A 47,880-nucleotide genomic window follows, 5' to 3' on the forward strand; every position below is an offset into this window, starting at 1 on the left:
CACCAAGGGTGTCATCCACAAGAACCAGGCCGCCAACAAGAAGTCCGCGCTGGCCCAGGCCTTCAGCAAGCTCTGATCTTCCAGCAGTACCCGCGGCACCTGCGCACCCCGCACCCGCGGCACCTGCGCACCCGCACCCGCCGCACTCGCACGCCCCCCGCACTCGCACGCCCCCCGCACCCGCACGCCCCCCGCACCCGCCGATCGTGAAGTTATCTTCACCGTCGGCGTCGAGCGTGAAGATAACTTCACGCCGGGCGGGCTCTGGGCGGGCTGGGCACGCTGGGCGGGCTGGGCGGGACGGGCGGACAGGGCGGGCAGGTCCGGCCTACCGGCCGGCCGCCAGCTGCGCGACCTTGCGCACCGCTTCCTCCAGCGCATAGTCGGCGTCCGCCGCTGCGCCCTTGACATCGGCGTTGAGCGCGGCCACCAGCCGGATGGCAGTCGCCACCCTGTCCCGTGACCATCGCCGGGATTGCTTCTGCGCCTTCTGCACCCGCCACGGCGGCATCCCCAGCTCCGACGCCAGCCGGTTCGGATCCCCCGACAAAGGACCGATCCGGGCGATGCTGTGCACCGCCTCGCCCAGCGCGTCGGCGACCAGGACATGGGGAACCCCGCGCAACATCGCCCAGCGCAGCGCCTCAGCAGATCCGGCGACGTCACCGGCGACTGCCTTGTCAGCGATGTCGAAGCCGGTGACCTCGGCCTTGCCACTGTGATAGCGGCGCACCGCGACGGCATCGACCTGCCCATCGGTGTCGGCGACCAACTGCGAGCAGGCCGCGGCGAGCTCCCGGATGTCGGAGCCGACCGCGTCGAGCACGACGGCGACGGTGTCGTCGTCGACCTTGACCTTCAGCGCGCGGAACTCGGCACGTACGAAGGCGGTCTGGTCGGCGAATTTCTTGATCTTGGCGCAGGGATGCGTCTGGGCGCCGAGATCGCGCAGCTGACCGGCCAGCGCCTTGGCCCGGCCGCCGCCGCTGTGCACCACCACCAGGACGGTGCCCGGCGGCAGGTCCGCGGCCGCCGAGGCGACCAGCGCGGCAGCATCCTTGCCGGCTTCATCGGCGGCGTCCAGGATCACCACCCGTTCATCGGCGAACAGTGACGGGCTGAGCAGCTCGGCCAGTTCGTTGGTGGAGACCTCCCCGGCCCGCAGCCGGTTGACCGGAACATCGGGGGTGCCCGCCGATGCGCGGGCGGCGTGCAGGATCTCACCGATCGCGCGGTCGATGAGCAGGTCCTCGTCGCCGAGCACCAGATGCAGACCCGGATTGGCAGTCACCCGACGATGGTGTCACGGCCCCCCGACGATCGCTGACACCGACCACGCCAGCGTCACCAGTGCAGCCGCCGCCGATACCTGCCGGAACCACCGTCGAGGCCAGAGCAGGACAGCCGCCACCGAGCAGCAGCCCACGATGCCCAGCCCGGCGAAACCGTCCGGCACGCTGATCACCGCGCCGGGAACGGCCGCCGCCAGATGAGCCGCGCGCAGCAGCCACCACAGCAGGGGCCCGGTGAACCGGATGAGCAGACCCGCCCCGCCCGGCCACAGTGGCGCCAGTGTCGCCGCGGCGGTACCGAGCAGGGTGATCGGTGGGATCACCGGTGCCACAATCAGATTGGCGATGATCGAGACCAGACTGAGACGGCCCGAGATCGCGGCGATCAGCGGAGCGGTGGCGCACTGCGCCGCCAGTGCGATACACAGCGCGTCGGCCGCCGGCTTGGGCCAGCCCCGCGCAACGAGCCGTTGCGACCAGACCGGGGCAAGCACAACCAGCGCCGCAGTGGCCGACACCGACAGCGCGAAACCGGCGTCGACGGCCAGCTGGGGGCTGACCATCATCAGGGCGATCACGGTTGCCGCCAGCGCGGGGACGGCCTGCCGTCGCCGCGACGACAGCACAGCCAGCAGGCCGATCGAGGCCATCACCGCCGCTCGCAGCACGCTGGCGCCGGGCTGCACCACGATGACGAACGCCGCCAATCCCAACGCGGCCAGCACGACCGCCGGGCGCGGCCCGATGAGCCGGGCCGAGAGCAGCAGCGCTCCGCAGACGATTGAGACATTGGCCCCCGAAACGGCCATCAGATGGGTCAGCCCGGCCATGCGGAACTCCGCGATGGTGGTCACGGGAACGGCAGCGGTGTCCCCGAGCACCAATCCGGGCAGCATGGCGGCCTGGTCGGCCGGCAGCACCGCTGCGCCGGCTGCGGCGAAGCCATCGCGCAGCGACTGCGCCGTTCGCTGGACGAGCGGTGCTGAGCCGACGCTGGGCCGTCCCGTCGCGGTGAGCACCGCGACTGTGAGGTCATGGCGCGACGGACGGGAAACCCGCGCCCGGAATCGGGCCGGCTGTCCGGGAATCAACCGGCCGAAATCCGTCCCGGACGCGAAAATGGTCACCGCGCCCGTCATTTCATCGTCGTCGACGCGGGCAAGCTCACCGCGGAGTATCAACCGGCCGCTTCCCGCCATGCGCGGTCCCTCCGCCGGGACGACCGTCACCCAGGCGGTCGAGCCGAAACGCTGGGTGACCCGGTGGTGGCCGACCGCATCGCTGCGCAACCCGGCCGCCAACCCGAACGCGCAGCCGATCAGCGCCACACCGAGCACACCGATTCGCGCGGCCCGCAGCACCGGGTGGCGATCACCGAGCAGACGGGCGACCACCGCCCAGGCGACGCCCACCGCAGCACAGAGCGCAGCGATCGTGGGCCCCAACCCCCAGGCGATACCGGCCGCGGTGGCCACCCAGGCCGTCAGCGCGGCGGGGACCAGCCTCAGATCCACCGGGTCAGACCACACACCTTCACACCCGCACCAACGGCCGCAACCTCTCCAGCCGGGCCGGGCCGATGCCGTCGACCTCACCGAGTTGGTCGATGCTGGTGAAGTTCCCGTTGGTCTGCCGCCAGGCCACGATCGCCGCGGCCATCACCGGGCCGACTCCGGGAAGGGCGTCGAACTGCTCCACGGTGGCCGCATTCAGATCGACCGGGCCGGCCGGCCTGGGCGCACCGCTGCTGGCCGGAGCCGATCCGGTGGGCACTCGACGCGATGAGCTTCCGAGGGCACCCGGTTGCCCGGCCGGGGCGGTGATGCCCACGACGATCTGCTCGCCGTCGTCGACGTGCCGGGCGAGGTTGAGGCCGAGGGTGTCCGCACCGGCAAGCAGTCCCCCGGCCGCGGACACCGCATCGGCGATCCGGGCATGTGGGGCAAGCGTCACCAGACCGGGCTGGTGGACCAGGCCGACGACGCTGACCACCACCGGCTGATCGCCGGCAGGCCCCGGCACCGGTCCGGGCGACACCGATTCCACCGGCGGCAGTTTGGCCGAGACCACCGGCGCCGGATGTGATCGGACGAGGGTGAACACGGTGATCAGGATGGCGAGGACGGCGATCGCGGCCAGCGCGATACCGCCGGCCCGGCCGGGGTCTGCGCGCACCGCGGCCAGCCAGTCCCGCCCTCGCTGGGCGTGGCCGCTCGGCACCCAATCGGGCACCGGCCCGCCGTCACCGGATTCCGGGTCATCGTCGTCGTCGGGGTCTACCACCGGCTCGACACCCAACCGGCGGTGCAGGTCGGCCAGTGGCTGATCGGTTCGCATGCCGGTGACGGTAGGGAGGTCCAGCGACCGGATCCGACGCACGCACCCGGCCGGCGGCGGGGCCTGTGGACGAAACCGGGAGTGTGCGCACGGATGCGTTCGTATGGTGATGCCATGACCGCTACGGAACGGCCCCTCCGGGTCATCCAATGGACCACCGGCAATATCGGCCGCCGTTCACTGCACGCCATCATCGGCCGCCCCGATATGGAGCTGGTCGGGGTGTACGCCCACGGCGCCGACAAACTCGGCGTCGATGCCGCCGAGCTGTCCGGGTGGCCGCTGGGACCGGGGACGCCCACCGGTATCACCGCCACCAATGACATCGATGCGCTGCTGGCCACCAAACCGGACGCATGCTGCTACAACCCGCTGTGGCCCAGTATCGACGAATTGGAACGGCTCCTGGAAGCCGGCGTCAACGTGTGCACGTCGGCGGCCTGGATCACCGGCGGCAAACAGTCACCGGCGGACCTCGAACGGATCCGAAACGCCTGTGTGCGAGGCGATTCCACGATCTTCGGCAGCGGGGCTCATCCGGGGATGACCAATATGGTCGGCATGGTCCTGTCCGGGGCCTGCGAGCGGGTCGACGAGATCCGGATCACCGAGTCGGTGGATTGCTCGACCTACGAGTCGGCCGGGACCCAGACGGCGATGGGGTTCTCCTGCGATCCCGACACCCCCGGCCTGGCCGAGAGTGTGCGGGTGGAGAGCGAGGTGTTCGCCGAGTCGGCGGCGATGATGGCCGACGCGATCGGCGCGGACCTGGACCGGATGACGTTCGACGTGACGTTCACCCCGGCCACCGGTGACACCGATCTGGGGTTCATGACGATCCCGGAAGGCACCGTCGGCGGCGTCATGGGGTACCACCGCGGTTGGGTGGGCGAGCGCAATGTGGTCAGCGTCGGGTTCAACTGGACCATGGGTAACCACGTCACCCCGCCCAAGCCGCTGGAGCACGGCCACGTCGTCCAGGTGTTCGGAGTGCCGAATATGCGCACGGTGCTGCACTGCCTGCCGCCCAAGAGCTGGACCGAACCCGGGTTCATGGGTCTGGGGATGATCTACACCGCCATGCCGGTGACCAATGCCGTGCCGGCCGTGGTGGCCGCCGCGCCGGGGATCGTGACGCTCAAGGATCTCCCGGTGGTGACCGGACGGTTCAGGTAGCTTGCGGCGAATGGACATCGAACGCCGGACGTTCCTCGCAGGTCTCGGCGGAGCAGCCCTAGCCGCCCCACTGCTCGCGTCGTGTGCGAAGGGCGCCGACAAGACCGACACCGCGGGAAACCAACCCGCTGCGGCGCGGATACCCAAGCCGATGGTTCCTCCGCCGGTGAACGGTGAGCCCGGAACGCTGCTGAGTCAGGAGCCGCAGGAGACCGGAATCAAAGGTGCCCGCGCCTGGCGCATCCGGTACATCTCGCGGGACGTCAACAACGTCGCCCACGAATCCAGCGGCCTGGTGATCGCCCCGGCCGGCCGCGGCAGCAACCGGCCGGTTCTCACCTGGTGCCACGGCACCACCGGTCTCGGTGACGCCGCATGCCCGTCGGCGCAACCGGACCCGGCACGGGAACTCATCACCTACTTCGACCCGAAGGCGACGGCGCAGATCGACTACGGGGTGCCCGGACTGCAGGGCTGGATCGACGACGGCTGGGTGGTGGTTGCGACCGACTACCAGGGCCTGGGAACGCCCGGCATGCACCAGTACACGGTCAACATCACCAACGCCCGCGACGGTATCTACGGCGCGCACGCGGCACGCAAACTCGACGTCGATGCCGGAACCTCGGTGGGTTGCGCAGGCTGGTCGCAGGGCGGCGGCGCGGCGGCGGCGATCGCCGAACTCGACGCAGCCGACTATCGCGACCTGAAACTGATCGGGACGGTCTGCATGTCCCCCGGCGTCACCAAGGTGGGCCTGGACATTCCCTCGCCGATGACCACCGCGCTCACCGGCGCCAAGATCGCCCCGGACTCCCACCTGGTAATGCTGTTGGCCGGAATCCAGGCGGCGAACCCCGCGAAACTGCTACTGCCCGAGGCATTCTCACCGCTGGGCGTCGAGATCATTGAAGCCGCCTGGAACAACCAGCCGGTGCATCACCTCAACGACACCATCGCCCGGATGTTCCGGCTCAAGGGTGGGGTGCTCAACCCGGCGCCACCGAACTTCCCGGCATGGCGGGAGGCGATCATCGCCAGTTCGGCGGCGCAGCGTAAACCTGTCGCACCGGTGCTGGTGTGTATGGACACCTTCGACGGCGGGACGGTGATCCCGGTGACCTGGCAGACCGGTTATGTCGATGCGGTCACCGAACTCGGCGGCACCGTCGAGGTTCGCCGATACCCGGACGACGATCACTTCTCGCTGCCGCAGAGCTGTGTCGGCGATGCGAGGGCGTGGCTCAACAAGCTGCGAGGCTGACCACCACAGCCACCGCACCCGGGCCCAGGTGCACACCGAGCACCGGTCCCAGATCGGTGACGATCGCAGGACCGCAGGCCGGCAGCGCACTGGCCAGGGTGGCAGCCACCTGGGCCGCACCGTCCGGGTTGTCGACGTGGTGCACCGCCAATGCCGCCCGGCCCTCGCCCACCACGGCCAGCACCTGCTCGACCATGGCCGCCGTCGCCTTGGAGGTGGTCCGCACCCGCTGGGCGAGCACGAGCTTGCCGTCATCGAGGCGCAGTAGCGGCTTGAGGGCCAGTGCCGTGCCCAGCCATGATGCCGCGGCTCCGATCCTGCCGCTTCGGCGCAAATTTTCCAACCGCTGCACCACCAGGTAGGCGCGGAGCCCGGCAGCCGTCGAATAGGCTTGGGCCACAACGTCATCGAGATCGGCGCCGTTGTGCGCTGCACGCGCGGCGGCCAGTGCGACGAACCCGGTGCCCATAGCCGCCGATTTGGAGTCGACCACCCGGACCGCTCCGCCGAACTCGGCGGCGACGTGCTCGGCGGCACCCACGGTGCTCGACAGCGCCCCGGAGATGTGCACGGCGACCACCCCGTCGCCGCCGCTGTCCGCCAGCGCCTGTCGATAGGCGGCCCCCAGCTGCTCGGGACTGGCGCCCGCGGTGCTGACCCCGGTGCGCTGGTAGAGATCGGCCGGGAACTCGTCGACGCCGTCACGCAGATCGCGGCCGTCGACCAGGACGTGCAGGGGCACCACCGGGATTGCCCAGCGGGCGACGGCCTCATCCGGCAGCCGGGCCGAGGAGTCGGTCACCACGACGACCGGCATGGTTCAGCGTCCGCCGTCGTCGGCAGCGACACCGGCTTCGGCCAGCGCCTTGAGCATCAACTCGGCGACCGCCTGATGCGCTTCGAAGTTCCAGTGAATTCCGTCCGGGTTACCAGTGCCTCCCAGAACATGGGAGGCCACAGCCTCTTTCAAATCAACCAGCGGAAGATGGTGCTCAGCCGCCCATCGTGTGATCGCGGCAACGGTGCCCGGCCGGCCGCGATGTGCGTAGCCGTAGGTGGGCGCGATGTGCACCGACGGCAGCGCTGCCACGATCGGTATTCCGGGGCGGTTGAAGTCGATGGCACCGCGCGTCATCTCGAGGTACTCGACGGTCAGCCGTGGCGGCAGCGCCGGACGCGCCACCGGGGACAGCCGCGGCTGCAGCCAGCCGTAGCCGTCGCGCACCCAGCGCCGCAGCAGCGACGGCCGGATATAGCGGATCAGTTCCCGCATTGCGGTAGGCAGCGGTGAGGGTAGCGAGTCCATGCCGCTGGTCGCGAATACCACCGCTCCGGCTCGCGGAAGCGCGGCCCATGCGCGGGGGTCCTGGGTGGCTGCCCACCACACATCGCGTGACGTCCATCCGATGCGGCCGATCAGCTCACAATCCCAACCAAGCTGGGCTGCAACGATATTCGGCCAGATTCGCGGATCGTCGGCGGGAACACCGCCCTGCGGACCGTAGTACGACAGCGAATCGGCGAAAACCAGCAGTGTCGGTCGGGCGGATCCGTCAGAGGACATCGTTGGCGACCTGAGCCGATGCGTTCCAGACGTCGAGCCGCCAGCGCAGATCGGTGAAACCCCCGTCGCCGTGACCGGAAAGCTGCGCCCAACTCGCGTTACCCATTGCGCCGAACATCGGCCAGCTGTCCACCGGGAGATCCAGCAGGGCGGCACTCAACGCGGCGATCAGCCCGCCGTGGGCGACCAGCACCACCGGGCGGTCGCAGTCGTCGGCTCCCCACTGCGGCTCGTTGTCGAAGAGCTCTGTCACCAACGGAATGCTTCGGTCGGCGACGTCTATGCGACTCTCCCCGCCGTGCGGAGCCAGGGTTGCGTCCTCGCGCCACTGCTGACGCTTTCCCGGAGCGGCTGCGTCGACCTGATGATGGGTGAGCCCCTGCCAGTCACCAAGGTTGGTCTCACGCAGTCGGTCATCGGTTGCCACCGGCAGACCGGCGCATTCCCCGAGTGCGGTCGCGGTGTCGTGTGCGCGGCGCAGATCGGAGGAGACGATGAGCAGCGGCGCACGCTTGGCGAGCACCTCGGCCGCTGCGAAGGCCTGCGCCCGGCCCAGGTCGGTGAGCTCGGTGTCGATCTGGCCCTGCATGCGGCTGTCGGCGTTGGACTTGGTCTGCCCGTGACGCAGCAGAACCAGGTGGCGCACCCTCATGACGGTTCCTCAACATCGTCGAGCTCGACGTCTATGGTCGGGCAGTCCCGCCACAACCGATCCAGCGCATAGAAGTTCCGCTCATCGGTGTGCTGGATGTGCACGACGATGTCGACATAGTCCAGCAGCACCCAGCGGCCCTCGCGGGTCCCCTCCCGCCGGGCGGGCTTGTACCCGGCCAGCCGCATCTTCTGCTCGACCTCGTCGACGATCGCGCCGACCTGGCGCTCGTTGCCGGCCGAGGCGATCACGAACAGATCGGTGATGACAAGTTGTCCGGACACGTCGATCACGACTATGTCCTCGGCCAGCTTGGCTGATGCGGCACGCGCTGCGACTGTCGCCATTTCGACGGCTTCGGCTGAGGCGGTCACTCAGATCACCTCCATGTTGGTGGGCTGACGGTAGAGCCCACGTTTGTTGACGTACTGGACGACACCGTCGGGCACCAGGTACCAGATCGGCCGGCCCCGGGCGGCTCGCTTGCGACAGTCGGTCGACGAGATCGCAAGTGCGGGCACCTCGACCAGACGTATCGCATCGTCGGCCAATTGGTCGACGGCCTCGGTGATGTGGGAATCGGTGAGCTCATATCCCGGCCGGCTGACTCCGATGAACTTCGCCAGACCGAACACCTCTTCCCAGTCCTGCCAGGTGAGGATCGAGGCAAGCGCATCGGCACCGGTGATGAAGTACAGCTCGCTGTCGGGATTCAGTGCGGCCAGATCACGAAGGGTGTCATTGGTGTAGGTCGGGCCGGCCCGGTCGATGTCGACGCGGCTCACCGAGAAGCGCGGGTTGGCCGCGGTGGCGATGACGGTCATCAGGTATCGGTCCTCGGCGGCACTGACATGCCGATCCTTCTGCCAGGGCGTGCCGGTGGGCACGAAGACCACCTCGTCGAGGGCGAACAGATCGGCGACCTCGCTGGCGGCGACGAGGTGACCGTTGTGGATGGGGTCGAACGTCCCGCCCATCACGCCGAGCCTGCGCCGCGGATCCATGGGGTCAGAGCTTACGGGTCAGACCGGCAGCAGCTGATCGATGACAGCGGCAAGCTGCTTGGCCGAACGGCACTCGTGCATGGTGATGATGTCTTCGTATCGCGGCACCGCCGAGTCGCCGCTGCCCCACAGATGCTTCGGCTCAGGATTGAGCCAGTGCGCGTGCCGGCTGGCGCTGACCATATGGGCCAGCAGATCGGCGGACGGGTTGCGGTAATTGGTGCGCGCGTCGCCGAGGATGAGCAGCGAGCTGCGCGGGGACAGCACATTGTGGAAGTTCTCGGTGAACGACACGAAGGCATTGCCGTAGTCGGAGTGCCCGTCACGGGTGTAGACCCCGGCCTCCCGGGTGATGCGCTGGATCGCGACCGCCAGGTCGGCGTCCGGGCCGAACAGGTGGGTGACCTCGTCGGTGGTGTCGATGAAGGCAAAGACGCGAACCCGCGAGAATTGCTGACGCAGCGCATGTACGAGCAAGAGCGTGAAGTGGCTGAATCCGGCCAACGAGCCGGACACATCGCACAGGACCACCAGCTCGGGTCGGGCCGGACGCGGTTTGCGCATCACCACCTCGATGGGCACCCCACCGGTGGACATCGACTTACGAAGCGTCTTGCGCATATCGATCGATCCGGCCCGGGAGCGACGGCGGCGTGCCGCCAGCCTGGTCGCGAGGGTGCGCGCCAGAGGGGCCACCACACGACGCATCTGACGCAGCTGGTCGCCGGACGCCCGCAGGAATTCGACGTTCTCGGCCAACTGTGGGATTCCGTACATCTGCACATGCTCACGACCGAGCTGCTCGGCGGTGCGCCGCTTGGTCTCACCCTCGACGAGCCTGCGCAGTTGTGCGATTTTCTGCGCTGCAACGGATTTCGCGATCTGCTCGGCGGTGGGTGACGGGTCGTCGCCGTGCGGGGCCAGCAGTCCGGCCAGCAGCCGGCCCTCCAGCTGGTCCAGTCCCATCGCCTTGAGAGCCTGATAGGACGAGTACGACGGACCGCGACTGGAGGTGTAGCGCCCGTAGGCCTCGACGATCTGGGCGATCATCGCGACCAGGCGGTCATCGAGATCACTGATATCGGGATTGTCGGCGAGCAGATCCAGGAGCATCTGCCGCATCGCCTCGGCATCCTCGGGATCGATCTGCGGGCGGCCCTCGGGGGCCTCGCCGTCATCCTCGTCGAGAATCGTCCGGTCGCCCAGTGCCGCCGGCCACCACAGGTCGAACAGCGCGTCGTAGGTCTGCCGGTGATCGGCCCGGCGCAGCACCGCGCACGCCAGACCCTCGCGCAGTTCCTCGCGGTCGCCGAGCCCGAGCACCGACATCACCCGGCCGGCGTCGACGGTCTCCGACGGACCGACTGAGATGCCCTGGGAGCGAAGCGCTTCGACGAAACCGACGAGGTGGCCCGGCAGGCCGTGCGGGGCCAGCGGCTGAGCGGGACGAGTCCGTCGGATGGCCATCGCGATACCTAGTTCAGCCGTAATTCGCCGGCGGCGCGCTGCTGATCGGACTGGTGCTTGAGCACCACACCAAGCGTCGCGGCAATGGTGGCGTCGTCGATCGTGTCGGCCCCCAGTGCCAGCACGGTGCGGGCCCAGTCGATGGTCTCTGCCACCGACGGGAGCTTCTTGAGTTGCATACCGCGCAACACCCCGATGATCCGCACCAGTTCGTCGGCCAGGCGCTCGGGAAGCTCCGGGACCCGGGACAGCAGAATCCGGCGCTCCAGGTCGGCATCGGGAAAGTCGATGTGCAGGAACAGACACCGCCGTTTGAGGGCCTCGGAGAGTTCGCGGGTCGCGTTGGAGGTCAACACCACGAACGGGGTGCGGGCGGCGGCGATGGTGCCCAGTTCCGGAATGGTGACCGCGAAGTCGCTCAACACCTCCAGCAGCAGACCTTCGATCTCGATATCGGCCTTGTCGGTCTCGTCGATGAGCAGCACGGTGGGCTCGGTGCGCCGGATCGCAGTCAGCAGCGGCCGCGACAGCAGGAACTCCTCGCTGAAGACGTCGTCTTTGGTGTGCTCCCAGTCGTGGTCCTTCCCGGTGGAGGACTGGATGCGCAGAATCTGCTTGGCGTGGTTCCACTCGTAGAGCGCGCGGGCCTCGTCAACACCCTCGTAGCACTGCAGACGCACCAGGCCCGAGCCGGTGGCTTGGGCGACGGCGCGGGCCAACTCGGTCTTGCCGACACCGGCCGGCCCTTCGACCAGCAGCGGCTTGCCCAACCTGTCGGCGAGGAACACCGCTGTGGCCGTGGCGGTATCGGGCAGGTACCCGGTCGAGGTGAGCTTGGCCGTGACGTCCGCGATATCGGTGAACAACGGGGCGGGCCGCGCCGGGGTGGTGGTCAAGGACTCTCCAGTCTTCAGGCGGGTCGGATGTGGCCGTCGCCGAAGACGATCCACTTGGTCGAGGTCAGTTCAGGCAGGCCCATCGGGCCGCGGGCGTGCAACTTCTGGGTCGAGATGCCGATCTCGGCGCCGAATCCGAACTGCTCACCGTCGGTGAAGGCGGTGGACGCGTTCACCATGACCGCGGCGGCGTCGACCTGTTCGGTGAACCGTTGCGCCGCAGCGAGATCCCTGGTGACGATGGCTTCAGTGTGCCCGGTGCCGTAGGTGTTGATGTGGTCGATGGCGGCGTCGAGACCGTCGACAACCGCGACCGCGATGTCCATCGACAGGAACTCCGCGCGCAACTCGTCCTCGGTCGGATTGTCGTGGATGGTGACCCCGGCCCGTTCCAGCGCGTCCACCAGCCGCGGCAGCGCGGTTGCGGCGACGGCCTTATCCACGAGCAGTGTCTCGGCGGAGTTGCACACACTGGGCCGACGGGCCTTGGCATTGACGATGATTCGCTCGGCAACATCGAGATCGGCGGCGGCGTGGACGTAGACGTGGCAGTTGCCCACCCCGGTTTCGATGGTGGGCACCATCGCATCGCGCACCACCGCCTCGATCAGGCCGGCGCCGCCGCGCGGAATGACCACGTCGACCAGTCCGCGGGCCTGGATCAGATGGGTGACACTGGACCGGTCGGCGCTGGGCAGCAGTTGTACCGCGTCCTCGGGCAGGCCCTCTCCGCACAGTGCGCCGCGCAGCACGGTGACCAGTTCGGCGTTGGAGTGTGCCGCTGACGAACTCCCCCGCAGCAGTACGGCGTTACCGGATTTCAGCGTGAGTCCGAACGCGTCGACGGTGACATTGGGCCGGCCCTCATAGACCATGCCGACCACACCGAGCGGTACACGCTGCTGGCGCACCTGCAGGCCGTTGGGCATCGTGCGGCCGCGCAGCACCTCACCGATCGGGTCGGGAAGCCCGGCCACCTGACGCAGGCCCGCTGCGATGCCGTCGATGCGCTGCGGGTTGAGCGCCAGCCGATCCAGCATGGCCTCGGGGGTCCCGGCGGCACGCGCGGTGTCGAGGTCGGCGGCGTTGGCGGCGAGGATCTGATGGGCATGGGCCAGAACCGCGTCGGCGGCGGCGTGCAATGCGCGATCTTTGACCGCGGTGGTCAGCGAACCCAGAGCGCGCGCGGCCGTCCGGGCCCGCCGCGCGGCGGCGTGAACCGTCTCCCGCACATCGGTGTCCGGAGCGACGTTGACACTCATCGGCCCAGCGTATCGGTTCCCCACCAACCGGCGGGTGGGGGCTGACGCAAAACCGGCCACCGGCCCCGGGCGGCCCGGCGCGGCGACCGGTGTTGCTAACAGCTAACGAAGCGGTCACGGCCAGCGTGGCCGACGTGCGCAACGGCCCGACGTGGCTAGTTTCGGCCAGGTGATGCGCAAACTCGCCCGGGCGGCCGCCGCGGCGTTGCTGTTGCCGGCACTTGCCGCGACCCCGCCCGCTGCTGCGTTCTCGCGGCCGGGACTGCCGATCGAGATCCTGAGCATCCCGTCACCGGCGATGAACCGCAACATCCGCGTCGAGTTCCAGCCCGGCGGGACCCACGCGATCTATCTCCTCGACGGCCTGCGCGCCGAAGACGAGACCAACGGCTGGGATATCAACACCGCCGCCTTCGAGTGGTACTTCGGGTCCGGTCTGTCGATGGTGATGCCGGTCGGCGGTCAGTCGAGCTTCTACTCCGACTGGTATCGGCCGGCGTGCGGCAAGGCCGGCTGCACGACGTATAAGTGGGAGACCTTCCTGACGAGCGAGATGCCCGCCTGGCTGATGGCGAACAAGGGCATCACGCCGACCGGCAATGCCGTTGTGGGACTGTCGATGTCAGGCGGTGTCGCGCTTAACCTTGCGATCTGGCATCCGACCCAATTCCTGTTCGCGGCATCGCTGTCAGGATTCCTCAACCCGTCGATAGGGCTGTGGCCGATTTTGATCAACGTCGCGATGCGTGATGCCGGCGGCTACAGCGCGACCGATATGTGGGGCCCCAAGGGCGATGTCGCGTGGGCGCGTAACGATCCGATGGTCAACATTCCACGACTGGTGGCCAACAACACGGCGGTCTGGATCTACTGCGGCACCGGCGCCCCGTCGGATCTGGACCCCGATCCCTCCATCATCGGCAACTTCACCGCGGGTTACCTGGAGAACGTCACGCTGGACACCACCAAGGAGTTCCAGAGGAAGTATCTGGCCGCCGGCGGCAAGAACGCCGTGTTCAACTTCCCACCGGCGGGCACCCACAGCTGGGGCTACTGGGGAGCCCAGTTGCAGGCGATGAAGGGTGACATTCAGCGGGTTCTGGGCGCCACGCCCGCGAGCTAGCCGCTCGGGATCTCGCGTTCGATCTCGTCGAGCCACACCGTGGCAGCCATGTCCGACGGCGCCCGCCAGTCACCCCGCGGCGAGAGCGATCCGCCGCCCGACACCTTCGGGCCGTTGGGAAGTGCGGACCGCTTGAATTGGCTGAACGAGTAGAAACGTTGAGCGAAGACACCCAGCCAGTGCCGGATCTCGGCGAGTGAGTACGCCGGCCGTTTACCAGGCGGAAATCCCGGGGGCCAGTTGCCCGACGCCGGGTCGTTCCAGGCGTGCCAGGCCAGGAACGCGATCTTGGACGGACGGAAGCCGTAACGCAGCACCCAGAACAAGTTGAAGTCCTGGAGCGCGTACGGCCCGACCGTGGCCTCGCTGCTCTGGACCTCGTCGCCGGCTTCGGTCGGGACCAACTCAGGGCTTATCTCGGTGTCGAGGACCGACTGCAGGATGAGGCCCACCTCGTCGTCGAACTGCCGGGAACTGATCACCCACCGGATCAGGTGCTGGATCAGAGTCTTCGGTACCCCGCCGTTGACGTTGTAGTGGCTCATCTGATCGCCGACGCCGTAGGTGGACCAGCCCAGTGCGAGTTCGGAAAGATCCCCGGTGCCCAGGACGATGCCGCCGCGCTGGTTGGCGATCCGGAACAGATAGTCGGTGCGCAATCCGGCCTGCACGTTCTCGAACGTGACGTCGTAGACGGCCTCACCGCGGCCGAACGGATGACCGATCTCGGTGAGCATCAACTGCGCGGTGTCGCGGATGTCGAGTTCTTCGAAGGTGACCCCGAGTGCTCGGGACAACCTGATGGCGTTGTTCTTGGTGCGCTCCCCGGTGGCGAATCCGGGCAGGGTGAAGGCCAGGATGTCGCTGCGGGGCCGGCCTTCCCGGTCCATCGCCTTGGCGGCGACGATCAGCGCATGGGTGGAGTCCAGTCCGCCGGATACCCCGATGACCACCCTGGGGTATTTCAGCGCCCGCAGCCTCTGCTCAAGGCCCGAGACCTGGATGTTGTAGCCCTCGTAGGAGTCCTGCTCGAGCCGAACACGATCACTGGGCACGAACGGGAACCGCTCAACCTCGCGATGCAGGCCGATATCGCCACCCGGCGGATCGAGGTGAAAACCGATGCGGCGGAAGGACTCCAGGTCCCCCCGATGGTGGCGCCGGTTATCGTCGAAGGTTCCCATCCGCAACCGTTCGGCACGCAACAGGTCGAGGTCCACATCGGCCACCGAGCGGCGCTCTCCGCTCGGGAAGCGCTGGGACTCAGCCAGCAACCGGCCGTTCTCGTAGATCATCGTCTGCCCGTCCCAGGCGAGGTCCGTGCTGGATTCGCCCTCCCCTGCAGCGGAGTAGACATAGGCGGCCAGACAGCGCGCCGATGCCGACCGGGCCAGCAGCTTGCGGTCGTCGGCACGTCCGATGGTGATCGGGCTGCCGGACAGGTTCGCCAGCACGGTGGCGCCGGCCAGAGCGGCCAGCGCACTCGGCGGCACGGGGACGAACATGTCCTCACAGATCTCGACGTGCAGCACCAGACCGGGAACGTCGGTGGCGTCGAACAACAGATCGGGCCCGAACGGGACATCCGCACCGAGCACACGGATGGTGCCCCGCATATCGTCGCCGGGGGCGGACTGGCGCCGCTCGTAGAACTCCCGGTAGGTGGGCAGGTAGGACTTGACCGCCACACCGAGAATCGCACCACGGTGGATCACCACCGCGGTGTTGTAGATCCGGTGCAGATGACGCAGCGGCGCCCCGACCACGAGGACGGGCAGCAGGTCCGCGGATTCGACGACGAGTTCGGCCAGGGCCGATTCCACCGCATCGAGCAGGCTGTCCTGCAGCAGGATGTCCTCGATGGAATATCCGGACAGCGTCAGCTCCGGGAACACCGCGACCGCCACGCCTTCGTCATGACAGGACCGGGCGATCCGCAGCACCGATGCCGCATTGGCGGCCGGGTCGGCCAGCACGGTCCGATGCGTGCAGGCGGCGACCCGGGCGAAGCCGTGCCGGTACGCCGAGAAGAAGTCCACACCATATTGTGGACTGCCTGCCTGCATACGGGGTCGGGCACACCGGCGAACAGGTGTTATTTACCTCAGGCGATCCAGGGTCTAAGGTAACTCTCAGTTTTTGCTCAGGAGCCGGGAAGGGCCGGAAATGGCGCGGACTTACGCACGGCTTGCCGCTGTCGCGGCGGTTGCGGCTGGGGTTGTGCTGTCTGCAGGCGCTGGGGCGGCGGTCGCCGATACCGACTCCCAGGACGGCAAGACCAGCAACGAACAGGCCCGTGGCGGGGGTTCCGGAAACTCCGGCGGCAAGACGCCAGCCGGCAAATCCGGTAGATCGGGTAACTCCTCGGGTTCCGGCAACGGCTCCGGCACCGGCAAGGATCACTCGGCGTCCAAGACCCAGTCCGGCACCCACTCGTCAGCAGGCACCGACGCGACAGACACATCCGAGGGCAACGGCAACGGCGCCGGCGAGGGCTCCGGCTCCGGCAGCGGCTCCGGCGAGGGCAACGGCAGTGTCAACAACAGCGGGAACAGCGGGACCAGCGGGAACAGCGGCAACACTGAAAGCCCCGGGAACGGCAACGGCGGCAATAGCGGATCGTCGGTCGACGACTCGAGTTCATCACCCACGTCGACGCAGACCCCAGCCACCTCGACCGTCGAACAGCCGACCACTCCCGCCACCGCAACCGCAACCGCAACAGCGACAGCCACGGCCACAGCCACCGCGGCCCCCACTGCCCCGGCCAACGGCCCCACCCCGACGAAGGTCACGAACAACGACACCTTCACCACTGCCCCGCCGGCCCCCGGCGCCCACCCGTCAGCCGCGTCGCAGCCCGGCCGCACACCTGCGGCATCGGCCCCCGGAATCGGCGCGGGCGGTAGATCAGCGGGCGATGCCGCCGCGATCTCATCCCGATTGGTGTCAGACGGGGCAGGCGCGGGAAAGTCGACTGGCGGAGCGACGCCGAACTCTGCGCGCGGCTGGCTGACCAAGGTCGGCGATGAGTTCATCACCAGCGTGACCACAGCGCTGCGCGAAGTGACGCTGAAGGACCTCGCACTGGCGGCCCTGCCCGGGATCGCCGGGCTGATTTTCGTATTCAGCACCGGCATCGGACTGGGGCACCGGCAAGCCAAGTTCGGTTTTCTCATGGAGACCACCGGCGCCCTGAGATTCGCCGCCCGCGGCCCGCTGGGTGTGGTCCGCTCCGGCGGTTTCATCGCGGTTCGGGCCCGCAAGGCGGCCACCCGCGGGTCGGCCGGATCCAGAGCGGTGGACCGGGCCGCCTGAGCGCGCTCTCAGTAGTCTGAGGCGGTGGACGCACCCGAACTGCTCACGCTGTTGCGCGGCCGGCGTATCGCGGTGCTGACCGGAGCGGGCATCTCCACCGACTCCGGCATCCCGGACTATCGGGGGCCGGACTCTCCACCGGCCAACCCGATGACCATCCGGCAGTTCGTCACCAGCCGCGAGTACCGCCAGCGCTACTGGGCGCGCAACCACCTGGGCTGGAGACATATGGCGGCCACCGAACCGAATGCGGGTCACCGGGCGCTGGCCGAACTCGAGCGGGCCGGGATCGTCACCGGGGTGATCACGCAGAACGTCGATCTGCTGCACACCAAAGCGGGCAGCAATTTCGTCATCAACCTGCACGGCACCTACGCCCAGGTCGTCTGTCTGGACTGCGGCCACACCATGTCACGGGCGGCGCTGGCTGACATGCTGGAGGCCGCCAACCCCGGGTTCACCGAACGCGCGGAGAAGGTGGGCGGACTGGCGGTGGCTCCCGACGCCGACGCCGTGGTCGCCGACACCGCATCCTTCACCTTCGTCGACTGTCCCGCGTGCGGCGGGATGCTCAAACCCAATATCGTGTACTTCGGCGAGTCAGTCGCCAAAGAGGTTGTCGAACAGGCGTATTCACTGGTCGAATCCTCCGATGTCCTGTTGGTTGCCGGATCGTCTCTGACGGTGTTCTCCGGGTACCGGTTCGTGCGGCACGCGGCTGCCCGCTCGACTCCGGTCGCGATCATCAACCGCGGCCCGACCCGCGGCGACGATCTGGCCACGGTAAAACTCGAGGCCGGCTGCTCCCCCATCCTGGCGCTGCTGGCCGAGGAGCTGGTGTCACGATGCCGTCCCTGACCGACGTCGCCGCGGCCTTCGCAGTCGGTATCGGCACCACCGTGCTCAAGCCGGTGCGCCCGGAGCCCGGCCCGGCGACGCAGCGCTGGGGTGTCGGAGTCGGCGAGGCCGCCGCCGGCAAGCTGCCCGGCCCGCTGCGTGGAATCGCCCGTCAGCTCAATCAATTCGGTTCGGTGGTGGTCAGCCCCGGCGGGATCGAGTACGACGGCGACGAGGTTCCGTGGTCGAAGGTCACCGAGATCCGCGCGCGGCGACTGGTGGGTTATCTGGTCACCGACGGAATCACCAGACAGGTGGACCGCTTTCCGCTGTGGCGGTTTCCCGGCCGGGGGCTGGTACTCAACGGACTGACGCACGTCGCACTGACTGCGGTGGCGGTGGCCGCCGACCTCAAACTGGACAGCGGCGTGTTCACCGTCTATATCCCGGCAGAGGTGCACTACCGGGGACTGTTGCGCGCCAAGGACATTCAACCCGGTGTACCGGCCGCGCTGGTGCTCGCCGATCCGGCCGTGCGCGACATGGTGGAGGCGACCGCGAAGGCGCACGGCATACCGGTGGTACTGGCCGAGGATGATGCGCTGGAGGTCGCGGCCGAACGCGCCGCGGCCATCCGGTCGTTCGTCGGCGGCATCAGAACGATGCTGAGCGGTCGCTAGACGACGACGAGATCGTCGGCGTGCACCGCCGGGCGGCGCAGTTCAGCAGGCAACTCGGTGGTCGATCGCCCGATCATTGTCGCCAGTTCACCGGCGTCGTACGCCACCACCCCGCGGGCCACCAGGGCCCCGTCGGGCCCGTGCAACTCCACCACGTCACCGCCGTGGAACTGACCGTCCAGTGCGGTCACACCTGCCGGCAGCAGTGACCGGCGTTGCGAGACCACCGCGCGCACCGCTCCGTCGTCCAGTGTCAGCGTTCCGGTCGCCTCGGCGGCGTAGCGCAGCCAGAAGCGCCGCGCCGACATCCGACTCGGGCGGGCGGCGAATACCGTGCCGACGGACGCGTCGGTCAGGGCAGCATCAGCATCGGCGGCGGCTGCCAGTAGGACCGGCACCCCGGCGTCAGCGGCCAGCAGCGCCGAGGACAGCTTCGAGCGCATACCGCCGGTGCCCAGCGTGCTGCCCTGCCCGGCGGTGACGCCATCGAGGTCATCCGGTCCGGCGACCTCGGGGATGAAGCGAGCGTCACCCTTTCGCGGATCGGCATCGTAGAGGCCGTCGATATCGGAGAGCAATACCAGCGCATCGGCTCCGACCAGATGCGCGACCAGAGCCGAGAGCCGGTCGTTGTCGCCGAACCGGATCTCATTGGTGGCCACGGTGTCGTTCTCGTTGACGATCGGCACCGCGTGCAGCGCCCGCAACCGGTCCAGGGTGCGGGCGGCATTGGTGTGCTGGACCCGCTGGGAGATGTCATGTGCGGTCAACAGCACCTGTCCGACGGTGCGGTCATACCGGGCGAATGCCGTACTCCAGGCGTTGACCAGCGCCACCTGCCCGACGCTGGCGGCGGCCTGCTTGGTGGCCAGGTCGGCGGGCCTGCGGGACAGTCCCAGCGGCTCGAGACCGGCCGCGATGGCCCCCGAGGACACGATCACCACATCGGTGCCGGCCGTCATCCGCGCCTCGATGGCGTCGGTCAGCGCTGCCAGACGGCCGGTGTCGAACATGCCGGACGGGTCGGTCAGCGCGGTGGTCCCGATCTTCACCACGATGCTGCGCGCCGCTCGGATGGCCTCGCGGTGCGCGCTCACTTCTCGTCCTGACTCTCGCGGCGCTGCCGTCGGGCGATCTTCCGCTCGGCGGCGCCGACCCGGTCGGACTGTTCGAGTCGCGCGTCGGTACCGCGGCCGGTCGGGATGACGTCGACACCGGCCGGGGTCTGCGGCTCCCAGTCGAAGGTGACGTCGCCGATGGTGACCGCGCACCCGGGTTTGGCGCCCTGCCGGAAGAGTTCCTCTTCGACACCGAGCCGGGCCAGCCGGTCGGCGAGGTAACCGACCGCCTCGTCGTTGATGAAGTCGGTCTGGGCGATCCAGCGCTCGGGACGGCTGCCACGGACCACGAAGCCGCCGGCATGCCCCGGGTCGGGAGCGACGGTGAACCCACTGCGGTCAACCGGTACCGGCCGGATCACCGGGCGACGCGGAACCAGAGCGGGCTGGGCGTCACGGTAGGCGGCCACCAGATCCCACAGCGCGAAGGTCAACTCGCGCAACCCTTCTCGGGACACCGCAGAGACTTCAAAGACCGGCCAGCCGCGCTCGGCGATCTCGGCGCGCACGAAGTCGGCGAGTTCGCGCGCTTCGGGGACGTCGATCTTGTTGAGCACGACGGCTCGTGGGCGGTCGGCCAGATCGCCCAGCGTCGAGTCGCCCTGCAGGGTTGGCCGGTAGGCCGCCAACTCGGCCTCGAGCGCGTCGATATCGGAGATCGGATCGCGACCGGGCTCGAGCGTGGCGCAGTCGACCACATGCACCAGAACCGCACAGCGTTCGATGTGGCGGAGGAAGTCCAGGCCGAGTCCGCGGCCCTCGGAAGCACCCGGGATCAGACCGGGCACGTCGGCGACGGTGAAGGTGTGCTCGCCGGCGGAGACCACACCGAGATTGGGCACCAGCGTGGTGAACGGGTAGTCGGCGATCTTCGGCTTGGCGGCCGATATCGCCGACACCAGCGAGGACTTGCCCGCCGATGGGAAGCCGACGAGGCCGACATCGGCGACCGTCTTGAGTTCCATGGTGAGCTCGCGGTCCTGGCCGTTCTCGCCGAGGAGCGCGAAGCCGGGCGCCTTGCGGGCCCGGGAGGCCAGTGCGGCGTTGCCCAGACCGCCGCGTCCGCCTTCGGCGGCCACGAACCTGGTGCCCGCACCGACCAGATCGGCCAGCATCCGGCCCTGCTCATCGAGGATGACCGTGCCGTCCGGAACCCTGACCTCGAGGTCGGAGCCTGCAGCGCCGTCGCGGTTGGAGCCTGACCCCTGCTTGCCGGACGGCGCCACGACATTCGGGTGGAAGTGGAAGTCCAGCAGGGTGTGCACCTGGGGATCGACCACCAGGATCACGCTGCCGCCGCGGCCCCCATTGCCGCCGTCGGGCCCACCGAGGGGCTTGTACTTCTCCCGGTGCACCGACGCGCAGCCGTTGCCGCCATTGCCCGCGCGGGCGTGAATCACCACGCGGTCGACGAAACGAGCCATCGCCAGGGTCCTTTCAATCGCCGAGGGTGGAGGTCACTGCGCGAAGACGGTCTGGATCTCGCAGTGCTCGCACGCTCGCGAAATTCAGACCTACTCCGGTCGCGCGACAGCGACGATATTGACGGTCTTGCGACCGCGCTTCTCACCGAACTCGACCGCACCCGGGGCGGTGGCGAACAGGGTGTCATCGCCGCCACGTCCAACGTTGACGCCGGGATGGAAATGAGTACCCCGCTGCCGCACGATGATCTCGCCGGCCTTGACTACCTGGCCGCCGAACCGCTTGACGCCGAGGCGCTGTGCGTTGGACTCGCGACCGTTACGTGAGCTGGAAGCGCCCTTCTTATGTGCCATATCTGTCGCCTCCTACTTGATTCCGGTGACCTTGAGCACGGTCAACGGCTGACGATGACCCTGCCGCTTGTGGTAGCCGGTCTTGTTCTTGAACTTATGGATACGGATCTTCGGGCCCTTGGTGTGCTCGAGGATCTCGGCGGCCACAGCGACCTTGGCCAGTTCCTTGGCATCGGTGGTGACCTTGGCGCCGGCAACGACGAGGGTGACCGGCAGCGACACCGAGGCGCCCGGCTCGGACTCGATCTTCTCGACCTTCAGGATGTCACCGACGGCGACCTTGTACTGCTTGCCGCCCGTCTTGACGATCGCGTAGGTGGCTGCGTCGGCCATCGGTTCCTCTTCTGCTGCGGGCACGCGCTACCGGGGGTTGCGCGAGCTGGTCTTTGATGCGGGTCGCACAGGCGCCCCACTGCCGCCGGCGGGGCCTGGCGACAACTGCTCAAGGTTACGTGACCAGCACCGGAAGGGTCAAACCGGGTGCTCGTCGGGGGTCAGGACTGGGGTGGACCCGCCGGCCGGGCCGCGGCTCGCCGCCGGGGACGCCGGCCCGCCGGGGCCGGGTCGGGCGCCTGGACGGCTACGACCACCGGCTCGTCGTCGTCCTCGGAGTCCTCGTCATCGTCGTCGTCCTCGTCATCATCGTCGTCATCGTCGTCGATGTCGTCCTCGTCGACGATCTCACGGCCCTCGTCCTCCTCGATGGCATCGTCGTCGATCGCATCGTCGTCGACCTCGTCGAGTTCGATGTCCTCGTCGTCGTCGTCATCATCGTCGTCGTCATCATCGTCATCGTCGTCATCGTCGTCGTCGTCATCGTCGTCGTCAGCCTCGGACTCCAGCAGTTCGTCCTCAGCGGCCTCGTCGATGACCGCGGCGAGACCCTCCTCGACCAGTTCCTCCTCGGCAGCCTCGGTGTCGAGTTCCTCGCCGTCCTTGCCGACCGAGGCGGCCATCGCCTTGAACATCGGGTGCTCTGAAGCATTCGACGGCACCCGAACCACCGCGGGAACCTCCGGCTGCTCGTCGGTCTTGCCCTTCTTGCCACGCCGGCCCCGACGGCCACCGCCGGAACCGGAACCGGAGCCCGAACCCGATTCGGACTTGCGGCCCGAGCCCGAGCCGTTGTCCACAGGGTCGGAGTGCAGGACGATCCCGCGACCGGCGCACTCCGGGCAGTTGCTCGAGAACGCCTCGATCAGTCCGGTGCCGAGCTTCTTACGGGTCAGCTGCACCAGACCCAGCGAGGTCACCTCGGAAACCTGGTGACGGGTGCGGTCGCGGGCCAGCGCCTCGGTCAGCCGACGCAGCACCAGGTCGCGGTTGGACTCCAGCACCATGTCGATGAAGTCGATCACGATGATGCCGCCGATATCGCGCAGCCGTAGCTGACGCACGACCTCCTCGGCGGCCTCGAGATTGTTCTTGGTGACGGTCTGTTCCAGGTTGCCGCCCGCGCCGGTGAACTTGCCGGTGTTGACGTCAACCACCGTCATGGCCTCGGTGCGATCGATCACCAGGGTGCCGCCCGAGGGCAGCCAGACCTTACGATCCATCGCCTTGGCCAGCTGTTCGTCGATCCGGTGCACCGCGAATACGTCCGGGCCATCCGACTCGTACTTGGTCAGCTTCGAAAGCAGCTCGGGGGCAACGGAATTGACGTATCCGGTGATGGTCTCCCACGCACTGTCACCGGAGATGGTCAGACCGGAGAAGTCTTCGTTGAACAGATCCCGGATAACCTTGACCAGGACGTCGGGTTCCTCGTAGAGCGCGATCGCGGCCCCGGACTTCTTGGCCTTGACCTCTTCGGCGCGCGCGGCGATCGTGTTCCAGTGCTCCTGCAGCCGGTTGACATCGCCCCGGATGTCGTCTTCTTTCACGCCCTCCGAGGCGGTCCGGATGATGACGCCGGCATCTGCGGGCACCACCTCGCGCAGGATCTCCTTGAGACGCTGACGCTCGGTGTCGGGAAGCTTGCGGCTGATCCCGGTCGATGACGCACCGGGCACGTAGACCAGGTAACGGCCGGCCAGCGAGACCTGGGTGGTCAGTCGGGCACCCTTGTGTCCGACCGGGTCCTTGCTGACCTGAACCACGACGTAGTCACCCGGCTTCAGAGCCTGTTCGATCTTGCGCGCAGAGCCGCCGAGTCCGGCCGCCTCCCAATTCACCTCACCGGCGTAGAGCACACCGTTGCGGCCACGGCCGATGTCGACGAAGGCGGCCTCCATCGAGGGCAGCACGTTCTGCACGATGCCCAGATAGATGTTGCCGACCAGCGATGCCGATGACGCCGATGTCACGAAGTGCTCGACGAGGACGCCGTCCTCGAGAACGGCGATCTGGGTGTAACGCTCGCCCTGATGCGGGGGTTCGGTGCGGGTCTTGTCACGCACCACCATCAGCCGGTTGACCGCCTCGCGCCGGGCCAGGAACTCCGCCTCGGACAGGATCGGCGGACGGCGTCGGCCGGCGTCGCGGCCATCTCGGCGGCGCTGGCGCTTGGCTTCCAGGCGGGTCGACCCGCTGATGCCCTGGATCTCGTCGGAGCGCTCAGAGCGCTCCTTCTTGGCCCGCGGCGGTCGTTCGTGCACGACGGTGTTCGGCGGATCGTCCTCGGAGTCGGCATCGGAGTCGTCGCCGGACCCGGCCTTGCGGCGTCGCCGGCGGCGTCGCCGGCGAGTCGCTGCCTCACCGGTGCCGCCCTCATCGTCGCCGCCGTCCTCGTCGGACTCGGAATCCTCGGCGGCCTCGCCGCCCTCGGCAGCCTCGTCACCGGTGCCGGTGGCCGCGCCGGTCTCGGTGTCCTCGTCCTCGCCATCACCGGACGGTTCCCCGCGGCCGCGGCCGCGGCCGCGTCGGCCCCGGCGACGCCGGCGATTCGCCGGGCGTGACTCGCCGTCACCGGACTCGTCGTCCTCATCGGCATCATCGGACTCGTCGATCACCTCGGTGACCTCGGCGACCCGGGTGACCTCAGCGCCGGTGGATTCGCCGGCAGCGGCGGATGGTCCCGGGCGGGTGACGGGTTGGGGTGCGACGAACAGCGGCATATAGGCCGGCGGTTCCTCGAGAGTCGGCCGCGACTCCGACTCGCTCGCCGCGGGGGCGGCCGCACCCTGGGCGGGGTCCGCATCCCGGGCGGCGAGCAGATCCCGGACCTTGATCGCCTCGGCCTGGTCGATGCTCGATTGCGCACTGCGGGACCGATCGTCGAACTCGGCCAGGGCGTCGAGCACCCGTCTACTGGTGGTGCCGAGCACCCGAGCCAGGTAGTGGACTCTCAGCCGTTCCGGCAGGTCCTGGTCGGAAACCATGGGCGGCTGCCCAGGCGACGCGATTTCGGGCTGCTGAGTGAGGTCATCGTCGGGCACGTATTCTCCTTGGGCCCCCGGGCGCGTCTGGTCGACGCGGCCACGCGAGGGCTTCCGCTATTGGTCCGGGCCTGTTGACCCGGCTTGTCTGGTGTCTGGCTGAATGACGGCCCGTTGACGGTCCGCGCCACATCGCAGGCCGCGATGGTCGCGCACGTCTGAAGTCTCATTCTCAGCCACCCGTTGCCGGGCGGCTGGGACCAGTATCCCACACCGCCGGGCCGGATCGGCCACGACCGTCTCCGGCTGTGTCTTTTACAGACCCGGGAACCAGAGCTTGATCTCGCGGGCGGCCGACTCGGGCGAATCCGAGCCGTGCACCAGGTTGAACTGGGTCTCCAAACCGAAATCTCCCCGGATGGTGCCCGGGGTGGCCTTCTCGACCGGATCGGTGCCGCCGGCCAGCTGCCGCCAGGCGGCAATGGCCCGCGGGCCCTCGACGACGGCGGCGACCACCGGACCGGAGGTGATGAACTCCAGCAGATCGCCGAAGAACCCCTTGTCCCTGTGCTCGTCGTAATGCGCCCGGGCCACCTCGTCGCTGACGACCTTGAGCTCGAGGGCGACGATGTTGAGGCCCTTCCGCTCGATTCGGCTGATGATCTCGCCGACCACCGCGCGCTCGACACCATCGGGTTTGATCAGCACCAGAGTGCGCTCGGTCATTTGCCGCCGTTCCTCTTCATCGCGTCGCTCTGCATCGTCACCGGCTCAGTCACGGCGCTCAGAGTACCGGGTCAGTCCGGGGCGGATTGCTGGCCGGGCAACCGACCTTCGCGCTGCCGCCGCAGCACCTCGGCGCGCAGGTAGGCGATCACGCCCCACACCACCACGAACAGGAGACCCATGAAACCGATCGCCGGGTAGATGATGTAGCCCGCCACCAGGATCAGCTGCACCGCGAGGTTCGCCCAGATCGCCCATGGCCGGCCCTGCATCCCGGCCAGCACAACCAGCAGGCCGGCGAAGCCCAGCAGATAGCCGGTGGATGCGGGCCGCAGGCCGCCGCCGACGGTGGCCACCACAGGAAGGGCCAGCAGCACGACGATGATCTCCAGGATCAGGGTGCCGGCCATGACACCGCGAAAGCTCTTCCAGGGATCACTCGCGGGCGGGGTCATTGCGGGTCCTTCCTGAACAGGGTGCGGGCTGCACCCGCGGTCACCACCGAACCGGTGATGACGATGCCCGAGCCGGAGAATCCCTCCGCACCGGACTCCTCGACCAGGGCGGTGGCGGCCTCGATGGCGTCCGGCAGGTTCTGGGCGCGCAGTACCCGGTCCGGCCCGAACACCTCTTCGGCGCGCACTGCCAGCGACTCGACGTCCATCGCCCGCAGTGATCCGTTCTCGGTGACCACCACCATGTCCAGCACCGGCTCCAGTGCGGCCAGGATGCCGTTGACGTCCTTGTCCCCCATCACGGCGACCACGCCGACCAGGTAGCGAAAGTCGAACTCCGTCGTCAACGCCGACGCCAGTACGGCCGCTCCGGCCGGATTGTGAGCTGCATCGACGAAAACCGTTGGTGCGCTGCGCATCCGCTCCAGCCTGCCCGGGCTGACCGCAGCCGCAAATCCCGCACGTACGGTATCGATGTCGAGTCGCCGCGCGGCGCCAGCGCCGAAGAACGCCTCGACCGCCGCCAGTGCCACCGCGGCGTTGTGGGCCTGATGTTCGCCGTGCAACGGCAGGAAGATCTCGGAGTACGTCCCGCCGAGGCCCTGCAACTCCAGTACCTGCCCGCCCACTGCGACCTGCCGGTCGAGAACGGCGAACTCGGAATCCTCCCGCGCCACCGCCGCGTCGGCCCGCACCGCTTCGGCGAGCAGTGCCTCCATGGCCTCGGGCAGTTGCCGTCCGATCACGACGACGGTGTCGACCTTGTCGACGAAGTCGACGGTGTCGACCTGATCGAGCTCACCGCGCGGAGGAGAGATGATGCCGGCCTTCTCGGTGGCGATCGCGGCAATGGTGTCGCCGAGGTAGTCGGTGTGGTCGAGGCCGATCGGGGTGATGACCGCAACCGGCGCGTCGATGACGTTGGTGGCGTCCCAGCGGCCACCCATGCCGACTTCGACAACCGCGATGTCGACGGGGGCGTCGGCGAAGGCGGCGAAGGCCATCGCGGTGACGACCTCGAACTTGCTCATCGCGGGCCCAGCCGGTCCTAACTGGCCGCCCTCGGACTGCGCGTCGACCATCTGCACGAAAGGCTCTATCTCGGTGTAGGTCTCGACGTAGCGGGCCGGGCTGATCGGCTGATTGTCAATGGCGATCCGCTCGACGGCCGATTGCAGATGCGGGCTGGTGGTGCGGCCGGTGCGCTGGTTGAAGGCGGTCAGCAGGGCGTCGATCATCCGGGCGACCGAGGTCTTGCCGTTGGTGCCGGTGATGTGGATGCACGGATAGCCGCGCTGCGGCGAGCCGAGCAGCTCCATCAGCGCTTCCATGCGCGTGGTGCTGGGCTCCAGCTTGGTCTCCGGCCAGCGCTGGTCGAGCAGATGCTCAACCTGCAGCAGCGCGGCGATCTCGTCGGGGGTCGGATCCGTCATGCAAGCGCAGCCAGGCGGGTGCCGATCCGGTCCACCTCGTCGCGGGCGAGCTTCTCGCGCTCCCGGATCTTGTCCACGACATCACCGGGCGCCTTCGCCAGGAACGCCTCGTTGCCGAGTTTTGCCGTGGTGGCGCTCAGTTCCTTCTGCGCCGCGGCCAGATCCTTCTCCAGCCGACGGCGCTCGGCGTCGACGTCCACGGTCCCGGAGGTGTCCAGTTCAACCTCGACAGTGCCTCCAGTCAGGCGCACCTCCACCCGGGCGGTCGGGGTGAACTCCTCGGCCGGGCTGGTAAGCCAGGACAGTGCGGTGACCGGGGCGATATGTGCCTCCAGGCCGGCCTCGTCGAGACCGCGGAGGCGGGCGGGCACCTTCTGCCGGTCCGCCAGGCCCTGGTCGCTGCGGAACCGGCGGACTTCGGTGACGAGCTTTTGCACATCCGCAATGCGCTGGGCGGCAACCGTATCCAAGTCGATCCCCGACGGCACCGGCCAGTCGGAGATCACCAGCGACTCGCCACCTGTCAGCGTCTTCCAGAGCACCTCGGTCACGAACGGCATGACCGGGTGCAGCAGCTTGAGCAGAGTGTCGAGAACCGCAGCCAGCACGGCGGTGGTGTGAGCGACACCGTCGGCGAGTTGGACCTTGGCCAGCTCGAGGTACCAGTCGCAGAACTCGTCCCAGGCGAAGTGATAGATCGACTCGCACGCCCGGCTGAACTCGTAGCGATCCAGGGCCGAGTCCACCTCGGCCCGAACCTGTTCGGCACGGCCGAGAATCCACCGATCGGCGTCGGTCATCTCGGCGACCGCGGGCAGCGCGGCGGGGGCGGCGCCGTTCATCAGAGCGAACCGCGTCGCGTTGAACAGTTTGGTGGCGAAGTTCCGCGAGGCGCGGGCGTGATCTTCGCCGATGGACAGGTCACCACCCGGACTGGCCCCACGGGCCAGCGTGAACCGCAGTGCATCGGCGCCGAAGAGCTCCACCCAGTCCAGTGGATCGATACCGTTGCCGCGCGATTTGCTCATCTTGCGGCCGTGCTCGTCGCGGATCAATCCGTGCAGGAAGACGTTCGTGAACGGGACCTGCGGGCCGCGCGCACCGCCGTCGGTGATGGCGTCATCGTGCGCGACGAACGTTCCGAACATCACCATCCGGGCGACCCAGAAGAACAGGATGTCGTAGCCGGTGACCAGAACGCTTGTCGGATAGAACTTCTCGAGATCCGGGGTTCGATCGGGCCAGCCCATGGTGGAGAAGGGCCACAGCGCGGAGGAGAACCACGTGTCGAGCACGTCGGTGTCCTGTTCCCAGCCTGCCGGTGGCGTCTCGTCGGGTCCGACGCAGACCGTCTCACCGTCGGGTGAGTGCCAGATCGGGATTCGGTGGCCCCACCACAGCTGCCGGGAAATGCACCAGTCATGCATATCGTCGACCCAGTCGAACCAGCGCGGCTCCAGACTCCTGGGGTGAATGACGATGTCGCCGTTACGAACCGCGTCACCGGCGGCCTTGGCCAGCGATTCGACCTTGACCCACCACTGCAGGCTCAGCCGCGGTTCGATCGGCTCACCGCTGCGCTCGGAATGTCCGACACTGTGCAGATACGGTCGCTTCTCGGCGACGATCCGGCCCTGTTCGGCCAATGCCTCGCGAACCTTGACCCGGGCCTCGAAGCGGTCCATTCCGTCGAACACCGTTCCGGTGTCGACGATCCGGCCTCTGGTATCCATGATCGACGGCATCGCCAAGTTATGGCGCATACCGATTTCGAAGTCGTTGGGATCGTGGGCCGGCGTGACTTTGACTGCGCCGGTGCCGAATTCGGGGTCGACGTGTTCGTCGGCGACGATGACGATCTCGCGGTCTTGAAATGGGTGAGCCAGGCTGGTCCCCACCAGATGGCGATAGCGCTCATCGGTGGGATGCACCGCGATCGCGGTGTCGCCCAGCATCGTTTCGATCCGGGTGGTGGCCACCACGATGTGCGGCTGGGAGTCATCGAGGGACCCGTACCGGAAGGACACGAGTTCGCCCTCGACCTCCTCGTACTTCACCTCGAGATCGGAGATCGCGGTCTGCAGCACCGGTGACCAGTTGACCAGACGCTCAGCCCGGTAGATCAGTCCTGCATCGAAGAGGCGTTTGAAGATTGTGCGGACCGCCCGGGACAGGCCCTCGTCCATGGTGAACCGGTCGCGACTCCAGTCCACCCCGTCGCCGATACTGCGCATCTGGGCGCCGATGGTTCCGCCGGACTGACCCTTCCACTCCCAGACCTTCTCGACGAACTTCTCCCGGCCGAGGTCTTCCTTGGTCACGCCGTCGGCGGCGAGCTGCCTTTCCACCAGGTTCTGGGTGGCGATGCCGGCGTGGTCCATACCGGGCAGCCAGAGCACCTCGTAGCCCTGCATGCGCTTGCGCCGGGTCAGGGCGTCCATCAGGGTGTGGTCGAGCGCGTGGCCCATGTGCAGGCTGCCGGTGACATTCGGCGGCGGCAGCACGATCGAGTAGGGCGGCTTAGCGCTGGTTGCGTCGGCGGTGAAGTACCCGGCGTCGACCCAGCTCTGGTACAGCTGCGCTTCTACAGCGCCGGGTTCCCAGGACTTGGGCAGGGTCTCGGCGCGGACGTCATCACTGGGCACCCGTTGATTCTAGGAACGAGTGCCCAGTGATCTGCGTCCTACCGCCCGCCGCGCAGCAGACCGCCCAGAATATTGCCGATCGCACCACCCTGACCGCCGCCGAGAACGCTGCCCAGAATGCTGCCGAGCGGGTTGTTGGCGGCGGCCCCGCCGCCACCACCGGCCGCACCGCCGAGGATGCTGCCGAGGATGTCGCCCATGCCGCCGCCGGAGGCCTGCGCACCCGCGCCGGCGTTCTTCGCGGCGAACTGCTTGCCCACGTAGGCCAGCACGATCGGGGCCAGCATCGGCAGCAGCCGCTTGATCAGGTCACCGCCACCGGCGCCGGCGCCGGACAGCGCCGAGGCCACCTGGTTGGTGTCGTTGCCGCCGAACAGGCTGGCGATCATCTGGTTGCCCTGGCCCTCGTCGAGCTGGTCGACGTTGACGCCGCCGGTCAGCAGGTCGCTCTCGCCCTCGGCGACGACCACCGATTCCAGCTTGGCCGAGTCGATATCGTCGGCCTGGACATTTTCCTGCAGCGTGCCCAGCAGCGTGGGCACCAGGGTCTGGATCGCCTGGTTCACCTCGCCCTGGTCGGCGCCGAGCTTGGCGGCGATATCCGCCACCGGGATTTGGTTGAAGAGGTCGTCGAGACCGGCCATTGTGGGGTTCCGCCTTTGCTGGAGTTGCACGAACGGAACCGACAGTAGTCGCACCCGTTCGCCGGGCGCACCCCTTTATGCTGACAGCGAGTTAGTGCCCGGTCAGTTCAGCTTGGCCGATTCCAGCGAGATCCCGGCCGCCGGGAAGCGCGCCAGCAGCGCATCTCCCATGGCGGCTGCCGGGGTCAGCACACCGTAGATCTCCGGGAGCTTGTCCCGGTCCAGCGCCAGCGCCAGGCCGCACTCCCCGAGCATGGCGGCTGTCGCCTTGTAGCCGGGGTCGCCGCTCTGGGACATGGTGGCGACGTAGCGGGCACCGGTGCTGGTGGTCGTATAGGTCTCGACCCGGTAGTAACCGTTCTCGCGCACCTCGTCGCTGGGGCCGGTGCCGGGCTTGGGCGCGACCCGTTCCACCAGCCGTCGCGGCAGCAGCCGGAAGAACCGGCTGCCCAGGACCGCGCTGGCAGCGGTGGCAGCGGTGGTGACAGCAGCGGTGACGGGCGCCAGCACCGACGGACCCACACTCATGTACTCGGCGTAGCGGAACCGCCGGCCGTAGGCGTAGTCCAGTAGCGCGTTACTACGCCGCACGATGCGGGTGTTGTACATCGCCATCACGAACCCGGCCGCCCACACCCCGGCGAGTTCCGGAGCGATCTCGCTGCCGCGCCGCCGGGCGACGTCGGGCTGGGCGCCGAATTCCGGCTCCGCACCCCGGTCACCGGACAGCGTGTAGGGATCCTCGAGAAGTTTGCGGGTGTCGGGGTCACCCGAGGCCGCCCGGAATACCTCGATCATCGAGGCGATGGTGCCGCCGGACACCCCGCCGGAGAACGCGCGCAGCACGTAGTCGGTGTCGCCGAGATCCCCGGCGCCGTCCTGCTTGGCGCGCCGGAACAATTCGTAGACCGTCATATCCGACGGGACCGAGTCGAATCCGCAGGCGTGCACGATCCGGGCCTTGGTGTCGACGGCCTGTTTGTGGAAGTCATCGATGCTGCGCCGGACGAACATCGCCTCACCGGTCAGGTCGGCGTAGTCGGTGCCGGCGTCCGCGCACGCGGCCACCAACGGCAGTCCGTATTTGCTGTAGGGGCCGACGGTGGTGATGACGACCCGGGTGCGGGCGGCCATGTCTTTCAGCGTGGCGGGCTTATCGGCGTCGACGGTCAGGATCGGCCAGCCGCGCGCGGCCTCGGGCAGAGCGGCGCGCACGGCCGCGAGTTTGTCCGGCGACCGGCCGGCGAGCGCGATCCTGGCCGTCCCGCCGGCTGTGGCCAGATACTCGGCGGTCAGCTTGCCGACGAATCCGGTGGCCCCATACACAATGATGTCGAACTCGCGTTTGGCTGCGGTCATTGCGCAAACCTACCGCCCACCGAATTGCGCCACGAGGCAAGGTCGTGGGGTGAATAATGCCCAGCGTGGGGCTGGTCGTCGGCCGCGACGCCGAGTTGGGACTGATCAGCAGGCTGCTGGACAACGCACGTGATTCGTCGGCAGCGTTGATCATCGACGGCGAACCGGGCATCGGTAAGACCACCCTGTGTCGTGCCGCTGCCGAGAAAGCCGCTTTGGCCGGGTTCGCGGTGTTGACGACCTCCGGGGCGGCCGCGGAGGTCTCGCTGGCGTGGGCCGCGTTCAGCGATCTGGTTGCACCCATCGACAGTTCCGTGCGCGCGGGGTTGTCGCCGCTGCATCAGCAGACACTGCAAGCAGTACAGGCTGGTGAGCCTGGTGGCGGTGAACGACTCGTCGCGGCGGCGTTCGGCGCGGCCCTGCGGCAGATGAGCCAGATCTCCCCCGTGCTGATCGTGATCGACGACGCCCAGTGGCTCGATGAGACCAGCCGCCGTGCGCTCGGATTCGCGGTGCGCCGGCTCACCGGTCCGGTGGCCGTGCTGGCGGCCTACCGCGGCGCCGGACCCCGTGGGCAGGACCGGTCGTGGGTGAACCCGCCCGATCCGCAAGCGCTGACTCAACTGACCATGGGGCCGATGCCCCTTGAAGATCTGAGCGCAGTGATCGCCCAGCGCGCCGGAGAGTTTCCGGCGCGGCCGGTCCTGCAGCACATCTACGCGGTTTCGGACGGGAATCCGTTCTACGCCCTGGAACTCGCCCGCTTTCTCGACGCCGGCAACGACCGGACGTCGTTGCCCCCCACACTGACCGAACTTGTCCGCGAGCGCGTCGGTGCGGTGGATGCGGCAGCCGCAGAGGTCTTGGCCACGGCTGCGGCCGCCTTCGAACCCAGCGTGGAGATCATCGCGGCGGCAACTGGTCGCACACCGGCTGACATTGTCGAAGTCCTCCAGCCGATGGAAAGCCGCGGAGTGCTTGGTTTCGAGGGGCCCCGCATCCGTTTCACCCACCCGCTGATCATGTCCGGAATAGCCACCGGTGCCGACCCAGCGATGCGGCGCCGCGCACACCGCCGACTTGCCGATGTGGTCGGCGACCCTGAGCAGCGCGCCCGTCACCTGGCTTTCAGCAGCCCGTTCGCCGATCCGGAAACTCTCGCAGCACTGGATGCCGCAGCCGAAAACGCAGCTGCGCGGGGGGCGTTCAGCACTGCCGCGGAACTGGTCGGTTTGGCGCTCAGGAGCGGCGGTGACAACGAGATGCGACGGCTACGCGGAGCCGAGTACCACTTTCGTGCCGGCGCCCTCGATGAAGCAGACGCACTTCTTGCACCGATCATCGAAGATCTGCCGGCCGGCCTGCTGCGGGCGGTCGGCCTGATGCTGCTCGCGGCGGTGCGGGGCTACGGGGAGGGAGTCGCGAGCACAATCGGGCTGTTCCGCCGCGCCGTGCAAGAGGCCGAGGACATGCCGACACTGCGCACCCAGGCCCTAGTGCTGCTGTCGCTTGCCACTGGAATCAGCGGCGATATGGCGACGTGCGTCGAGGATGCCCGCCGCGCACGTGCAGACGCCGAAGCCCTCGGGTTGCCCGAACTCAAGAGCCAGGCGCTGTCCTTGTGGTCCCACGTCAGCTTCATGTATGGGCTGGGTACCGATACCGAGGCCCTGCAAGCCGCGTTGGAGATCGAGGATCCCGATCTCGACGCGCCGATCATGTTGCGGCCCACGCCCGTCCACGCGATGAACTGCGCCTGGACCGGCCGGCTCGACGTAGCGCGCGATGCGCTGACCGATGTACGGCGCAGCTGCGAGGAGCGCGGCACCGAACTCGACGTGCTGTGGGCCGTCGAGCAACTCACCTGGATCGAGGTGGCCGCGGGCCGTTACGGCGATGCACAGCGCCTGGCGACAGACGCCCTCAAGCTGGCCCGCCAGATCGGCGGTGAGCTGCCCCTGATTACCGCGCACACCGCAGTCGCCCACGCCGCGGCTTACCGCGGCCGACTTCAGGATGCGCGGGCGGCGGCCGAATACGCCACCACTCGCGCCACCGCCGTGGGACTGGGCTATCTCGCAGATCCCCCGCTGATGAGCCTCGCGTTCGCGCAGGTTTCCGACGGAGGCTACGACAGTGCCCTCGAGACGCTGGCGCCATTGCTGACGAAGTTCGACCCGGAGCACGACACCGAGATCATGGCCGGCGGCTGGATACCGGATGCGGTCGAGGCTCTGACGGCGACCGGACGAGGTGGAGAATCAGAGCCGTTGGTGGCCGCAGTAGAGACCAACGGCGCGCGACACGACAGGCCGTGGATGCTGGCGGTCGGGGCCCGGTGTCGGGCATTGGTGCATGCCGCCGAGGGAAACCTCGATGGCGCCATCGCGGCGGCGGAAGCGGCGCTCGCGCATCACGACCGACTTCCGATGCCCTTCGAGCGCGCACGCACCCAGTTGCTGCTGGGCCAGTTGCAGCGCCGCCGGCGCCGGACCACAGCTGCCCGCGAGAATCTGAGCCGGGCCGCCGCAGTCTTTGACGAACTGGACAGCCCGCTATGGGCGCAGCGGGCGCACAGTGAGTTGTCGCGGTTGACCGCGCGGAGGCCGGGGGCGGCCCTCACCGACTCCGAACGACAGGTGGCCGAGCATGCCGTCGCCGGGCTGACCAACCGGCAGATCGCCGCGGCCATGTTCCTCTCCGAGAAGACCGTCGAGATGCATCTGTCCAACACCTACCGAAAGCTCGGTATCCGGTCACGGGCTCAGCTGGCTGAGCGTTTGATGAAAGGCTGACACCAGCTACAGCGGACTGAGCGCTGCTCGGATGTTGTGCTCCGGCTCTGGGTGGCACCGCCGGCTTAGGGGCGGGCGTCGACGGCCAGGATGGGTCACTCTCGGGCGCTCGGTCTGAGGGTGGCGCGGACCGCGGCAGTTTCTCCGGCAAGCGGCCGGCTAGGGCGATTTCGGCCTTGCCACCCGCCATCGCGACATGTAACAGGTGAGCTTTCCGACGAAGCCGATGGCTACGTAGACAACGCCCGCGGTTACCGGTCGCCGTTCACAGCGGACTCATCGCCAGAATGGACGGACCATTGGCGACGGCGAAGCTGCTGATAAGGGCATTGGTCGCAGTGTCGATGACCTTCACCGAACTCGGGTTGCCGCCGACGGCGACGTAGAGGCGGCTGCCGTCCGGACTGACGCCCACGCCGGATGGATTAGTTCCGACGGTGATTGTGGAAGTCACGGAGTTGGTTGCCGTGTTGATCACCGAGACCGTGCCGGCAAAGTGGTTGGTGACGTAGGCGCGGGTGCCGCTGGGGTTGAACGTCACCGCAAAAGGTCCGGAACCGACGGCGATGGTAGTGGAGACGGTGTTGGTCGAGGTGTCGATGACCGATACGCCGCCGCCCTGATTGGCGACATATGCACGCGTTCCCGCAGGATTGACCGCCACGCCAAACGGCATCCCCCCTACCGCGATAGTGGCGGTGACCGCATTAGTGGCGACGTTGATCACCGAAACGCTGTTCGAGAAATAGTTGTTAACGTAGGCCCGACTTCCATCCGGACTGACCGCCACCGAGTTCGGGTAGGAACCGACAGGGATGGTGGCGATGACCGTATTGGTGGCGGTGCTGATTACCGACACGGTGTTGGACCCCCGGTTGGTGACGTACACGCGGTTGCCATCCGGAGTGATGGCGATACCCCTCGCGTTGGATCCAACGGTGATTGTTCTAACCAACGTATTGGTCATCGCGTCGATGACTGAGACGGTGTTGGCTCCGTCATTAGAGACGTAGACGAGGGTGCCGGCCGGGTTGAACACGACACCGAAAGGGCCGGATCCAAAAGGAATGCTCGCCACGACGGTATTGGTGTCGGTATCGATGGCGGTCACAGTGTTTGAGGCGGAACTCGCAACGAATGCGCAACCGAGGCAACCGGCGATAGGCGCGATGGGCACCGACACCAACTGATTGACCGTACCGCCATGCCCGTCGGTGATGGCCACCGTGAACGAGTCGGTTGTCGGGCCCGCAGCGGCCGCGGATTGGCGCGCGGCAGACGTCGGGGTGTAATCAAACGCGCCAGTCGCAGCATTGATCGTTACTGACCCATTGCCGGGACCGCTCAGCAACCCGTACGACAGAACGTCCCCGTCAGTATCGGTCGCGGTGACCGACCCGGTGACCACCCCACTGCCCGCATCCGCACTGCCGGCAGTGAAGGAAGCGGTTGGATTCGCGTTGGATGACCCGATTGCCACCGCCACCGCCACATCGACCGAACCGCCGAATCCGTCACTGATGCGGACCGTGAAACCGTCCATAGCCGCTGGGGCGGCGGCCGCTGCATGCCGCGCGACCCCGGTCGGGATGTAGACGAACGCACCGGTAACGACGTTCAGCGACACCGAGCCGTTGACCGGAGAACCGGTCATCAGATAGGCCAAGGCATCTCCATCGGCGTCGGCTCCGAGGACCGCGCCAGTCACCGCTCCGCTGCCGACGTCCGGATTGCCCGCAGTGAAGGAACCGGTCGGATTGGCGTTGGCGGGCCCGATGGCCACCGTGACCGGTACATCAGCCGATCCGCCGAAGCCGTCGGTGACCCGCACGGTAAAACCGTCCACAGCCGGTCCGCCCCCGGACGCGCCATGACGCGCCATGACGGTCGGCGTATACACGAACGCACCCGTGACGGCATTGACCGACACCGTCCCGTAAGCCGGGCCATTACTGAGCGCATACGCCAGAACGTCCCCATCGGCATCCGTGGCGATCGCCGACCCGGATACCGCTCCACTGCCCGCATCTGGATTGCCGGCGGCGAAGGCACCAATCGGGTGCGCATTGGCCGCCTCGATAGGCACCGCCACCGGCACATCGACGAACCCACCAAATGCATCGCGGACGCGCACCACAAATGTATCGACACCGGGCCCGCCCGCGACTACGGCGTGGCGCGCCGTGGCCGTCGGGGTGTAAACGAACTGCGATGAAGCCACGCTCACCGAGGCCTGCGAAATCGAGCCGAAGGCCGGCCCAGCCGTCACGGTGTACGTGAGATCGTCACCGTCTGGATCCTGTCCGTCGACCGAGGCCGTCACTGCGCCGTTCGTTGAAATCCCGGAAACGTTCACGTTCGCAACGGGATCGGCGTTGGCCGGGCTGATCGGTACGGAGACCACTGCGACGACCAGTCCACCGTGTCGGTCGTCGACCGTCACGGTGAACGTGTCCTCGTCCGGACCACCCCGCATCGCGGCACCACGTGCCGCGTCCGTAGGGACGTAGTCGAACACTGCGGTTTCGCCGCTCGATAATGGTGCCGTCGGGGTGGTCGTCAGCGATCCGAAAGCCGGTCCGCGGGCCACGGTGAACAAGAGGCCGTCGCTGTCAGCATCGTAGGCAACGACGGCAGCTGCCACTGAGCCGTTGATGACGTTCGAGCCAACGGAGACCACGTTGAAAACCGGAGTGGTGTTGTAGGGCTCGAGGGCAATGCCGACGGGTACGTGATAAGAACCCCCTCGCCCACCGCTGACCTTGATGGTGAACGAGTCGGCAAGGTCTGCCAAGGTGGCGCCGTTGGCGGCGGCATGATGACGTGCGCTCAGGTTCGGCGCATAGGTGAACTGCCCGGTGACCGCGTCCAGCTGCACCGTTCCCTTCTCGGGACCAGTCGCGATGCTGTAATTCAGAGTCTGTTGACTGTCACCGCCGATAACGGCTCCACGAGTGAGCCCATTGTCGGAGCCGATGGCGGTATATCCACCATTCGGTGACGTGCTGTTGACCACCACATCGACCGGAACGAATGTCGATCGTCCCAGCCAATCGGTCACAGTGACGGTGAAAGCGTCCCCGCCTCCCGTGCGAGCCAGGCTCTCATCAGCGATGTAGCTAAAGGTGCCGTCCGGATTGACCTTCACCGAACCGCGGGAGGGTGGGGCGTCGATCCGGGGGCCTCGGTGCCACCGGGCTGAGACACCTGGCGAGACGGCAAGCGTGTTGGACACCGCGACAGTCGCGACATCACCCAGATCCACACGGCCGGACACGACAGTGCCATCCCGGACGTTGCTCTCCGGTTCGTATTTCACCGAAGGTGCGGGGCGCACAGAGTCCGGATTCAGCTTCGGCAGGTCCGGTCTCGCACTGTTCACCCGCCGAGTTTTGGCGCCCGGCACACGCGTCTCACGAGGGCCGGGGTTCGCCGGACGCGCGGTTGAACCATCCCCCGACTGTCCGCCATCGGCCTGCGCCTGGCCGGATCCGGCGGCTGCGGCGGCTCCCATCGCGATGACGAACACACCGGCTCCGAGCCACGCGCAGGGTTCTATCCGACGGCAACGCCTCGCCACGATCCAACGCTAATCAGCGATAGCGACTCCGCGATACGGGGGAAACCCTTGTTGCAGCACGGGTCAGGCCATGCCGAAGGCTGCGGCGACCGCCCGGCCGGGATCGGCGAAGCCGCGGCAGACGCTGCCCCAGTCGACCAGGCCGAGCGGGCCGCGGCCGAGGCCGGAGCACTGTGCTGTGACGGGGGCCGACGCAGGGACCGTAGTGGCCGCGCCACCGGTGTTGGACACCGAGATCACTCCGGGGGTCAGCGCACCGGCCTTGGCGCCGCAGGTCGGCCAGGCGCCGATGCCCTGGGTCTTGAAGACGTTCTCGGCGACCCGGATCTGCTCCTCACGCGAAGCCTGATTCGGCATCCCGGTGCCGCCGTTGGCGGTCCAGGTCGCGGGGCTGAACTGCAGGCCGCCGTAGTAGCCGTTACCGGTGTTGATCGCCCAGTTGCCGCCCGACTCGCACTTGGCGATGGCGTCCCAGTTCACGCCGCTGTCGGCGGAGGCGGTGCCGGTGCCGAAGAGGAAGGCCCCGAAGGCCATGCCGAGGACCATTGCGACGAGGGCGAACGCGCGGCGGATGTTCATGTGATGGGAATCGCAGCATTCCGCCGAGTTGTTACAGAAGGGACACTTGAGATTGATGAGAAATTTGTAAGAACCGGGCACAGAAAAAAGGGTGGCGCCGGATTTCTCCGGCGCCACCCTTAAAGCAGCATGTCAGAGCGGGTCTAGCCGCGGCGACCGCAGGTCGGCCATGCACCGATGCCCTGGGTGCGCAGAACGTTCTCCGCGACCCGGATCTGCTCCTCCCGCGAGGCCTGGTTCGGCATACCGGCGCCACCGTTGGCGCGCCAGGTGCCCGGGGAGAACTGCAGCCCGCCGTAGTAGCCGTTACCGGTATTGATCGCCCAGTTGCCACCGGACTCGCAGGCCGCGACGGCGTCCCAGTTGACGCTGTCGGCATTCGCGGTGCCGGCGCCCAGAGCGATCGGAGCCACAGCCATCGCACCAGCGAGTGCCGTCAGAGCCAGGGTGTTGCGGAGGTTCTTCAAAATTCTTCCTTTCGCCGTGCGTGTGCCGGGTTGTAGCGTCCCGGGGCCGTGCCGTCTCGGTCTGGCACAGCAGTGGGGATCAGCGCTCCCGACTTCGCCGGGCGCTCCCGACCCCCTGCTCACCCGCAGGGTTCGTAATCTGGAATTGTTTGGTTCCCGCACGGAACTAGTAGGACGCTACGGAGGGCATTGGGGTAAGTCACGTCAATGACACGCCGATATCGCGCAGATAACGGAGCGATCACGGCCGGTCGCCCTCCCGGGTAGGCGCAGGTGGGACCGGCGTTTCCCCAGCAGCCAAAATAATGACCGCGGCGATGCCAGAGTGACCTATATCACACCCTATTTGTGATCTGGGTCACACTGCTGTAAGTCACATTAGTAACATCAATCACATCGTTATCAGACGGAAATTGGCCGGCACCGTACCTACCTGGAATTACTGCCGAAATGAATTCGAAATTGGTCCGCTAGGTCGAGCCACGACGGACGTCGGCCTCGGTGTTGAGGTTGACCAGCGCGCGGGTTGGCCCCAGCACCACCCGCTGGGTGACGACGGTGTCGGTCAATGCGCGCATGCTGCGCCGGCCGGCGCCGACCAGGGCGTCGATCCCGCCAGCCAGCCCGGTCCGGTAGATGCCGGCCAGGTAGTGGTCACGGCCGTCCCAGGGCAGCACCACATCGACGCCTACGTACTCCGACAGCTCATCGATCAGCGCCGCGGTCAGGTAGGGCATGTCCACCGCGCAGACGAACGCCCGGTCACAACCCGCGGCAGCGGCCGCAGCCAGTCCCCTACCGGTCGCCAGCAGCGGACCGACTCCGCCGACGTCGTCACGAAGTACCTGAGCGTCGGGCAGGTCCGGCAACGTCTGTCCGGGGGCCGCGACGACGAACACCGGTGCGCAGCGGGCCGCGACGACGGAAACCACATGTTCGACCATCGTCACCCGGGGTCCAGGTCCGGGATGGTCCATCGTCGCCTTGTCCCGGCCCATCCGCCGGGATGCGCCACCGGCCAGCACCACAGCGGCCAGCGCAGCGCTCAGGCGACGGTCCAGGTATCGCGGCCGCGCACCAGTGCTTGCAGGGCGGCCCGGTCATGCGGAGCGCGCTGCTGGGCGGCGGCGATCTGCTCGCGGGCCTCGTCGTCATAAGCCGGCCGGTTGACCTGGCGGAAAACGCCCATCACGGTGTGTTCGAGGTTCTGATCGCTGAGCCGGGACAGTGCGAAGGCGTACGCCGGGCTGTCCGCATGAGCGTCGTGAACGACGATCTGATCGGCCGAGACGTTGGCGGTCTTGGCCACGTCCAGGCCGAAACCGGTCTGTACGACGCAGTACTCGCCATTGGCGCCGAAGACGATCGGCTCACCGTGGCGGACATTGATCAGGCGATCCTCGGCGCCTTCCTTACGCAGCGCGTCGAAGGACCCGTCGTTGAAGATCGGGCAGTCCTGCATGATCTCGACCAGGGCAGCGCCACGGTGCGCCGCCGCCGCCCGCAGCACCTCCGAGAGGCCCTTGCGATCGGAGTCCAGCGCCCGCGCCACGAACGTCGCCTCAGCACCCAGTGCCACCGACACCGGATTGAACGGCTGGTCCAGTGAGCCCATCGGGGTGGACTTGGTGATCTTGCCCACCTCCGAGGTCGGCGAATACTGACCCTTGGTGAGCCCGTAGATGCGGTTGTTGAACAGCAGGATTGTCAGGTTCACATTGCGGCGCAGCGCATGAATCAGGTGGTTGCCACCGATGGACAGTGCGTCGCCGTCGCCGGTGACCACCCAGACCGAGAGGTCGGGGCGGGCCAGAGCCAGGCCGGTCGCCACCGTCGGCGCCCGGCCGTGGATGGAGTGGAACCCGTAGGTCTCCAGGTAGTAGGGGAAGCGGCTGGAGCAGCCGATGCCGCTGATGAACGCGATGTTCTCGCGACGTAATCCCAACTCCGGCAGAAAGTTCCGGATCGTGTTGAGGATGACGTAGTCACCGCAGCCCGGGCACCAACGCACCTCTTGATCGCTGGCGAAGTCCTTGGCCTTCATCGGCTGATCGGTGGTGGGAACCCCGGCGTTCTTCGAGACGGTGAGATTCAGGTCGGCTCCGATGAGATCGGTCATGCGTTCACTCCCGCGCTCACATCCGGGCTCACGGTGACAGCCGCGAGCCGGACCAGATTGTCTCTCTCGCTGAGCTTTTCGTTCAGCGTTCCATCCAACGCCGCGTCGATCACCGACTCGAGCTCATCGGCGAGGAAGGCCATGCCCTTCACTTTGGTGACCGACTGCACATCGACCAGATACTTGCCGCGTAGCAGCAACGCCATCTGGCCCAGGTTCATCTCCGGCGCAACGACTTTCGGGTAGCGCCGCAGCACGTCTCCGAGATTGGGCGGCAACGGGTTCAGGTGCCGCAGCTGGACGTGTGCGACCTTGATACCGCGGCGTCGGGCCCGCCGGCAGGCCTCGCCGATAGGCCCGAAGGAGCTGCCCCAACCGACGAGGAGGAGTTCAGCGTCACCGGTCGGGTCATCGACGGAGACATCGGGGATCTCGATACCGTCGATCTTGGCCTGCCGCAGACGGACCATGAGGTCGTGGTTATCGGGGTCATAGGAGATGTTGCCCGAACCGTTGGCCTTCTCCAGCCCGCCGATCCGGTGTTCCAGACCCGGCGTCCCGGGCACCGCGAACTGGCGGGCCAGTGTCAGCGGATCGCGGGCGTAGGGCTCGAAGTCCTGCCCCCCGACGGCGAACGCCGGATCAATGGGTGCCAGCGTGCTGACGTCGGGAACGCGCCACGGCTCGGAACCGTTGGCGATCGCGCCGTCGGACAGCAGAATCACCGGGGTCCGGTAGGTCAGCGCGATCCGGACAGCCTCGACGGCGACATCGAAGCAGTCCGAGGGCGTGCTTGCGGACAGTACCGCGACCGGCGACTCGCCGTTACGTCCGAACATCGCCTGCAGCAGGTCGGCCTGCTCGGTCTTGGTGGGCAACCCGGTGGACGGACCACCGCGTTGCACGTCGATGACGAGCAGCGGTAGTTCGGTCATCACCGCGAGTCCGATGAACTCCGACTTCAGCGCCACACCCGGTCCCGATGTGCTGGTGACACCCAGTGCGCCGCCGTAGGACGCGCCGATGGCCGCGCCGATGCCGGCGATCTCGTCTTCGGCCTGGAAGGTCATGACGTTGAAGTTCTTGTGCTTGGACAACTCGTGCAGGATGTCCGACGCCGGGGTTATCGGGTAACTGCCGAGGACGACCTGGACGCCGGCGAGCTGGCCGGCCGCGACGATCCCGTAGGACAGCGCGGTGTTACCGGAGATCTGGCGGTATTCGCCGGCCGGCAGCTTGGCCCGCGCGACCTCGTAGACGGTCGCGAAAGCTTCGGTGGTCTCCCCGTAGTTCCACCCGGCACGCAGCGCCAGCACGTTGATTTCGGCGACGTCGGGCTTGCGGGCGAATTTCTCCCGGATGAAGGTCTCGCTGGCCTCGATCGGGCGGCTGTACATCCAGGACAGCAGCCCGAGGGCGAACATGTTCTTGGCGCGCTCGCCGTCCTTCTTGGAGGCGCCGACCGGCTCCACCGCACCCAGGGTCAGTGCGGTCATCGCCACCCCCTGCACCACGTAGTCGGACAGCTCCCCGGACTCCAGCGGATTGGCGTCGTAGCCGACCTTGGCGAGATTGCGTTTGGTGAACTCGTCGGTGTTGACGATGATCAGCCCACCGCGGGGCAGGTCGTCGATATTGGCCTTCAGTGCGGCCGGATTCATCGCGACGAGCACGTCCGGGCGGTCGCCGGCGGTCAGGATGTCGAAGTCGGCGATCTGGATCTGGAATGACGAAACCCCGGGCAGCGTGCCCTGGGGGGCGCGGATCTCGGCAGGGTAATTCGGTTGTGTCGCAAGGTCATTGCCGAACAGTGCAGCCTCGGCGGTGAAGCGGTCTCCGGTGAGTTGCATACCGTCTCCGGAGTCTCCGGCGAACCGGATGACAACCTTCTCGACCCGCTGACGATTACCGGTAGTCGCGCCACCGTTCGGACCCACGCGCACGCCTTTCATCGGGGACCCCCGGGCGGATTCCACGCACGCGGGCTTGACCGCCGCAATTGCTGTCACTCGCGGTACCGATTATTGCACTTTCTTAGGCAAGCCAGGCCTCGGCGTATCGGGGACACGCCGCGGCTCGGCAGGAGAAAGTCCTGTTCACGGCACCTGCCATCATCACAACGGGCACGCTGATGTGTCGTTGGTCACGTTCGGGCGTCAGTGAATCATAAGAATTCGGTCGGCTCAGAGAACGAACGGCATCTCCTAGTGGGAAGCGGCCAGCGATCATCGGCCGACCGCCGGATCGAGTTTGGCCCCGTTCTCAACGGTGGCGAGGCGATGACATCCCACTGCCTCCCGTGGGCCCGTGACCTCACCGTAGGAACCTTCGATGCCGAACGCGCCACTGCAGTGTCACCACGATGTTCGGTTGGGACGGATTCGTGAGACGTCAGTCACCGCGGGCGATAGCTCCCTCGCCTAGATTGAGTCCATGGAGGAAGGCATCACGGTTCGGCCTTCTGGAACAGCCGCCGCCGGCGTTCCCGGCGTGCTGACCGGCTTGCGGCGCAGCCTCGACCAGATGGGCGTGGCGCGCACGGCCGAAACGCTGGCCAAGATCAACCAGCAGGACGGTTTCGACTGCCCGGGCTGCGCATGGCCGGAGGCCCCGGGTGGGCGACACCTGGCCGAGTTCTGCGAGAACGGTGCCAAGGCCGTCGCCGAGGAGGCCACCCGCCGCACCGTCACACAGGCGTTCTTCGATCGGCATCCGGTCAGCGACCTGGCCGGCCGGCCGGAGTTCTGGCTGTCCCAGCAGGGCCGGCTCACCCACCCGGTGGTGCTCCGGCCGGGCGCGGACCGCTACACGCCGATCAGTTGGGACGAGGCGTACCTACTGATCGCCGAGCATCTCAACGCCCTGGGCAGCCCCGATGAAGCGGTGTTCTACACCTCCGGCCGCACCAGCAACGAGGCCGCGTTCCTCTACCAACTCATGGTGCGCAGCTTCGGCACCAACAACATGCCGGACTGCTCCAACATGTGCCACGAGTCCTCCGGCACCGCGCTGTCCGAGTCGATCGGCATCGGCAAGGGATCGGTGACGGTGCCCGATATCGAGCACGCCGATCTCATCGTCATCGCCGGGCAGAACCCCGGCACCAACCACCCCCGCATGCTGACCGTCCTGGAGCGGGCCAAGGCCAACGGCGCGCGGATCATCGCGGTCAACCCGCTGCCCGAGGCCGGGTTGATCCGCTTCAAGAACCCGCAGAAGGTGCGCGGTGTGGCCGGCGGCGGGACGCCGATCGCCGACGAGTTCGTGCAGATCCGACTCGGCGGTGACATGGCCCTGTTCCAAGGGGTGGGCCGACTGCTGCTCGAGGCGGAGGATCGCGCACCCGGCACGGTCATCGACCGCGACTTCATCGCCGCGCACTGCCACGGATTCGACGAGTACGCCGCCCATCTGCGCGGAGTGGACCTCGACACCGTGTGCGCCGCCACCGGGATCGGACACGAGCAGTTGCAGCGGGTCGCGACGATGCTGGCGCAATCACAGCGGACCATCGTCTGCTGGGCGATGGGCCTCACCCAGCACGCACATTCGGTGCCGTCGATCGCCGAGATCACCAACGTTCTGCTGCTGCGCGGCATGATGGGCAAGCCGGGCGCCGGCGTATGTCCGGTGCGCGGCCACTCCAACGTCCAGGGCGACCGGACCATGGGAATCTGGGAGAAACCGCCGGAGTCGCTGCTGTCCGCGCTGGACAGCAGGTTCGGCATCACAGCACCGCGCCGGCACGGGTACGACACCGTCGAGGCGATCCGCGCCATGCGCGACCGACGGGCGTCGGTGTTCATCGGTCTCGGCGGCAACTTCGCCTCGGCGACCCCGGACACCGAGGTCACCGAGGCCGCACTGCGCAATTGCGCGCTGACGGTGCAGATCTCCACCAAGCTCAACCGCAGTCACACGGTGCACGGCGGCACCGCCCTGATCCTGCCCACCCTGGGACGCACCGACCGCGACGTGATCGACGGCCGCAAGCAGATGGTGTCGGTCGAGGACTCGATGTCGATGGTGCACCTTTCCCGCGGCAGCCTGGAACCGGCGAGCCCGGATCTGCGCAGCGAGGTGGAGATCATCTGCCGGCTCGCGCGGGCGTTGCTCGGCTCGGCGCATCCGGTGCCCTGGGAGCGTTTCGCCGCGGACTACGACACCATCCGCGATGCGATCGCCGCGGTGGTGCCAGGATGCGCGGACTACAACCGCCGGGTCCGGGAACCTGACGGCTTCCAGATGCCACATCCCCCACGAGACGCCCGCGAATTCCCCACCGCGACAGGGAAAGCCAACTTCGCCGTCAACCCACTGCAGTGGGTTCCGGTCCCGCCGGGGCGGCTGATACTGCAGACGATGCGCAGTCACGATCAGTACAACACCACCATCTACGGCCTCGATGATCGCTACCGCGGGGTCAAGGGCGGTCGCCGGGTGGTGTTCGTCAACCCGGCCGATATCGAGATGTTCGGGCTGACCGAGGGTGATCGGGTGGACCTGGTTTCGGAATTCCCCGGATCCGACGGCACCGTCGAGGAACGTCGCGCCGAGGACTTCCTGGTCGTCGCGTACTCCACGCCGGTGGGCAACGCGGCCGCCTACTACCCGGAGACCAACGCGCTGGTTCCGCTCGATCACGTTGCCGCCAGATCGAATACGCCGGCGTCGAAGTCGATCGTGATCCGCCTGGAGAAGGTGTGACCCCGTGGGTCGGGTAACCGCACGACGACGGGTCAGCAAGCTGCGCGCCGGTACAGCCACCACACAGGCCGACACCCTGGTGGTGGAGGAACCGCTGGAGATCCGGGTCAACGGCTCCCCGGTGACGGTGACCATGCGCACTCCCGGTGCGGATTTCGAACTGGCACAGGGTTTTCTGCTGACCGAGGGGCTGATCAGCCGCCGCGACGACGTCGCCACGGTGCGGTACTGCCAGGGCGCGGATTCAGAGGGTGTGAACTCCTACAACGTCCTTGACGTGACGCTGGCCCCCGACGTACCGGCGCCGGACGTCGACGTCACCCGCAACTTCTACACCACCTCATCGTGCGGCGTCTGCGGCAAATCATCGCTGGAGGCGGTCCGGCTGAGTAGTCGTCACTCCCCCGGCGACGATCCGGCGAGGGTGTCTGTGACCGCGTTGACCGCGATGCCGGCGCAGTTGCGCTCGGCGCAGAAGGTCTTCGCCACCACCGGCGGTCTGCATGGCGCCGCACTGTTCGGCGCCGACGGCACCATGCTGGCGGTCCGCGAGGACATCGGCCGGCACAACGCGGTGGACAAGGTCGTCGGCTGGGCGCTGGAGAACGGGCGCATCCCGGCAGCCGGTTCGGTGCTGCTGGTCAGCGGTCGGGCATCGTTCGAGCTGACCCAGAAGGCGGTGATGGCCGGCATCCCGATCCTGGCCGCGGTGTCGGCACCGTCGTCCCTGGCGGTCGATCTGGCTGTGCAGTCCGGGCTGACCCTGGTGGCGTTCCTGCGGGGTGACTCGATGAACGTCTACAGCCGCCCCGATCGGGTCGTCTAGACCGCGACTCTGTTCCCGGGGCGGCTCTGGTCGGCCCTAGGCGCTCTTGTCGCGCCGTTCCGACCGCGGGGCCTTGCGCGGCACGATGGTCGGCAGCACGTTGTCCTGCACGGTCTCCTTGGTCACCACGACCTTGGCGACGTCATCGCGGCTGGGGATGTCATACATCACCGGCAGCAGCACTTCCTCCATGATGGCGCGCAGGCCGCGGGCGCCGGTGCCGCGATGGATCGCCTGGTCGGCGATGGCATCGAGGGCGTCCTCGTTGAACTCCAGTTCCACACCGTCCATCTCGAACAGCCGGGTGTACTGCTTGACGAGTGCGTTCTTGGGCTCGGAGAGGATCTTGACCAACGATTCCTTGTCCAGATTGGTCACCGAGGCGACCACCGGGAGCCGGCCGATGAACTCGGGGATCAGACCGAACTTGATCAGATCCTCCGGCATCACCTCGGCGAAG

General features: G+C 67.6%; 39 protein-coding genes and 1 pseudogene. 10 read left to right on the forward strand and 30 right to left on the reverse strand.

All coding sequences use genetic code 11. The features are described from left to right. Positions 1-76: 30S ribosomal protein S20 (locus tag ACR2JI_RS01725; protein WP_526387443.1), on the forward strand; the 76-nt coding region annotated here is incomplete at its 5' end. A 252-nt stretch (positions 77-328) separates the two neighbouring features. Here the strand turns inward: ACR2JI_RS01725 and holA are convergent. From holA to ACR2JI_RS01740, 3 genes are read right to left on the reverse strand one after another with little or no spacing between them, the layout of a single operon-like run. Continuing rightward, entirely contained in the window at positions 329-1,291 is a 963-nt protein-coding gene (holA, locus tag ACR2JI_RS01730) for a DNA polymerase III subunit delta (RefSeq protein WP_526387371.1), read from the reverse strand. A gap of 12 nt (positions 1,292-1,303) precedes the next feature. Then, on the reverse strand, positions 1,304-2,800 hold the full coding sequence (locus ACR2JI_RS01735; RefSeq protein WP_526387445.1) for a ComEC/Rec2 family competence protein: 1,497 nt from the start codon (positions 2,798-2,800) through the stop codon (positions 1,304-1,306). A 25-nt stretch (positions 2,801-2,825) separates the two neighbouring features. Beyond that, the gene (locus ACR2JI_RS01740) at positions 2,826-3,629 is read right to left on the reverse strand and encodes a ComEA family DNA-binding protein (protein WP_526387373.1); all 804 of its coding nucleotides are present in this window, start codon (positions 3,627-3,629) and stop codon (positions 2,826-2,828) included. Positions 3,630-3,743: 114 nt separating this feature from the next. Here ACR2JI_RS01740 and ACR2JI_RS01745 point away from each other — a divergent pair, with 114 nt between their 5' ends. Both ACR2JI_RS01745 and ACR2JI_RS01750 read left to right on the forward strand, forming a co-directional pair. Then, the gene (locus ACR2JI_RS01745; RefSeq protein ID WP_526387375.1) at positions 3,744-4,805 is read left to right on the forward strand and encodes an NAD(P)H-dependent amine dehydrogenase family protein; all 1,062 of its coding nucleotides are present in this window, start codon (positions 3,744-3,746) and stop codon (positions 4,803-4,805) included. A 10-nt stretch (positions 4,806-4,815) separates the two neighbouring features. Next, positions 4,816-6,069: a lipase family protein gene (locus ACR2JI_RS01750; RefSeq protein ID WP_526387377.1), complete on the forward strand. Its 1,254-nt coding sequence runs from the start codon at positions 4,816-4,818 to the stop codon at positions 6,067-6,069. Here the strand turns inward: ACR2JI_RS01750 and ACR2JI_RS01755 are convergent. From ACR2JI_RS01755 to ACR2JI_RS01790, 8 genes are read right to left on the reverse strand one after another with little or no spacing between them, the layout of a single operon-like run. Beyond that, a complete protein-coding gene (locus ACR2JI_RS01755; RefSeq protein ID WP_526387379.1) occupies positions 6,050-6,886 on the reverse strand; it encodes a DegV family protein in 837 nt (278 codons plus the stop codon). The two genes, ACR2JI_RS01750 and ACR2JI_RS01755, sit on opposite strands and share 20 nt — an antisense overlap. Positions 6,887-6,889: 3 nt before the next feature. Continuing rightward, a complete protein-coding gene (gene octT, locus ACR2JI_RS01760; RefSeq protein WP_526387381.1) occupies positions 6,890-7,633 on the reverse strand; it encodes a diglucosylglycerate octanoyltransferase in 744 nt (247 codons plus the stop codon). After that, entirely contained in the window at positions 7,623-8,285 is a 663-nt protein-coding gene (gene gpgP, locus ACR2JI_RS01765; protein ID WP_526387383.1) for a glucosyl-3-phosphoglycerate phosphatase, read from the reverse strand. Before gpgP ends, octT begins: the two co-directional genes overlap by 11 nt. Beyond that, on the reverse strand, positions 8,282-8,659 hold the full coding sequence (gene rsfS / locus ACR2JI_RS01770) for a ribosome silencing factor (RefSeq protein ID WP_526387385.1): 378 nt from the start codon (positions 8,657-8,659) through the stop codon (positions 8,282-8,284). Before rsfS ends, gpgP begins: the two co-directional genes overlap by 4 nt. Further along, entirely contained in the window at positions 8,660-9,289 is a 630-nt protein-coding gene (gene nadD, locus ACR2JI_RS01775; protein WP_526387388.1) for a nicotinate-nucleotide adenylyltransferase, read from the reverse strand. 18 nt (positions 9,290-9,307) lie between these two features. After that, entirely contained in the window at positions 9,308-10,756 is a 1,449-nt protein-coding gene (locus ACR2JI_RS01780; protein ID WP_526387390.1) for a vWA domain-containing protein, read from the reverse strand. Positions 10,757-10,764: 8 nt separating this feature from the next. Then, entirely contained in the window at positions 10,765-11,652 is an 888-nt protein-coding gene (locus tag ACR2JI_RS01785) for an AAA family ATPase (RefSeq protein ID WP_526387392.1), read from the reverse strand. A 14-nt stretch (positions 11,653-11,666) separates the two neighbouring features. Next, a complete protein-coding gene (locus ACR2JI_RS01790) occupies positions 11,667-12,914 on the reverse strand; it encodes a glutamate-5-semialdehyde dehydrogenase (protein WP_526387394.1) in 1,248 nt (415 codons plus the stop codon). Between the two features lie 172 nt (positions 12,915-13,086). Between ACR2JI_RS01790 and ACR2JI_RS01795 the strand changes: the two genes are divergently transcribed. Then, a complete protein-coding gene (locus ACR2JI_RS01795; protein ID WP_526387447.1) occupies positions 13,087-14,037 on the forward strand; it encodes an alpha/beta hydrolase in 951 nt (316 codons plus the stop codon). Here the strand turns inward: ACR2JI_RS01795 and ACR2JI_RS01800 are convergent. Continuing rightward, entirely contained in the window at positions 14,034-16,076 is a 2,043-nt protein-coding gene (locus ACR2JI_RS01800; protein ID WP_526387396.1) for an NAD(+) synthase, read from the reverse strand. The genes ACR2JI_RS01795 and ACR2JI_RS01800 overlap by 4 nt on opposite strands. A gap of 127 nt (positions 16,077-16,203) precedes the next feature. Between ACR2JI_RS01800 and ACR2JI_RS01805 the strand changes: the two genes are divergently transcribed. Genes ACR2JI_RS01805 through ACR2JI_RS01815 form a run of 3 tightly spaced genes read left to right on the forward strand, consistent with a single transcriptional unit; the run spans position 16,204 to position 18,872 of the window. Beyond that, positions 16,204-17,355, forward strand: coding sequence for a hypothetical protein (locus tag ACR2JI_RS01805; protein WP_526387398.1), 1,152 nt, complete (start codon positions 16,204-16,206; stop codon positions 17,353-17,355). Between the two features lie 24 nt (positions 17,356-17,379). After that, a complete protein-coding gene (locus ACR2JI_RS01810) occupies positions 17,380-18,213 on the forward strand; it encodes an NAD-dependent protein deacetylase (RefSeq protein WP_526387400.1) in 834 nt (277 codons plus the stop codon). After that, entirely contained in the window at positions 18,201-18,872 is a 672-nt protein-coding gene (locus ACR2JI_RS01815) for a hypothetical protein (protein WP_526387402.1), read from the forward strand. The genes ACR2JI_RS01810 and ACR2JI_RS01815 overlap by 13 nt, the downstream gene beginning before the upstream one ends. Here the strand turns inward: ACR2JI_RS01815 and proB are convergent. The 11 genes from proB to ACR2JI_RS01870 all read right to left on the reverse strand — a co-directional run bounded on the left by proB (position 18,869) and on the right by ACR2JI_RS01870 (position 32,347). Further along, on the reverse strand, positions 18,869-19,969 hold the full coding sequence (gene proB, locus ACR2JI_RS01820) for a glutamate 5-kinase (protein WP_526387404.1): 1,101 nt from the start codon (positions 19,967-19,969) through the stop codon (positions 18,869-18,871). The genes ACR2JI_RS01815 and proB overlap by 4 nt on opposite strands. Next, positions 19,966-21,414 carry a GTPase ObgE gene (obgE, locus tag ACR2JI_RS01825; protein ID WP_526387406.1) on the reverse strand — a complete coding sequence of 483 codons (1,449 nt, stop codon included), beginning with the start codon at positions 21,412-21,414 and terminating at the stop codon, positions 19,966-19,968. The genes proB and obgE overlap by 4 nt, the downstream gene beginning before the upstream one ends. 90 nt (positions 21,415-21,504) lie before the next feature. After that, positions 21,505-21,768 (reverse strand): 50S ribosomal protein L27, encoded by a 264-nt coding sequence (rpmA, locus tag ACR2JI_RS01830; protein WP_526387409.1) that lies wholly within the window; start codon positions 21,766-21,768, stop codon positions 21,505-21,507. A 12-nt stretch (positions 21,769-21,780) separates the two neighbouring features. Continuing rightward, positions 21,781-22,101, reverse strand: coding sequence for a 50S ribosomal protein L21 (gene rplU / locus ACR2JI_RS01835; RefSeq protein ID WP_526387411.1), 321 nt, complete (start codon positions 22,099-22,101; stop codon positions 21,781-21,783). 161 nt (positions 22,102-22,262) lie between these two features. Next, positions 22,263-25,088 (reverse strand): ribonuclease E, encoded by a 2,826-nt coding sequence (gene rne / locus ACR2JI_RS01840; RefSeq protein ID WP_526387413.1) that lies wholly within the window; start codon positions 25,086-25,088, stop codon positions 22,263-22,265. A gap of 312 nt (positions 25,089-25,400) precedes the next feature. Beyond that, positions 25,401-25,811 carry a nucleoside-diphosphate kinase gene (gene ndk, locus ACR2JI_RS01845; protein WP_526387415.1) on the reverse strand — a complete coding sequence of 137 codons (411 nt, stop codon included), beginning with the start codon at positions 25,809-25,811 and terminating at the stop codon, positions 25,401-25,403. A gap of 71 nt (positions 25,812-25,882) precedes the next feature. After that, on the reverse strand, positions 25,883-26,266 hold the full coding sequence (locus tag ACR2JI_RS01850) for a DUF4233 domain-containing protein (RefSeq protein WP_526387417.1): 384 nt from the start codon (positions 26,264-26,266) through the stop codon (positions 25,883-25,885). Beyond that, positions 26,263-27,699, reverse strand: coding sequence for a bifunctional tetrahydrofolate synthase/dihydrofolate synthase (gene folC, locus ACR2JI_RS01855; RefSeq protein WP_526387419.1), 1,437 nt, complete (start codon positions 27,697-27,699; stop codon positions 26,263-26,265). Before folC ends, ACR2JI_RS01850 begins: the two co-directional genes overlap by 4 nt. Next, positions 27,696-30,344 carry a valine--tRNA ligase gene (locus tag ACR2JI_RS01860; RefSeq protein WP_526387421.1) on the reverse strand — a complete coding sequence of 883 codons (2,649 nt, stop codon included), beginning with the start codon at positions 30,342-30,344 and terminating at the stop codon, positions 27,696-27,698. Before ACR2JI_RS01860 ends, folC begins: the two co-directional genes overlap by 4 nt. Before the next feature lie 38 nt (positions 30,345-30,382). Next, positions 30,383-30,988 (reverse strand): DUF937 domain-containing protein, encoded by a 606-nt coding sequence (locus ACR2JI_RS01865; protein ID WP_526387423.1) that lies wholly within the window; start codon positions 30,986-30,988, stop codon positions 30,383-30,385. A gap of 102 nt (positions 30,989-31,090) precedes the next feature. Beyond that, a complete protein-coding gene (locus ACR2JI_RS01870; RefSeq protein WP_526387425.1) occupies positions 31,091-32,347 on the reverse strand; it encodes a saccharopine dehydrogenase family protein in 1,257 nt (418 codons plus the stop codon). 56 nt (positions 32,348-32,403) lie between these two features. Here ACR2JI_RS01870 and ACR2JI_RS01875 point away from each other — a divergent pair, with 56 nt between their 5' ends. After that, the gene (locus ACR2JI_RS01875) at positions 32,404-35,142 is read left to right on the forward strand and encodes a helix-turn-helix transcriptional regulator (protein WP_526387427.1); all 2,739 of its coding nucleotides are present in this window, start codon (positions 32,404-32,406) and stop codon (positions 35,140-35,142) included. Positions 35,143-35,407: 265 nt separating this feature from the next. Here the strand turns inward: ACR2JI_RS01875 and ACR2JI_RS01880 are convergent, their stop codons facing one another. The 6 genes and pseudogenes from ACR2JI_RS01880 to ACR2JI_RS01905 form a co-directional block, all read right to left on the reverse strand. After that, complete coding sequence (locus tag ACR2JI_RS01880) at positions 35,408-38,524, reverse strand: cadherin-like domain-containing protein (RefSeq protein WP_526387429.1); 3,117 nt, start codon at positions 38,522-38,524, stop codon at positions 35,408-35,410. A 261-nt stretch (positions 38,525-38,785) separates the two neighbouring features. Then, complete coding sequence (locus ACR2JI_RS01885; protein WP_526387431.1) at positions 38,786-39,301, reverse strand: transglycosylase family protein; 516 nt, start codon at positions 39,299-39,301, stop codon at positions 38,786-38,788. 143 nt (positions 39,302-39,444) lie between these two features. Next, a pseudogene (locus tag ACR2JI_RS01890) lies at positions 39,445-39,678 on the reverse strand (transglycosylase family protein); the annotation flags it as partial. 560 nt (positions 39,679-40,238) lie between these two features. After that, complete coding sequence (gene mobA / locus ACR2JI_RS01895; protein ID WP_526387450.1) at positions 40,239-40,829, reverse strand: molybdenum cofactor guanylyltransferase; 591 nt, start codon at positions 40,827-40,829, stop codon at positions 40,239-40,241. Continuing rightward, entirely contained in the window at positions 40,814-41,887 is a 1,074-nt protein-coding gene (locus ACR2JI_RS01900) for a thiamine pyrophosphate-dependent enzyme (RefSeq protein WP_526387433.1), read from the reverse strand. The genes mobA and ACR2JI_RS01900 overlap by 16 nt, the downstream gene beginning before the upstream one ends. Further along, on the reverse strand, positions 41,884-43,839 hold the full coding sequence (locus ACR2JI_RS01905) for a 2-oxoacid:acceptor oxidoreductase subunit alpha (RefSeq protein ID WP_526387435.1): 1,956 nt from the start codon (positions 43,837-43,839) through the stop codon (positions 41,884-41,886). The genes ACR2JI_RS01900 and ACR2JI_RS01905 overlap by 4 nt, the downstream gene beginning before the upstream one ends. Positions 43,840-44,320: 481 nt before the next feature. On the opposite strand from ACR2JI_RS01905, the gene ACR2JI_RS01910 reads away from it, so the two are divergent. After that, on the forward strand, positions 44,321-46,594 hold the full coding sequence (locus ACR2JI_RS01910) for an FdhF/YdeP family oxidoreductase (RefSeq protein ID WP_526387437.1): 2,274 nt from the start codon (positions 44,321-44,323) through the stop codon (positions 46,592-46,594). Between the two features lie 4 nt (positions 46,595-46,598). Then, the gene (fdhD, locus tag ACR2JI_RS01915; RefSeq protein ID WP_526387439.1) at positions 46,599-47,420 is read left to right on the forward strand and encodes a formate dehydrogenase accessory sulfurtransferase FdhD; all 822 of its coding nucleotides are present in this window, start codon (positions 46,599-46,601) and stop codon (positions 47,418-47,420) included. A gap of 36 nt (positions 47,421-47,456) precedes the next feature. Here the strand turns inward: fdhD and ACR2JI_RS01920 are convergent. Next, the coding region (locus ACR2JI_RS01920; protein ID WP_526387441.1) for a ClpB D2-like domain containing protein at positions 47,457-47,880 on the reverse strand (424 nt) is incomplete at its 5' end.

Origin of the sequence: Mycobacterium sp. (genome assembly GCF_051006775.1) — a bacterium.
In the GTDB taxonomy this organism is placed as follows: domain Bacteria; phylum Actinomycetota; class Actinomycetes; order Mycobacteriales; family Mycobacteriaceae; genus Mycobacterium.

Excerpts from the sequence above, each read along its gene's own strand:
- octT (WP_526387381.1), bottom strand. The coding sequence starts at position 7,633 with ATGTCCTCTGACGGATCCGCCCGACCGACACTGCTGGTTTTCGCCGAT.
- gpgP (WP_526387383.1), bottom strand. The coding sequence starts at position 8,285 with ATGAGGGTGCGCCACCTGGTTCTGCTGCGTCACGGGCAGACCAAGTCC.
- obgE (WP_526387406.1), bottom strand. The coding sequence starts at position 21,414 with ATGGCTCGTTTCGTCGACCGCGTGGTGATTCACGCCCGCGCGGGCAAT.
- rpmA (WP_526387409.1), bottom strand. The coding sequence starts at position 21,768 with ATGGCACATAAGAAGGGCGCTTCCAGCTCACGTAACGGTCGCGAGTCC.
- nadD (WP_526387388.1), bottom strand. The coding sequence starts at position 9,289 with ATGGATCCGCGGCGCAGGCTCGGCGTGATGGGCGGGACGTTCGACCCC.
- ACR2JI_RS01870 (WP_526387425.1), bottom strand. The coding sequence starts at position 32,347 with ATGACCGCAGCCAAACGCGAGTTCGACATCATTGTGTATGGGGCCACC.
- folC (WP_526387419.1), bottom strand. The coding sequence starts at position 27,699 with ATGACGGATCCGACCCCCGACGAGATCGCCGCGCTGCTGCAGGTTGAG.
- ACR2JI_RS01885 (WP_526387431.1), bottom strand. The coding sequence starts at position 39,301 with ATGAACATCCGCCGCGCGTTCGCCCTCGTCGCAATGGTCCTCGGCATG.
- ACR2JI_RS01745 (WP_526387375.1), top strand. The coding sequence starts at position 3,744 with ATGACCGCTACGGAACGGCCCCTCCGGGTCATCCAATGGACCACCGGC.
- ACR2JI_RS01780 (WP_526387390.1), bottom strand. The coding sequence starts at position 10,756 with ATGGCCATCCGACGGACTCGTCCCGCTCAGCCGCTGGCCCCGCACGGC.
- ACR2JI_RS01790 (WP_526387394.1), bottom strand. The coding sequence starts at position 12,914 with ATGAGTGTCAACGTCGCTCCGGACACCGATGTGCGGGAGACGGTTCAC.
- ACR2JI_RS01875 (WP_526387427.1), top strand. The coding sequence starts at position 32,404 with ATGCCCAGCGTGGGGCTGGTCGTCGGCCGCGACGCCGAGTTGGGACTG.
- ACR2JI_RS01740 (WP_526387373.1), bottom strand. The coding sequence starts at position 3,629 with ATGCGAACCGATCAGCCACTGGCCGACCTGCACCGCCGGTTGGGTGTC.
- ACR2JI_RS01905 (WP_526387435.1), bottom strand. The coding sequence starts at position 43,839 with ATGAAAGGCGTGCGCGTGGGTCCGAACGGTGGCGCGACTACCGGTAAT.
- ACR2JI_RS01815 (WP_526387402.1), top strand. The coding sequence starts at position 18,201 with ATGCCGTCCCTGACCGACGTCGCCGCGGCCTTCGCAGTCGGTATCGGC.
- ACR2JI_RS01910 (WP_526387437.1), top strand. The coding sequence starts at position 44,321 with ATGGAGGAAGGCATCACGGTTCGGCCTTCTGGAACAGCCGCCGCCGGC.
- ndk (WP_526387415.1), bottom strand. The coding sequence starts at position 25,811 with ATGACCGAGCGCACTCTGGTGCTGATCAAACCCGATGGTGTCGAGCGC.
- ACR2JI_RS01750 (WP_526387377.1), top strand. The coding sequence starts at position 4,816 with ATGGACATCGAACGCCGGACGTTCCTCGCAGGTCTCGGCGGAGCAGCC.
- ACR2JI_RS01865 (WP_526387423.1), bottom strand. The coding sequence starts at position 30,988 with ATGGCCGGTCTCGACGACCTCTTCAACCAAATCCCGGTGGCGGATATC.
- ACR2JI_RS01900 (WP_526387433.1), bottom strand. The coding sequence starts at position 41,887 with ATGACCGATCTCATCGGAGCCGACCTGAATCTCACCGTCTCGAAGAAC.
- rplU (WP_526387411.1), bottom strand. The coding sequence starts at position 22,101 with ATGGCCGACGCAGCCACCTACGCGATCGTCAAGACGGGCGGCAAGCAG.
- ACR2JI_RS01850 (WP_526387417.1), bottom strand. The coding sequence starts at position 26,266 with ATGACCCCGCCCGCGAGTGATCCCTGGAAGAGCTTTCGCGGTGTCATG.
- ACR2JI_RS01755 (WP_526387379.1), bottom strand. The coding sequence starts at position 6,886 with ATGCCGGTCGTCGTGGTGACCGACTCCTCGGCCCGGCTGCCGGATGAG.
- ACR2JI_RS01805 (WP_526387398.1), top strand. The coding sequence starts at position 16,204 with ATGGCGCGGACTTACGCACGGCTTGCCGCTGTCGCGGCGGTTGCGGCT.
- rne (WP_526387413.1), bottom strand. The coding sequence starts at position 25,088 with ATGGTTTCCGACCAGGACCTGCCGGAACGGCTGAGAGTCCACTACCTG.
- ACR2JI_RS01795 (WP_526387447.1), top strand. The coding sequence starts at position 13,087 with ATGCGCAAACTCGCCCGGGCGGCCGCCGCGGCGTTGCTGTTGCCGGCA.